This window comes from Streptomyces sp. NPDC087263, from assembly GCF_044744645.1.
Taxonomy (GTDB): Bacteria; Actinomycetota; Actinomycetes; order Streptomycetales; family Streptomycetaceae; genus Streptomyces.
The window spans coordinates 1,153,767-1,196,997 of record NZ_JBIUYT010000001.1; the positions used below are offsets into that span (position 1 = coordinate 1,153,767).

Genomic DNA, 43,231 nt, shown 5'->3' on the forward strand with positions numbered 1-43,231 from the left:
ACAAGTTGCCGCAGTCGCCGCAGTTGCCGCAGTTGCCGCAGTCGCCGCTTGCCGATTCAGACGAACTGCTGCGTATCGAGGGCATGCGCAAGACCTTTCCCGGCGTCGTCGCGCTCGACAGCGTGGACTTCGATCTGCGCCGCGGTGAGGTGCACGTACTGCTCGGCGAGAACGGCGCGGGCAAGAGCACCCTCATCAAGATGCTCTCCGGCGCCTACCACCCGGACGCCGGGCGGGTCCTCGTGGACGGCGAGGAGGTCCGTATCCAGGGGGCGCAGGACTCCGAGCGTCTCGGGATCGCGACCATCTACCAGGAGTTCAATCTCGTCCCCGATCTGACGGTCGCCGAGAACATCTTCCTGGGGAGGCAGCCGCGCCGCTTCGGGATGATCGACCGGAGGACGATGGAAGCCGAGGCCGCCCTGCTCCTCGATCGGGTCGGGGTGAACGTGTCCCCCCGGGCGCGGGTGCGTGAACTCGGTATCGCACGCCTCCAGATGGTCGAGATCGCGAAGGCGCTGAGCCTGGACGCGCGCGTGCTGATCATGGACGAGCCGACCGCCGTGCTCACCTCCGAGGAGGTCGAGAAGCTCTTCGCGATCGTGCGTCTGCTCCGCGAGGACGGCGTCGGGATCGTGTTCATCACCCATCACCTGGAGGAGATCGCCGCCATCGGCGACCGGGTCACGGTCATCCGCGACGGCAGGAGCGTCGGCCAGGTGCCCGCTTCCACGCCCCAGGACGAGCTCGTACGGCTCATGGTGGGCCGTTCCATCGAGCAGCAGTACCCGCGCGAACGGGCCGACGCCGGGGCCGCGTTGCTCACGGTCGAGGGGCTGACCCGGGACGGTGTCTTCCACGACGTGAGCTTCGAGGTACGGGCCGGTGAGGTCGTCGGCATCGCCGGGCTCGTCGGGGCCGGTCGTACGGAGGTCGTCCGGGCGGTCTTCGGGGCCGATCCGTACGACAAGGGGGCTGTCAGGGTCTCCGGTGCCTCCGTCCCCGGGCACGACGTCAGCGCGGCGATGACCGCGGGCATCGGGCTGGTGCCCGAGGACCGCAAGGGCCAGGGGCTGGTGCTCGACCAGTCGGTGGAGGAGAACCTCGGGCTCGTCACCATGCGGGCCGCCACCAAGGGTGGCCTGGTGGACCTCAAGGGGCAACGCGAGGCCGCCGCCGGTATCGCCGAGAAGCTGGGCGTACGGATGGCCGGACTCGCCCAGCACGTACGGACGTTGTCCGGCGGCAACCAGCAGAAAGTCGTCATCGGCAAGTGGCTGCTCGCCGACACCAAGGTGCTGATCCTCGACGAGCCGACGCGCGGTATCGACGTCGGCGCCAAGGTCGAGATCTACCAGCTGATCAACGAGTTGACGGCGGCCGGTGCCGCGGTGCTGATGATCTCCAGTGATCTGCCGGAGGTCCTCGGCATGAGCGACCGGGTGCTGGTGATGGCACAGGGCCGGATCGCGGGCGAGCTGTCCGCCGACGAGGCGACCCAGGACTCCGTGATGGCACTCGCCGTCAGCACACCGACCCAAGCAACTACCGCTGTGGAGGGCCACCGTGGCCACTGACACGCATCTGAGCACGACGGGCGCGAGTGGCGCCTCGGGAATCCGCCGGCTCCTGCTCGACAACGGCGCGCTCACCGCGCTCATCGTCCTGGTCGTCGCCATGTCGGCGCTGTCCGGCGACTTCCTGACCACCGACAACCTCCTCAACGTCGGCGTGCAGGCGGCCGTGACCGCCATCCTCGCCTTCGGCGTGACCTTCGTGATCGTCTCGGCGGGCATCGACCTGTCGGTCGGCTCGGTGGCGGCCCTGTCGGCCACGGTCCTTGCCTGGAGCGCCACTTCACACGGTGTGCCGGTCGTCCTGGCCGTTCTGCTGGCCATCGCCACCGGCATCGCGGCCGGCCTGATCAACGGCTTCCTCATCGCCTACGGCAAGCTGCCGCCGTTCATCGCGACGCTGGCCATGCTGTCGGTGGCCCGCGGTCTGTCCCTGGTGATCTCCCAGGGCTCCCCGATCGCCTTCCCGGCCTCGGTCTCGCACCTCGGCGACACCCTGGGCGGCTGGCTGCCGGTGCCGGTCCTCGTCATGATCGTGATGGGGCTCATCGCGGCCTTCGTGCTCGGCCGGACGTACATCGGCCGCTCCATGTACGCGATCGGCGGCAACGAGGAGGCCGCGCGCCTGTCGGGGCTGCGCGTGTCCAGGCAGAAGCTCGCCATCTACGCCTTCTCCGGCGTCTTCGCCGCCGCCGCGGGCATCGTCCTCGCCTCCCGGCTCTCCTCCGCGCAGCCGCAGGCCGCCGACGGCTACGAACTGGACGCGATCGCCGCGGTCGTCATCGGCGGCGCCTCCCTCGCGGGCGGCACCGGCAAGGCGTCCGGAACCCTGATCGGCGCGCTGATCCTGGCGGTGCTGCGTAATGGGCTCAACCTCCTCTCCGTGTCCGCCTTCTGGCAGCAGGTCGTCATCGGTGTCGTCATCGCGCTCGCGGTGCTGCTCGACACCGTGCGCCGCAAGGCCGGTGCCACGCCGGTGGGCGCCGGCGCGGGCGGCGGCGGCAACGGCAGGCAGGCCACGACGTACGTGCTCGCGGCCGTGGTCACGGTGGCGATCGTCGGCGCGACCTCCTTCCTGCACAACGACTCCTCCACGAGCACAAAACCCAAGGTCGGCCTGTCCCTCTCCACGCTCAACAACCCGTTCTTCGTGCAGATCCGGGCGGGCGCCCAGGCCGAGGCGAAGAAGCTGGGCCTGGACCTGACGGTCACGGACGCCCAGAACGACGCCTCCCAGCAGGCCAACCAACTCCAGAACTTCACCAGTTCGAACTACGGCGCGATCATCGTCAACCCGGTGGACTCGGACGCGGCGAGCAACTCCGTGAAGGCCGCCGACAAGGCGAAGATCCCCGTGATCGCCGTCGACCGAGACGTCAACAAGGCGACCGTGGACACGCTGGTCGCCTCCGACAACATCGCCGGCGGTGAACTCGCCGCCAAGACGATCGCCGAGAAGCTCGGCGGCACCGGCAAGATCGTGATCCTCCAGGGCCAGGCGGGCACATCGGCCGCCCGCGAGCGCGCCCAGGGCTTCGCCGACGGTCTCAAGGCCTACCCCGGCATCCAGGTCCTCGCCCAGCAGCCGGCCGACTTCGACCGCACCAAGGGCCTCGACGTGATGTCGAACCTGCTCCAGGCCCACCCCGACGTCCAGGGCGTCATCGCCGCCAACGACGAGATGGCGCTCGGCGCGATCAAGGCACTGGGCTCCAAGGCCGGCACGTCGGTCTCGGTCGTCGGCTTCGACGGCACGCCCGACGGTCTGACCGCGGTCAAGCAGGGCAGTCTGTACGCGTCCGTGGCGCAGCAGCCGAGTCAGCTCGGGAAGATCGCCGTGGACAACGCGCTGCGCGCCGCACAGGGCAAGAAGGTACAGACGACGGTGAAGGTGCCGGTGAAGGTCGTCACGAAGGAGAACGTGGCCGGGTTCACCGGCTGACAGCGGTCAAGTCACCATTGTGGGGAGACACTTCATGTACGACTACGACCTGCTGGTCGTGGGTTCGGCCAACGCCGACCTGGTGATCGGTGTCGAGCGAAGGCCCGCGGCCGGGGAGACGGTGCTCGGCTCCGACCTGACCGTCCACCCCGGCGGCAAGGGCGCCAACCAGGCCGTCGCCGCCGCCCGACTCGGCGCCCGTACGGCCCTGTTGGCCCGCGTCGGCAACGACGCGCACGGGCGGCTGCTGCTCGACTCGCAGCGGGCGGCCGGTGTCGACACCGTGGGCGTCCTGGTCGGCGGGGCGCCCACCGGGGTCGCGCTGATCACGGTGGATCCGTCCGGGGACAACAGCATCGTGGTCTCGCCCGGCGCGAACGGACGGCTGACGCCCGGGGACATCCGCGCGGCCGGGAGCCTCTTCCAGGCCTCCCGGGTGGTGTCGGCGCAGTTGGAGATCCCGTTGGAGACCGTCGTGGAGGTCGTACGGAATCTCGCCGACGACAGCCGTTTCGTACTGAATCCGTCACCGCCCCGGCCGTTGCCCCGCGAGGTGCTGGCGGCCTGCGACCCGCTGATCGTGAACGAGCACGAGGCGCGGGTGCTGATCGGCGCGGACGCGGGTCCGGAGCCCGAGGACTGGGCGCGGCGCCTGCTCGCTCTCGGCCCGAGCTCCGTGGTCATCACGCTGGGCGAGCAGGGCGCGCTGGTCGCCCAGCGGGCCGGGGCCCGGGTCCGGGTGCCGTCCGTGCGGGTCGAGGCCGTGGACACGACCGGGGCGGGCGACGCGTTCACCGCGGCGCTGGCCTGGCGGCTGGGGCGCGGGGAGTCGCTGGCCGAGGCCGCCGCGTACGCCGCCCGGGTCGGGGCCGCGGCGGTCACGCGGGCCGGGGCGCAGGAGTCCTTCCCGACGGCGGAGGAGGTCGCTTCTCTGTGAAGAAGGCCGGAATTCTGAACCGTCATCTCGCGGGCGCGCTGGCCGAGTTGGGCCACGGTGACGGGGTTCTGGTGTGCGACGCGGGGATGCCGATACCGGCGGGGCCGCGGGTCGTGGACCTGGCCTTCCGGGCCGGGGTGCCGTCCTTCGCCGAGGTGCTGGACGGGCTGCTGGACGAGCTGGTGCTGGAGGGCGCCACCGCCGCGCGCGAGGTCCGCAAGGCCAACCCGGAGGCCATGGCGCTGCTGGAAGCGCGCTTCCCGGGTTTGTGGACGGTCTCGCACGAGGAGCTGAAGGCGTTGTCGGCGGGGGCGCGGCTGATCGTACGGACCGGGGAGGCCCGGCCGTACGCGAACGTGCTGCTGCGGTGCGGGGTGTTCTTCTGAACCAGGCCTTTCAATCAGGCCTTTGAACCAGGCCTGGTTCAGCCAGGTCTTCCGGGCACGGCCTGGCTCAGTCTGGTCTTCCGGAACCGGCCTGCTTCAGCCAAGTCCTCCGGGCACGGTCTTCAGGACCCGGCCTTCTGCACCAGAAAGTATTTCGAGGGGGGTCCGGTCCGTCGACCGGGCCCCCCTCGGGTTCCCCTCCACATCAGAACCCCCGCGATCCCCCCAGATCCCCCTCCAGAAGTCCTGATGCCATGTACGACCCACAAGGTGGGGGAACGGTTGCACGGAGTTCTGAGATTCTTTCGCGAAGGAATCGGGCCGGCTCGGCAGAGGGGCCCGACGGCCCTGCCCCACCCCGTGACGGCAGAGGTGGGGCAGGGTGCGGGCGCGGCGACACCGCCGTGGCGGGTTTTTCCGCCACCGGAGCGTTACCGGACGGTGACGGTCACCGTCTTGGAGACCGTCTTGCCGTCGACGACGCGCAGGGTCTCCGTCCCCTTGGTCTTGAGCTTGTCGGAGATCTTGTAGGTGCCCTTCTTGACGGTGGCGCTCTCCGAGAGGGTGACCCACTTGCCGTTGACCTTCTCCTGGAGGGTCACCTTGCTGCCGTCCTTCAGACCGGTGACACGGCCGGTGACGGTGATCGACTGGCCGGTCTTCGCCTTGGTGGTGCTTGTCGAGACGGTGATGGCGGGAGCCTTCGCCGTCGGTACGGCGGCGTTGGCAGCCGTGGCACCTCCGGCGACGAGTGCGGCGGTGGCGAGGGAAACAGCGGCGATTCGAATGTTCACAGCGAACTCCTTGGTCATTGCCTTTTCTCTGGAAACCCGCCGCACACCCCTTGCAGCGAACTTGACCATACAGACACGGCCCAAGCAATTCCGGTTCCCTCAATCCGCAAGAAAGACCAGGTCAACAGCTAAATCACAGGAAACGTGTCAGATGCATCAACCCTGATCTGCACGTATTTGAAAGGCCTGTGGAATTGAGTCTCGATAAACTTCTGGAACAGGCCGCGCACTCCCCCGGACCAGCCGCCCGACTTCACGCGACCGACACAGCCACCGGCAACGCAGGCGCCCGCCTGGACGCGGACCTGCCCGAGGAGACGGAACTGCTGAACCCGGAAGGCCCGGCGCGCTTCCCGCGCCGGGCCTTCCTCTCGGAATCCGCCGACCTGCGGGTCTCCCCGCGAAGATAAGGTGCCACTGCGCCGAAAGAAGCGCAGGGCAGGGGGACTTGGGGAAGAACGGGGCGGCATGATCGGGACGGTGTTCCGGAGCGAGGACGTGCCCGCGGAGGACAGGTTCGAGTACTGGCGGGATCTGGTCCACAGGGCGATCACGCCCACCGACATCAGCAGCGAGCACGCCGCCGACTTCTGGGCCGAGCAGCGGCTGCTGGAACTAGGTCCTGTGATGGTGTGGCCGACGTCGTTCCTGCCGACTCGGTTCCGGCGCACCGAGAAGATGGTGCTGCGGACCGACCCCGAGCTGTTCCACCTGTCGCTGGTGCTCGGCGGCGGGCTGGGCGTCGACCACGCCGGGCGGAACGACATGTACGGCCCGCGCGACCTGTGGGTGTCCGACAGCTCGCGGCCCTACGACGTAGGACCGTCGGACGCCTCGGACCTCCAAGTGGTCACGGGGGTGGGTGTGGATTTCCCCAAGGCACTGCTGCCCCTGCCCCAGGACCGGATCAGGGAGCTGCTGGGCCGACGGCTGTCGGGGCGGGAGGGAACCGGCGCCCTGCTGGCGGGTTTCCTCACCGGCCTGGACAGGCAGCCGACTCCCTCCAGCCGTCCGACGCGCCACGCCTGGGTACGGTCCTGGTCGACCTCCTGTCAGCCTGGTTCGCCCAGCTGCTGGAGGCGGAGGCGGCCCTGCCGCCGGAGACCCGCCACCGGGCCATGACCGAGCGCATACGGGCGTTCATCCGCCAGAACCTGCACGACCCCGAGCTGACACCGCCCACCATCGCCGCCGCGCACCACATCTCCCTCAGCTACCTGCACCGCCTCTTCCAGGAGGAGGCGGGCGGCGAAACGGTCGCGGCCTGGATCCGCGGCCGACGTCTGGAGGCCGCCCGCCGCGACCTGGCGGACCCGGCACTGCACGCCACCCCGATCCACGTCATCGCCTCCCGCTGGGGCAACCCGCACAGCTCCGGATTCACCCGCGTCTTCCGCAGCGCGTACGGGATCTCCCCCCAGGAGTACCGGTTCCAGGCGTCGGCTGTACGGAAGTAGACGCAACGCCAAGTACCTGTGGACTCACTGCCAACGACAGCCACAGGATCACCCCGCATTCTGGAACCTGGTGTTCCATCCCTACCGGGGAGGGATGGAACACCAGAACATTCCCGCACCCCGGGCCTCGCGCCGTGGGCGGCCCTACCCCGCGTGCTCCACGAACCGCGCCGCCGTCTCCGCCAGCACCTCACGCCCGTCCCGCGCCCACAACCCGTCGTTGAACAGCTCGACTTCGATGGGACCGGTGTAGCCCGCCGCCTCGACGTACGAGCGCCACTCCCGCATGTCGATCGAGCCGTCGCCGATCTGCCCGCGTCCGTTGAGGACACCCTCAGGCAACGGGGTGATCCAGTCGGCGAGCTGGAAGGTGTGGATACGGCCGTCGGCGCCCGCGCGGGCGATCTGATCGGGAGCCGTGTCGTCCCACCAGATGTGGTACGTGTCCACCGTGACGCCGACCTGGTCCGCGGGGAAGCGTTCCGCGAGGTCCAGGGCCTGGGCCAGGGTCGACACCACACAACGGTCCGAGGCGTACATGGGGTGCAGCGGCTCGATGGCCAGGCGTACGCCCCGTTCCGCAGCGTACGGGCCCAACTCCCCCAGCGCGTCCGCGATGCGCTCCCGCGCGCCGCGCAGGTCCTTGTCCCCGGGCGGCAGTCCGCCGGAGACCAGGACCAGGGTGTCCGTGCCGAGCGTGACCGCCTCATCGATCGCCGAGCGGTTGTCCGCCAGGGCGGCGGCCCGCTCGGCCGGACCGGTCGCCGTGAGGAAGCCGCCCCGGCACAGGGTGGTCACCGCCAGACCGGCGTCACGGACCAGCTTGGCGGTCGCGTCGAGCCCGTACACCTGGACCGGTTCGCGCCAGAGACCGACACCCCGGACGCCCAACTCCACACAGGCATCGACCAGTTCGGGCATGGACAGCTGCTTCACCGTCATCTGGTTGATGGAGAATCGCGACAGGTTCACCGAGCCACTCCGTACAGGGACAGCATCGTCCTCATCCTCGTCTCGGCCAGCTCCGGGTTCGGGAACAGGCCCAGGCCGTCGGCCAGTTCGTAGGCGCGGGCGAAGTGCGGGAGCGAGCGCGCCGACTGTAGACCGCCGACCATGGTGAAGTGGGACTGGTGACCGGCGAGCCACGCCAGGAAGACAACTCCCGTCTTGTAGAAGCGGGTCGGGGCCTGGAAGAGGTGCCGGGACAACTCGACGGTCGGGTCGAGGAGTTCACGGAAGCCCTGCACATCACCGGTGTCCAGGGCACGTACCGCCTCCGCCGCCAGCGGCCCCAGCGGGTCGAAGATGCCCAACAGCGCGTGGCTGAAGCCCTGTTCGTCGCCCGCGATCAGCTCGGGGTAGTTGAAGTCGTCGCCGGTGTAGCAGCGCACGCCCTGCGGGAGGCGGCGGCGGATCGCGATCTCGCGCCGGGCGTCCAGCAGCGAGACCTTGATGCCGTCCACCTTGTCCGGGTGGGCCGCGATGACCTGGAGGAAAACCTCCGTGGCCGCGTCCAGGTCGCTGGAACCCCAGTAGCCCTCCAGCGCCGGGTCGAACATCGGCCCGAGCCAGTGCAGGATCACGGGTTCGGACGACTGCCGGAGCAGCTGGCCGTACACCTCCAGGTAGTCCTCGGGCCCGGTGGCGGCCGCAGCCAGCGCCCGCGAGGCCATCAGGATCGCCTGGGCGCCCGACTCCTCGACGAGGGCCAGCTGCTCCTCGTAAGCCTTCCGGATCTCGGCCGGCGAGCCCCCCGCGAGCTGGTCCGTGCCGACGCCGCACGCGATCCGCCCGCCGACGGCCCTGGCCTCCGCGGCCGACCGGCGGATCAGCTCCGCCGCGCCCGCCCAGTCGAGGCCCATCCCCCGCTGCGCGGTGTCCATCGCCTCGGCGACACCGAGCCCGTGGGACCACAGATGGCGCCGGAAGGCGAGGGTCGCGTCCCAGTCGACGGCCGCGGCCGAGTCGGGGGACACGTCCGCGTACGGGTCGGCGACGACGTGCGCCGCCGAGAAGACCGTACGGGAGGTGAAGGGCGCGCCGGCAGCGCGGACGAGGGATTCGGAGCGCGGTGTATAGGCATGCAACTCTCCTCCCGTTCCCGGCAGTTGGATGACACTCACAGCGAGATCTCCGGTACGGCGAGACGGCGGCCCTCGGCCGAGGACTTCAGGCCGAGTTCGGCGAGCTGGACACCGCGGGCGCCGGCCAGGAGGTCCCAGCGGTAGGGCGCATCGGCGTACACGTGCCGGAGGAACAGCTCCCACTGGGCCTTGAACCCGTTGTCGAACTCGGTGTTGTCGGGGACCTCCTGCCACTGGTCGCGGAAGGAGTAGGTGGCCGGGATGTCGGGGTTCCAGACCGGCTTGGGGGTCGAACCTCGGTGCTGCACACGGCAGTTGCGCAACCCGGCAACCGCAGACCCCTCCGTACCGTCCACCTGGAACTCCACGAGCTCGTCGCGATGGACGCGCACGGCCCACGACGAGTTGATCTGGGCGATCGCACCACTCTCCAACTCGAAGACGCCGTAAGCCGCGTCGTCCGCCGTCGCGTCATACGGCTTGTCCCCCTCGTCCCAACGCTGCGGGATGTGGGTGGCGGTGAGGGCCTGGACGGAGGTGACCCGCCCGAAGAGCTCGTGCAGCACGTACTCCCAGTGCGGGAACATGTCGACGACGATGCCGCCGCCGTCCTCGGCACGGTAGTTCCAGGAGGGCCGCTGGGCGGACTGCCAGTCGCCCTCGAAGACCCAGTAGCCGAACTCCCCGCGGATGGACAGGATCCGGCCGAAGAAGCCGCCGTCGATGAGGCGCTTGAGCTTGAGCAGGCCGGGGAGGAAGAGCTTGTCCTGGACGACGCCGTGCTTGATGCCCCTGTCGTGAGCGAGGCGGGCCAGTTCCAGCGCGCCGTCGAGGCCGGTCGCGGTCGGCTTCTCGGTGTAGATGTGCTTGCCCGCCGCGATCGCCGCCCTGAGCGCCTCCTCGCGGGCGGAGGTGACCTGCGCGTCGAAGTAGAGGTCGATGGTGGGGTCGGCGAGAACGGCGTCCAGGTCGGTGGACCACTCCTCCAGGCCGTGCTGCTCGGCGAGCGCCTTCAGGGCGTACTCGCGGCGGCCGACGAGGACGGGTTCGGGCCACAGCACGGTGCCGTCGCCCAGGTCGAGGCCGCCCTGTTTGCGCAGGGCGAGGATCGAGCGGACAAGGTGCTGGCGGTGACCCATGCGCCCCGTCACGCCGTTCATGGCGATACGCACCGTCTTGCGTGTCACGTCATTCCCTTCGTACGCCGGTTCCGCGCCCCGTACGCCCCATCGACGAACTGATGAGCGCACTAGAAAGCGCTTTCTACACAGGAGGAAGCTAGCCTCTGCTGAGCCCATCGGACAAGACCGCAGGGGGACGAGATGTCCGATCCGTCGGACGGGTGGACGCGGGGGGTGTGGTCAGGGTCGGATGTACGCATATATGGGCCGCCCGAACACCTGGCTCCCCGGAGCACCGGACCGGCCTCGGGGAACCGTGTGGCCGCACGCCTTTCACGAAGACGACAACGAGTTGCGCAACCGGAGGACGACGAGATGACCGTGACCCTGGCGGACGTGGCAGCGCGTGCGCAGGTCTCGCCCGCGACCGTGTCCCGGGTGCTGAACGGGAACTATCCCGTCGCGGAGGCCACCCGCGAGCGGGTGCTGCGCGCGGTGAACGAGCTGGACTATGTGCTGAACGGGCCCGCGAGTTCGCTGGCCGCCGCGACGTCCGACCTCGTCGGGATCCTCGTCAACGACATCGCCGACCCCTTCTTCGGAATCATGGCGGCCGCGATCCAGTCGGAGATCTGCGGCCCCGGCGGCCGCGCGGGCGGGGAGCGCCTCGGGGTGGTGTGCAACACGGGCGGCTCCCCGGAGCGCGAACTGACGTACCTCACGCTCCTTCAGCGCCAACGCGCCGCCGCCGTCGTCCTCACCGGCGGCGCGATCGAGGACGCCACGCACGCCACCGCCGTCGCCGCGAAGCTGCGCCGGCTGACGGATGCGGGGACCAGGGTCGTCCTCTGCGGACGGCCGCCCTCGCCCGAGGCCGCCGAGGCGATCGCCCTCACCTTCGACAACCGTGGGGGCGGCCAGGAACTCACCGAGCACCTGATCGGCCTCGGGCACCGACGGCTCGGCTATATCGCCGGCCCCGAGGCGCGCACGACGACCCGGCACCGACTCGAGGGCCACCGGGACGCACTGGCCGCACACGGAATCAAGGACGACCCCCTGCGCACCCTGCACGGGCGCTACGACCGCCGCTCCGGCTACGAGGCGACCCTCGAACTCCTACGCTGCGACCCCGCGTTGACCGCCGTCGTCGCCGCGAACGACACCGTCGCCCTCGGCGCATGTGCCGCCCTACGGGACTCAGGCCTACGCATTCCGGACGACGTGTCCGTGGCGGGCTTCGACGACCTCCCGTTCAGCATCGACGCGGTGCCCGCACTGACAACGGTGCGACTGCCCCTGTCCGAGGCCGGGGCACGCGCCGGCCGGATCGCCATGGGCCGGGAGGAGCCGCCGCCCGGGGGGATCGCCACGGTGCGAGGGGAGTTGACGGTACGGGGTTCGACGGGAGCGCCGCGGTCGTAGGAACTCACGGGGCTTGGGCGTAGAACCTGCATGAGCCCCGAACCCGGTGGCGAGGTAACCGTAGGAGCCCTGCCCGATGCGGTGCACCGAGGCAAGACACCTCCCTCAACCGGCGCGGAGGGGACCCGTACCGCCCCGTGCCCGACCGGCAGCCAGTACACGCGCGCTTCCTTCGCCTGTTTCCCGCGCCACTGGTCGGCGTACCCCTTGATGATCAGCCGCATGCCGACGGGCTCCGCTCAGTGAACCTCGTAAATGCCATCGAGCTGACCGCCGGTCCGTTCGGCGATCGAATTGCGCCGCACGCGGCCACCACAGCCTCAAGCCGGCGTCCATCTCCGCGCCGGAGTAGACGCGATGCCGAGCATCAGTGGACTCACAGCCAACGACAGCCTCAGGAGTCGCCCCCCAAACTGGTGGGATGGTTTCGCAGACTGTTCTCGATCCGGGAACGCTGTCGTACCCCACCGATGGAACGATTCGATGAACTTCGAGGAAGGCTCTACTCAGAGCCGCCCATCGCTAGCGAATGCGAAGGAACGGACAAGCCAGATGCAGCGCGGACTGCCAGGAACCTCCCGAATAAGAAGACTTGCCGTCGCCGCGGCGGCCGTCGCCCTGTTGAGCGCGCCCGTGCTCACGGGCTCCTCACTGACCGGCACGGCATCGGCAGCCGAGAGCGCCAAGGCCGCCGAGACCACTACGGCCGTCGCGACCGACGTCTACGCACGGCTCTACAACCAGGGCACCGGCAAGTGCCTCGCCGTCCCCAGCGGCAGCCCGACCGCCGGAACCGAGCTGATCCAGTGGCCATGCAGCACCAGCACGAGCGAGTACTGGAAGCTCGAAGCGGTGACGGGCGGCTACCTGGTGCGCAACCAGGCGAGCGACCAGTGCCTGGCCATCCCCAGCGGCAGCCCGACGGAGGGCGTCACTGCCATCCAGTGGACGTGCAGCAGCACCAGCAACTCGCAGATCTGGATTCGCGGTGACCTCGGCCAGCTGACGAACAAGGCCAGCTCGCTCTGCCTGGCCATCCCCAACACCTCAACTACCGACGGAACCAAGGCTTTCCAGTGGGCCTGCTCCGGGAACAAGGACCAGCAGTGGCTCTGGTAGCGGAACAGCGGACCACGCGGCGGCCCCGGCCGGTACTCCTGACGGCACTGCTCGCCCTCGTCGCCGCCCTGGTCGGGGGCTTCCTCGTCTTCCCCGACCGTGCGTCCGCGGCGGGGGTCTCCGGCGCGGTGACGGTCTACGAGAACACCGCGACCGAGGGCGACGGAACCCGGGTGCCCGACATCATCAGCACCAGTGCGAACAACGCGGTCGTGGTCTGGCGGGAGGGTACGACCGCTGCGGTGGTCGGCGAGTCCGGCAACGTCGTCGACCACGGGTACATGCGGTACTCGTACACCACCGACGGCGGCGCGACCTGGAGCCCCGCACAGACGCTGGCGCAGGAGACCAGCGAGTACTCCTGGCACTTCGTCACCCTCTACCAGGTGGGCGACACGATCTACGCGTACCTGGGCCGGACCTCGCCCGCGAACCGCACGGGCCTGCCGATCAACGCCATCGTCGCCAAGAAGAGCACCGACCAGGGACACACCTGGCAGGACTTCACCGTCAACATGCCGATCGACAACCCGGACACCCGGGACGTCGTCGAGGGCCTGGGGAACCTCGCCTTCGCCGGACGCCCGGTCCAACTGGCCGACGGAACGTACGTCATGCCGTACTGGGCGTCGGGCCGGCAGAACGGGGCGCTGTACTCCACCAACCTGGTGGACTGGACGGCCGGCACCCCTGCGGGGGACCCGAACAGCTACCTCGGCGGTGAACCGCAGCTGGTCGTCTCGCAGGACGACCCGAACAAGCTGCTCATGGTCGCCCGCAGCAGCTACGCCGTCTCGAAGACATCCGCGGTGACGGCCACCAGCACCGACGGCGGCAAGTCCTGGTCCAACTTCGCGCTGGACAGCAACATTCCCAGCAACGACTCCAAGGTCTACTTCACGAAGGACAGCGCCGGCCGGTATCTGACCATCGCCAACACCTCCTACGCCACCAGCGCTTATCGGCTGACCCTGGACTACAAGGTCAAGAGCCCCGGCGCGGCCTGGGGAACGAGCAAGCTCTTCGCCGACGGCCCCGCATACGACCCGACACCGGCAGGCACGGGCGCCGGCTGGGACACCTATCCCATGGCCGACGAGTACGCGCCCGGCAAGTTCTTCGTCGTCTGGGAGTACGACACCTCGGTCATCAAGGTGAGCAAGCTAGACATAACCAGCTGAGTCGTCGACTCCGGCGTTCGAGTTCGCGCCGCCGAGGGGGTGAGCCCCCTGAAGATACCCACGGGCTCACCCCCGAGCGACCACACTCCGCCCCCGCATCCCCGTAGGGGGATACTGGCCCCAGGCGGTCAATTCGCGGCATGGCTGCGGCAGCCACCGGGCTGCTACTCCTGACGACGGCCCGCTGCACCGGCGGCGACGCCACCGCTGCCGCCGAACCCACAGGCGGGCCGACGTCGACCACAGCCGATCCCTCCGCCCCCACCAGGACGTCAACTCCTCCCCCCTCCCCCGCCGACCCGGTGTCGATCCCGGCCCTGATGGAGCGCAAGCACACGGGCTCGAACCTCCGCCTCGGATACACCGAGGACGTCATCGGCGCCGTTCTGGCCCTGCGCTCCTCCACCCGCGCGGAGATCGACGGCGACCGGATCGGCCTGCTGGGCCGGTCGATGGGCGGCGGCGTCGCGTACAACACGCTGGTCGTGGCACCCGGCCTGGTGGACGCCGCCGTGGTGTTCGCGCCGGTGAGCTCACGTCCTGCCGAGAACGTCGACCGGTTCCGGCGTAGCGACGGCGACCCGCTCGTCGCCGAGATCGAGGCAGCCCACGGCACACCCGAGGAGAACCCGGCGTTCTGGCAGGAGGTCTCCCCCATCACGTACGCCGACCGCCTGAGCGAGCCGCTGCTGATCCACCACGGCACCGCCGACGACACCTGCCCCATCACCTGGTCGCGCCAGACCATGGCCGCCTTCAAGGCAGCGGGCAAGGACGTACAACTCAAGGAGTACGAGGGCGAGGGCCACGCCTTCGGCCCCCAGTGGCCGGCTTCCATGGAAACGACCATGGACTTCTTCGCCCAGCACCTCCGCTGAGCAACCGAAGCAACGCAAGCCCCCCTGCACCGGCAGCCGCGTAGGCACGGAAGAGGGGCTTCGGAACACACCCGTGGACGCCCGGCCGGCCACGACTTACGCTGGAAGAGAACCTCTGACTGAGTCAACAATCCGGAGCCGAACGCCCCAAAAGCCGGACCCCCAGAGCCGACAACCCGGGACCGATCATGACCGTCCAGGACATCCGCTCCTTCAACCGCTTCTACACGAACGTCATCGGCGCGCTCGACTACGGCCGCCACCTCTACGCCCCCTACACGCTCACGGAGTCGCGCGTCCTGTACGAACTCGCGCACTCCCCTCGTACGGACATCGCCGATCTCCGCACCGAACTCTCCCTGGACGCGGGGTACTTGAGCCGCATCCTCAACAGGTTCGAGCAGGACGGCCTGGTCGAGCGCGCCCCGTCGGAGAAGGACCCGCGGCGCCGTCGCGTCACTCTCACCGCGCGTGGCCGGGAGGCGGCCGGCCTGCTGGACGAGAGGGCGCGCGAGACGGTCGGTTCGCTGCTCGCCACGGTGCCCCCGGCCGACCGGCCGCGGCTCGCGGAGGCGCTGCGGACGGTACGGACGCTCCTGGGCGACGGACGGGGCCGGGCTCCCCGCCGCGAGGACGTGGTGCTGCGCGAGCCCGGCCCCGGTGACCTCGGCTGGATCGTGCAGCGCAACGCCGCGCTGTACGCGGCGGAGTACGGGTGGAACACCGACTACGAGGGCCTGGTGGCGAGGATCGTCGCCGACTTCGCCGAGGATCGCGATCCGCACCTGGAGCGGGTGTGGATCGCCGAGCTCGACGGCCGGCCGGTGGGCTGCGTGATGTGCGTACGGGACGACGCGCCGGCGACGGCCCGCCTGCGCCTCCTCCTCGTCGAACCGGACGCGCGCGGCCTCGGCGTCGGCGACCAACTCGTCACGACCGTAAAGGACTTCGCACGCGGCGTCGGCTACCACGATCTCGTCCTGTGGACCAACGACGTTCTCGCCGCCGCCCGCCGCGTCTACCAGCGCCACGGTTTCGTCCTCGTCTCCGAGAAACCGCACCGCTCCTTCGGCGCGGATCTGGTCGGCCAGGACTGGCGCCTGGACCTGCGCGGCAACGCTGAGTGACGAGTAAAGTCGCCCTCATGAAGCTGGCCTTCTCCACCCTCGGCGTCCCCGCACTCCCCATCTCCGACGTCCTGCGTCTGGCCGTCACGCACGGCTACCACGGCGTCGAACTGCGCGCGCATCCTGAGGAGCCCGTGCACCCCGGTATCGGACCGGCCGAACGGGCGGACGTGGCCGCGGAGTTCAAGGCGTCCGGCATCGAGATCCTCGGCCTGGCGGGATACGCGCGCGTCGCCGCGCCGGGCGACGACACCGCCGTACTCGCGGAGATCCGTGAACTCCTGGACCTGGCAAGGGACTTGGGCGCTCCCTTCGTCCGCGTCTTCCCGGGGGCGGGGACCGACCAGCGCCCCGAGGAGGCGGACGCGACGGCTGCCCGACGCCTGGGAACCGCGGCGGAGTACGCCGCCGAGGTGGGCGTACGGATCCTGTTGGAGACCCACGACTCGCACCGCACCGGCGCGGCCGCGATCCGCATCCTCGGCCCGGTCGGCCACCGGCAGGTGGGCTCGCTGTGGGACGTCATGCACACCTGGCTGGGCGGCGAACAGCCGCCGTCGACGTACGCGGCGCTGGCCCCCCACCTCGGCTACGTCCAGGTCAAGGACATCGCGTCCGCCGAGGACACCACCCCGCTGCCGCTCGGAGCGGGGGTGCTCCCGCTCACCGAGTGCGTGGACCTGCTCTCCCGCGAGGGCTGGGACGGCTGGCTGTGCTGGGAGTACGAGAAGCGGTGGTACGAGGGGGCCGCGCCGCTCGCGGACCTGCTGGGCGCGGGCCGGGAGCACCTCGCACGCCTGCTGAACGAGTCGGCGTAGCCGGCGACACCCCGGACCACTGCACAACCAGTTGGCGCAGCCGGGAGCACACCCCGCACGGCTGCTCGACGAGACGGCGTGGAGGGGAGCACCCCGCGCCGCTGCTCGACGAGACGGCGTAGGCGGGAGCACCCTGCACCGCTGCACGACGAGACGGCGTAGGCGGGTGGACCCCGCACCCCTGCACAACAAGACCGCATAAGGCGGGAACACCCCGCACCCCTGCACAACGAAGTCGGCGTAGCCGAGCGCGGTCCCCGGTTATTCAGTGGCCGTGGGCCGGGACGGCAGGCTAGCCTCCGCCCGGTGATTCCGCCCGTGCGCCCCGTCGCCCTCTCATGAAGCTGAAGCCGCAGCTGACCCGTACGTTGCTCGATGTCCGGCCGTTGCGGGCCTCTCCCGCGTTCCGAAGGCTGCTGATCGGGCGGACGGTGTCCATGTTGGGCGCCATGATGACCATGGTCGCCGTCATGTACCAGGTCTGGCTGATGACGCACAGCACGGTCTGGACGGGTGCGGTCGGGCTGGCGCAGGCGTTGCCGATGGTGGCGTTCGGGCTGTTCGCGGGTTCGCTGGCCGACCGGCGGGACCGGCGGCAGATCTATCTGGTGAGCACGGTCGGCCAGGCGGTCGTCTCGCTGCTGCTCGCGGTGCAGGGCTTCTTCGGCCAGGTGCCGGTGGTCGGGGTGCTCGCGCTGGTTGCCGCGCAGTCCTGCTTCGGGGCGGTCGGCGGCCCCGCGGCGGGTTCGTTCGTCCGGCGTCTGCTGGCCAAGGACCAGGTGGGTGCCGGGCTGGCACTCAACATGGTCTCGTTCCAGGCGACGATGCTGGCCGGTCCCGCGCTCGGCGGCCTGCTGGTGGGCTGGCTGGGCGTGGGCGGCTGCTACCTGATCGACGCGCTGAGCTTCGGGATGGCCTTCTACGGCGCCCTCGGCCTGCCGAAGCTGCCACCCGAGGGCGAGCCGGCCCGGGCCGGGCTGCGCGGGGTGGTGGACGGGCTGCGTTTCCTGGCCGGGCACCGGGCGGTGCGCGGCGCGCTGATCACCGACCTGGCCGCCACCGTGCTGGCGATGCCGATGAGCCTCTTCCCGCTGGTCAACGCCGAGCGTTTCGGCGACAACCCGCGCACCCTCGGTCTGTTCCTGTCCGCGGTGGCCGTCGGAGGCATCACCGCGTCGACCCTGTCCGGTTCGATCACCCGCCTCGGCCGTCCGGGCCTGGTGATGCTCTGCGGAGCGGCGACCTGGGGGACCGCGCTCGCGCTGTTCGGCCTGGTCCCCAACCCGTGGGCCGGCCTGGGCCTGCTGGTGCTGGCGGGCGCCGCCGACACCGTCTCCGTCATCTCGCGCAGCACGATCGTGCAGACCCGTACGCCGGACGCCCTCCTCGGCCGGGTGACAGCCGCCGAGCAGATCGTCGGCCAGGCCGGGCCCAACCTCGGCAACCTGCGCGGCGGTCTGGTCGCCGGCTGGACGTCCGGCGTGACCGCGCTGGTCAGCGGCGGGGTGCTGTGCGTACTGGCGGTCGCCGCCGTGGCGGCGACCACCCCGGAGCTGCGTGGCTCCGAGTCCGGCGAGCCGGAGGAACCCCGCACGAAGGGCGTCGTCGTCAACTGAGTCGTGCGGTGAACTTCACGGAGCCGGAGCCGGAGCCGGAGCCCGCGCCAGCGCCGGAATCGGCGCCGTCGACGCACCAGTCCAGTACCGCCGGCCAGGACCCGTACCCGGCGTCCAGGTCGAGGTGGCCCGCGCCCGGGATGAGCTCGGTGGGGATGCCCAGGGGGTCGCCGTAGGCGGCGAGGGCGCCCTCCGTGCAGTACGGGTCGTCGTCGCCCGCGACCAGGCGGGTCGGCCCCGGCAGGGTGAGCGGGAAGGCGGGCGGGGCGAACGCCGCGACCTCCGGGATCCCCAGGAGTGTGGACGCGGACGGCGGCCCCACGAACAGGACCCGGTCGACGTCGAGGCCCTTGGCACCGCGGGCGACCGCGTGCAGCCACAGCAGAACGGACAGGCTGTGGGCGATCACCACGCGCTCGGCGCCGCGCGGCAGACCTTCGAGGTGCCGGGACAACTCCTCCAGCCACACCTCCAGGTCCGGGTCGTCGGGGTCGGGCAGCTGGGGGTAGACGACGAGGTGCCCCAGGTCGGTCAGTTGGTCGGCCAGCCAGTGCTGCCAGTGGCCGGGCGGGCGGTGGTTCTGCCAGCCGTGGAGGATGAGGAAGTTCCGGGAGGTCATGGGTTGATGGTTTCCGATCACCCGCACGACGGTCCAGTTAATCTTTCAGGGTGGAACAGGTAAGCGAGACCTTCACCATGGACCTCCGCCGACTGACCGTCCTGCGCGAACTCCAGCGACGCGGCAGCCTCGCCCGGGCCGCGGAAGCCCTGCACCTCACCCCATCGGCGGTCTCCCAGCAGATCGCCGCCCTCGCCCGCGAGGCCGGCGTCCCGCTGACCGAGCGCGACGGCCGGGGCGTACGCCTGACCGGTCAGGCCCGGGTACTACTGGCGCACGCCGATCTCATCGCCGCCCAACTGGAGCGGGCGCGCGCCGACTTGGCCGCCTACGGCGAGGGCGGCGGCCGGGCGTCCGTCACCGTCGGCGCCCTGTCCAGCGGCATCCTCGGCCTCCTGCCCGGCACACTCGCCGCCCTCGCCGAGCGGCTGCCCCACGTCCGTATCGACGTCGTCGAGGCCCAGCCGCCCGACCTGTTCACCGCCCTCGACGCGGGCCAGGTCGACGTCGCCGTCGCCGTGGACTTCCCGGCCACGCCCCCGCACACCGACCTCCGCTACGCCCGCACCGATCTGCTGACCGACGTCCTCGACCTCGCCGTACCGTCCGGCCACCGCCTCGCCGACCGCGGCCGGGTCGCGCTCCGCGAGCTCGCCACCGACCCCTGGATCGTCGGCGACGCCGACAGCTGCTGCGGCGCGGTCGCCCGCACGGTCTGCGCGGCGGCCGGTTTCACGCCCGACATCCGCCATGCCGTCAACGACTGGGGCGCACTCGCCGCCCTGGTCGAGGCAGGCCAGGGAGTAGCCCTGATCCCCCGCATGGTCCACCCCCTGTACGCCCACCGCCGCCTCGCCCTCCTGACCCCGGACGGCACCCCACCGACCCGCAACGTCTTCATGGCCGTACGTACAGGGTCCGAGGGCGACCCCGTACTGACCGCCGTACAGGAACAACTGCTCGCCACGGCCGCCGAGTTGGTCAGCTGAGTACACGGCCCCACAGGGTCTTGCCGTACTCCCGGTCCCGGACCTCCCAGGCGTCGGAGAGGGCCGCCACGAGAGGGAGCCCTCGGCCCGAAGTCGCCTCCGGCCCCCACCACCTGGGCCGCCTTCCTCAAGCTCGCCACGGAAGACGGCGACTGACTCATCGCGACCCGCGGATCCCCGCCAGCCGCTCCTCCAGCCGCTTCCCGCACTCCGGCCACTCCGCCGCCGTAACCGAATAGATCGCGGAGTCGCGGAGGCGGCCGTCCTCGCCCGGCGCCCAGGAGCGGGACCAGTTCCGCAGCACGCCCTCGAAGCGGGCGCCGGTGCGCTCGATCGCCGCGCGGGAACGGCCGTTGCGCGCGTCGGTCTTCAGGTCGACACGCGCCACGCCCCACTCCTCGAAGGCGTGCCGGAAGAGGAGGAACTTGGCCTCGGTGTTCAGCCCCGTCCCCTGCGCGGAGGACGCGAGCCAGGTGAACCCGACCTCGACGGCGTCGAGTTGATCGTCCGCGCGCCAACTCCGCGGTTCCCAGAACGATGTCGCGCCGACGGCCCGCCCGCTGGCCCGGTCGACCTGCGCGTACGGCGCGAGCTTCCCCGTCGCGGCACGGTCGAGCTGCGCGTCGATGTATGCGCCCACCTCGTCGGCCCTCGGCACCCACGTGAACGCGTACGAGCCGCGGTCCTCCTCCGCCGCCTCCGTGAGGTCGGCCGCATGACGTCGGTCAAGCGGCTCCAGTCGCACAAGCGCACCTTCGAGAACCGGCCCCACCAGCGTGAATCCCAACGCCCGACACCCCTTTGCAACTCCGCCGACAGCCCTTGGATGGAAGCCCGGCGAAGTCTTCCGTACGCAACGGGAGCCGTCGAACCAGATTCCTGGCAGCCGGGCTCAGCGGCACCAACTCACCCGTTCCCCCGCCCGGCCATGACGAGTTCCGCGACCCGCGACGGCGGGATGCCGGTCGTGTCGACGGTTTCCGCCTCCTCGCGGAGCCAGGGCAGGGCGCGTTGGTAGTCGGCGAGGTGGTCCAGGCGCCACTGACGGGCGCCGACGCTGTCGGGGTCGGTGTCGGTCTCGATGCGGTGGACGAGGGTGTCGTGGTCGGTGTGGAGGAGGTAGTGGCGTACCGGGATGCCCGCCTTGGCGAGGCCTGTGCGGATCTCGTGCCAGTACCGCTCGTTGAGGACCGTCTGGGGGACGACGAGCGTTCCGCCCACGTGGTCCAGGACCTGGCGTGCCGTCTCGACCACCAGCCCGCGCCACGGCGGGAAGTCCTGGAAGTCCCGTGGCTTCCCCAGGACGTGCCAGAGCATGTACCCGACCTGTTCGGGGTCGAAGAGCCTGGCCTCCGGTATGCGGGAGGCGAGTTCCTTCGCGGTGGTGGTCTTGCCGGCGCCGAAGGTGCCGTTCAGCCAGAGGATCATGGCGTACGACCCTACGCGGGCGTCGGTTCCCCCGGCAGGCCACTATCCTGAACGCCATGACCGCCCCGGAAACCCTCCGTATCGTCTCCCGCGACTCGCCCATGGCGCTGGCCCAAGTGGAGCGTGTTCGCGGCGAGTTGGCCGTGCTGCACCCCGGTGTCCGTACCGAGGTGGTCCCGGTGAAGACGACCGGGGACAAGTGGATGGGGGATCTGGCGCAGGTCGAGGGCAAGGGGGCGTTCACCAAGGAGGTTGACGCCGCGCTGCTGGCGGGCGAGGCGGATCTCGCGGTGCACTGCGTCAAGGACATCCCGGCGGACCGGCCGCTGCCGGCCGGGACGATGTTCGCCGCCTTCCTCGCGCGGGACGACATCCGTGACGCGCTGATCCACCCCGGCGGGCTCACCCTCGACGAACTGCCGCCGGGCACCCGGGTCGGCACCTCCTCCGTACGCCGCGTCGCGCAACTCGCCGCCTCCCATCCGCACCTGAACTGCGTGCCGTTCCGCGGGAACGCCAACCGGCGTCTGGAGAAACTGGCGGCCGGTGAGGCGGACGCGCTGCTGCTCGCGGTGTCCGGCCTGGAGCGCATCGGGCGAGTGGACGTGATCACCGAGATCCTGTCGCCGGAGACGCTGATGCCGCCGATCGGTGCGGGCATCCTGGCCCTCCAGTGCCGCGAGGGCGACACGGCGGTGATCGACACCGTCAGCGGCCTCGGCGATCCGGCCACGCACCGTGAGGCCACCGCCGAGCGCATGTTCCTGCACGTCCTCCAGGGCCACTGCAACTCGCCGATCGCCGGCTACGCGAAGTCCGAGCGCGGCGGCGAACTGTCCCTGCGGGCCTGCGTGTTCACCCCGGACGGCAAGACCGTACTCAACGCCCACGAGTGGGCGGGCCGCCTCGATCCCGCGACCCTGGGCACCTCCGTCGCCGTCGCCCTCCTGCGCCAGGGCGCCCGCGAACTCATCGACGGCATCCCTCACTGACGTTTCGCCCCCACCTGGGCCGTGAACGCCTCAGAGGTACGTGAATATCCGAATCGGGAGGCGAACTCAATGCGCCAGGCACTCGTACGCTCCCGAATTCTCCGCCCTTCGCGGTGAAAATACCTGCCTGCCCGCCCGGCCCGCTACCGTGACCATTACCCACTCTTCATGGAGGTAATGAATGTTGCGATTCCGCCGAATGCGGGCCTTGTTGCTGACATGCCTGGCGTCGGCGGCGTGCCTGGTCGGAGCCGATACAGCTGCCGCCACAGCACCCGCGACAGCACCCGCGGAACAACGTCCGGTAATCGGCGCGTACTACGCGGGATGGAACAGCGAGTCCTATCCCGTATCGCAGATTCCCGCCGACCGAATAACCCATCTATTCTACGCATTCTCCACGATCGACCAGGGAAAGTGCACAATTCAGCCGTCAGCCGCGCAGGATTTCGCGGAGCTGGCGGAGCTGAAGCGTGAACACCCCCAGCTCCGCACGCTGATCTCCATCGGCGGCTGGGGTACGGCCGGGTTCTCCGACGCCGCGCTCACCGCCGCTTCCCGGCAGACGTTCGTGAGTTCCTGTCTGGATCTGTTCTTCTCCACCTACCGGGGCAGCTTCGACGGAGTCGACCTCGACTGGGAGTTCCCGGTCTACGGCGGCCCGACGGAGATCACCGACCGGCCCGAGGACCGCCGGAACATGACCCTGCTGACGCAGGAGTTCCGCACCCAGATCGACAAGCGCGGCCAGGAGGACGGCAAGCGGTACGAGGTGACGGCCGCCCTTCCCACGGGACGGCTACAGACCGACGGGGCCTACGACCCGGCGAAGAGCTTCGAACTCGGCAAGCTGGCCAAGCTCCTGGACTTCATCAACCTCATGACCTACGACATGGGCACCGGATTCTCACCGGTGTCCACCTTCAACGCCCCGATGGGGCCGGTGTCCGCCGACCCGATGGCACAGCCGGACAAGAGCTGGAACAACGTGACCGGCGCGGTGGCCTACTACCGGCTGCACGGCGTCCCCGCCAACCGTCTCGTGCTGGGCACTCCGTTCTACGGCCGCGGCGTCGTGGTGAACGAGGAGGGCGAGAACCACGGTCTGTACCAGACGTACGAGTCCACGTTCGGGGTCGGCGGCTGGCACTCGATCGAGCCGCTGCTCGACGACCCGGCCTGGCAGCGGTACTGGAGTCCGCAGGCGCAGTCCCCGTGGCTGTACAACGCCGCCGAGCGGAAGTTCGTGAGCTACGAGGATCCGGCGTCGATCGGCATCAGGGCCCGTTACGCCAAGCAGAGCGGCTTGTTGGGCACCTTCATGTGGGAACTGTCCGACGACGACGCCGACCACAGCATGCTGACGGCGATGTCGGCGCCGTTCCGGCTGAAGTAACTCCGGCCGGCGAGAACCACCGGGCCCCAGCGGGAACAAGTGAGAACCGCTGGGGCCCAGTGGGAACCGCTGGGGCCCAGTGGGAACCGCTGGGGCCCAGTGGGAACAGCGGCTATCGCTAGGTGCCCAGACAAACGTGACGCTCTTCCACACCCTCAGCTTCCATTGAGCCGGGCGGGGGTCCACCAGTCGGTGGACCTCAAGTTCAACCGGTCGCTGCTGTCGGCACCACACCCCCGCCGAAGAGCATGGACGACATGAAGAATCTTCCTGTACGCATGGCTCGTTGGAGCGCCGCCCACCCCTGGCGGGGCATCGTCGGCTGGTTCGTGTTCGTCGTCCTGTGCCTCGGTATCGGTATCTCCGTCGGCACCAACGCGGCGACCACCGAGGACTTCCGCATCGGCGAGGCGGGACGCGGCGAGGCGATCGCCGCGGAGGGCGGATTACAGCAGCGCCCCGTCGAACACGTCCTGATCACCGCGAAGCCGGGGACCGGAGAGCTCGACATCGCCGCGGCCGACTCGGCCGCCGCCGACGTCGCCGCCCGGATGGCCAAGCTGCCCGAGGTGTTCTCCGTCACCGACCCGGTACGCGGCGCGGACAACACGGCGGTGCGGGTCACCGTCACCATGAAAGGCCCGGAGCTGGAGGGCAAGGAGCACGTCGACCCGCTGCTCGAGCAGACCGCGGCCGTACAGAAGGCCAACCCCCAGCTGCGCGTCGAGGAGACCGGATCGCCTTCCATCAGCAAGGGCGTCGACAAGCTGCGCGGCGACGACCTCGCGCGCACCGAGATGATCGCCCTGCCGGTCACCCTCATCACCCTGCTGCTGGTCTTCAGCTCCGTGGCGATGGCCCTCGTACCGCTGCTGCTCGCCCTGTCCTCGATCGCCGCGGCCGTCGGCCTGACGATGGTGGCCTCGCACGTCTTCCCCGACAACGGCATCAGCACCAACGTCATCCTGCTCATCGGCCTCGCGGTCGGCGTCGACTACACGCTCTTCTACCTCAAGCGTGAACGCGAGGAACGAGCCCGCGCCGGCGGCAGACTGAGCCCGCAGGCCGTCGTCGAACTCGCCGCCGCCACGTCCGGCCGGGCCGTAGTCGTCTCCGGCCTCGCGGTCGCCGCCTCCAGCGCCACCCTCTACCTCGCCGACGACGTCATCTTCTCGTCCATCGCCACCGGCGCGATCCTCGTCACTCTCGTCGCCGTCGTCAGCTCCCTGACCGTGCTGCCCGCCCTCCTCGCCACACTGGGCATGCGTGCCGAGCGTCGTGCCGAGCGCCGGGCGGCCCGCGGGCTCATGCCGAAGAAGCAGAAGACGCAACTGACCGGCCCCGGCCGCCTGACCGCCGCGGTGCTGCGCCCGGTCGCCAAACACCCCATCGCCACGCTCACCGTCACCGTTCTCGCGCTGCTCGCCCTCGCCGCCCCGGTCCTCGGCCTCAAGCTCACCGACATGGGTCGCGAGACACACTCCCGCTCCATCGCCGCCATGCAGGTCTACGACCGGCTGAACGCGGCTTACCCGGAGCTGAAGTCCATGCACCAGGTCGTCGTCCGCGCCGACGCCGACCGTTCGCCCGAGGTGACCGCCGCCCTGCGCGAACTCGCCGCTGACGTCAAGGACGACCCCCGCCTGAGCGGCATTTCCCAGCTGACCACGTCGCCCGACAAGCGGATCAGCATGCTCCAACTACAGGTCCCGTACTACGTCAGCGGCGACGAGGCCCAGTCGTCGCTCAAGGACATCCGCGACACGTACCTCCCGAAGACCGTCGGCCAGGTGAAGGGTGTCGAGAGCGCGGTGACCGGTGACGTCGCCCGCTACACCGACTACCCGACCCACCAGGAACAGAAGCTGCCGCTCATCATTGGGGCACTGCTCCTGGTGACCTTCGCCATGACCGTCTGGGCGTTCCGCTCCGTGGTCCTCGGTCTGGTCGGCATCCTCCTCAACCTTCTCTCCGCCGCCGCCTCGCTCGGCATTCTCGTCATGGTCTTCCAGCACACCTGGGCCGAAGGCCTGGTCGACTTCACCTCCACCGGTTCGATCGGCGCCCGTGTCCCGCTGTTCCTCTTCGTGATCCTGTTCGGCCTGTCGATGGACTACCAGGTCTTCGTGATCAGCCGGATCCGGGAGGCCGCCCTGCGCGGAGTCCCGACCCGCAAGGCCGTGATCGAGGGCATCGGCAGCTCGGCGGGCGTGGTGACCAGCGCGGCCGTGGTCATGGTCACGGTCTTCGCCAGCTTCGCGGCCCTGCACCTGATCGAGATGAAGCAGATCGGCTTCAGCCTCGCGGTCGCCGTCCTCCTGGACGCCTTCGTCATCCGTATGCTCGTCCTGCCGTCCATGATGCTCCTGCTCGGCGAGGCCAACTGGTGGCCCTCCCATGGAGTGCGCCGTGCCCGCCGCAGCGCCGAACCGACCCCCCGCCCCCTGGAATCGGTAGGCTGATCGACTCGACTGCCCGGCCCCTCAACTCCCTCACGAACGAGGTGAATCAGCGTGACTCAGTGGCAGCAGCAGTCGGGCGACCGGCTCAGCCCGGACCGTATCCGCCGCTGGAACTCGGCAGGCTGGATCCTGTTCGGCCTGCTGCCCCCGGCCGTCGCCGTGCTCGACGCGTCGCCGGCCCGGAGGTACTGGATGCTCGGCCTGCTCGCCCTGATCGCGCTGTGTCACCTCGTCGTTCTCACCCGGCCGGACAACCCGGTTCTGCGTCCCCGCACCTACCTCGCCGTCCTCGTCCTCGTCCTGGGCGCGACGGCCTACCTCCTGGACGGCGGGGCCGCCTTCTACGTGGTGTCCCTGCCGCAGTTCTGGCTCTTCACCCGCGCCCCACGGGACGCGATCACACTCAGCGGGGCCGCCGCGGCACTCACCGTGTTCGGCGGCACGCTCGGCCAGGGCTGGAGCCCTCAATTCCTCACCGGGAACACGGTGTTCACCGTGGTCGCCTACGTCGCAGGGGTGGGTCTGGGGCTGTGGGTGCACCACTTCGTCGGCCAGAGCAACGAGCGGCAGGAGCAACTGACCGCCGAACTGGCCATCACTCAGGAGGAGTTGGCGTCCGCGTATCAACAGCAGGGCGCGGCCGAAGAACGCGAACGGCTCGCCCGGGAGATCCACGACACCCTCGCCCAGGGCTTCGCCTCCATCGTGGTGCTCGCGGAAGCCGCCCGAGCCGCCACCGCCACCGACCCCGTACGCTGCGCCGAGCAGCTCACCTCCATCGAGCAGACCGCACGCGAGAACCTGGCCGAGGCCCGGGTGCTCGTCGGCTCCGCCCCCGAGAGCGGCGTCGCATCCGGCTCGCTGGCCGCCACCCTGCGCAGAACCCTGGATCGTTTCGTCCAGGACACCGGCCTCACCGTCACCGCCGAACTGCCTGACATGGACCTGGACCAGCGGACCCGCGTCGCCCTGCTGCGCTGCACGCAGGAGTCCCTCGCCAACGTGCGCAAACACTCGGGTGCCTCCGCCGTCGGCGTCGTCCTCACCGAACTCGCGGGTGGTGTCGAGCTGGAGATCACTGACGACGGCTGCGGCTTCGTCGTCGAGGATTCCCAAGGTTTCGGCCTCGACGGCATGCGCCGACGGCTGGCCGAGCTCGACGGTGAACTCACCGTCACCAGTTCCCTCGGGGACGGCACTCGTGTCCTCGCCAGCCTTCCCACGCACAGTCAGGACTGACCATGACCGACACCGCGTACGACCGGATCCGCGTGGTCGTGGTCGACGACCACGCCGTGATGCGCGCCGGAGTCATCGCCCTGCTGGCCAACGAGCCCACGATAGAGATCGTCGGCGAGGCGAGCGACGGCCGCGAGGGCGTCGACCTCGTCGAGCGGCTCGCCCCCGATGTGGCCCTCCTCGACCTGCGCATGCCGGTGCTCGACGGCGTGGCCGCCACCGCCGAGATCGTCGCCCTGCCGGTTGCCACCCGGGTGCTGATCCTCACCACGTACGACACGGACGTCGAGATCGAACGAGCCGTGGAGGCCGGCGCCATCGGCTACCTCCTCAAGGACACCACCCGCGAGCAACTCGCCGACGCCATCCGCTCGGCGGCGCGCGGTGAGACGGTCCTCGCACCCAAGGTCGCGGAGCGCCTGGTGGCCCGGATGCGCCGCCCCGAGCCGGTCGCGCTCACCGCCCGCGAGCGGGAGGTGCTGCGCGCGGTCGCCGACGGCCTGTCCAACGCCGAGATCGGCCGTCGCCTGGTCATCGGCGAGGCCACGGTGAAGACACACCTTCTGCGGGTCTTCGCGAAACTCGACGTCAGCGACCGCACCCGCGCCGTCGTCATCGCCCTGGAACGCGGCCTACTTGCGCGCTCCTGAGGCCCGGGCGCCTGGCTGGAACGCACTGATCTCCTGGAATTGGCCGGCCCTGTGTCTGCGCTCCGACGTGCGCAGGAGCAGCCCTCCATTCCCGCCTCTCGCAACGGCACGTGCCCAACGTCCCTCGCCCCTTGAAAGACCATGGCCTGCGCACATGCTCGGCAGCTCTGGATACGCGCGGGACCCGGCGGGAGCACCCCATAAACGGGGTCATGACGACACGTCGGCTCGCGCACGAGAGGGGGAAGCCCCCCTTGCCCGCGGCTTCGCTTCCCCCACCCCGGACTCTCCAGCCACCCCGGGCTTTCCCCCTGCCCCGGGCCGCCTCACCACCGACGTCAGCCCCACGCCGCCCACCAGCAGCGCCGCCGCTCCCCACCGCAACGGGCTGATCGTCTCGCCCAGGAAGAGCGCCGCGGACGACATCCCGAAGACCGGGACCAGGAGGGAGAACGGCGCCACCGTGGACGCCGGGTGGCGGTGCAGCAGCCAGCCCCACGCGCCGAAGCCGAAGACCGTCGTGATCCAGGCGACGTAGACAACGACACTCGCGCCCTGCCAGTCCAGGGCGCGTAGCGCGTCGAGGTCGCGGGACGGACCCTCGGTGAGGAGGGAGAGGCCGAGCAGCGGCAGTACGGGAACGGTGCTGACCCACACCATGAAGTTCAGCGGGTCCGGCGGGGAGGCCTTGCGGGTGAGGACGTTGGACACGCCCCAGCAGGCCGCGGCCACCATGACCAGGGCGAAGGCGCCGACGGGGCCGGCCGTGCCCTCGTCCACGGCCGCCAGGCCCACCCCGCACAGGGCCACCGCCATGCCCAACAGCCTTACGCGGGTGAGGCGTTCGCCGAGGAACGCGATGGCGAACAGGGCCGTGAACACCGCCTGGATCTGGATTACCAGGGAGGACAGGCCGGCCGGCATGCCCGCGTCCATGCCGATGAAGAGAAGCCCGAACTTCGCGACCCCCAGCACCAGACCCACCGTCACGATCCACTTCCACGCCACCTTCGGGCGGCCCACGAAGAAGACCGCGGGCAGTGCGGCCACCAGGAAGCGGAGGGCTGAGAAGAGCAGGGGCGGGAAGTGGTCGAGGCCGACCTCGATGACCGTGAAGTTCACGCCCCAGACGGCGGCGACGAGGACGGCGAGGGAGATGTGGGTGGGTCGCATGGGTCGAGCATCGGGCCTTCACACCATGTAGCACCAGCACCGATTTCTGCATGGTTGGATGTAGCGATGCTTATGTGATGTGGGTACGTCGCGTGCGATGCGGCTACGTCACCGCCACCCCGGGAGGCCCCGTGCTCGATCTCCAACGGCTGCGCGCCCTGCACGCCGTCTCCGTCCACGGCACCGTCGGCGCCGCCGCTGCCGCACTCGGGTACACGCCCTCGGCCGTGTCCCAGCAGATCGCGAAACTGGAGCGGGAGACCAGGACCGTACTCCTCGAACGTCAGGGGCGTGGCGTACGGCTCACCGAGCAGGCCGAGCAGCTTGCCGCCACCGCAAGGGAGTTGCTGGCGATTGTGGAGCGGGCGGAGATCGAGCTGGAGGAGCGGCGGGGGCTGCCGGCCGGACGGCTCGGCGTGGCGGCGTTCGCGTCGGCGGCGCGGGGGCTGATGCCCGGCGTACTCGCGGATCTCGCGCGGCGGCATCCCGCGCTGGACACCCGGCTGACCGAGATCGATCCGCACCTGTCCGTCGATCTGGTCTCCAAGGGTGCGATGGACGTGGCCGTGGCCCACGACTGGGACATCGCCCGGTCGCCCGCCCCCGAAGGGCTGGAGCAGGCGGTGATCGGGGACGACCCCTGCGATCTGCTGGTGCCTGCCGGGCATCCGTTCGCCGGGCGGGCGGCCGTGCGGCGGGAGGATCTCAAGGGTGAGCGGTGGATCTGTCAGCCGCCGGGGCGGGTGTGCCACGACTGGCTCGTACGGACGCTGCGGGCGGCGGGGTGCGAGCCGGACATCGCCCATCAGGCGGAAGAGAACCCGACGCTGGTCGCGCTGGTCGCGGCGGGGCTGGGGGTCACGCTCATCCCCCGGCTGGGGCGGGGGCCGCTTCCCGACGGGGTCGTCGAAGTCTCGCTCGATCCCGTGCCCGTACGGCGGCTGTACGCGCTGTGGCGTACGGGGGCGACGCGGCGGCCCGCCATCGCGGAGATGGTCCGGACACTCCAGGCGCACTGGCCCGCGGTGTCGGAGCACGTTTCTCACTGAGGCTCTGCTTGCCGGGTGCCCGGTGTGGGGGCTGAGGTCAGGGGCGTTACCGGTTGCCCGGCGTGGGGGCGGAGGTCAGGGTGGGTCGCGCAGCCCGGCGCTTTCGGGGTGCCGCTCCCTTGGGGCGGGCGCCGCCCCCAGCGGCACGCATGCCCACAGCGAGGACGACCGGAGCTGCCTGCACGCACGCCCACAGCTGAGACGGTGAGCAGCGGGGGCGGCCACCGCGTCCCCTCTCCCCCACCCGAACCCCCCACCCCAACTTCCGACCATCCGCGCATTCCGGGGAACCCGGACCCCTTCCCCTTCGTCCAACCGCCACGCTGCCGGATGAGTCTCCGCAGAGTGGTGTCGGCCTCGCTGCTGGCTGCGAAAGCCGACTTACCCTCTCCGCCACTTGCGGCCGACAGCATGCCGTCACCGGCGCGCCCCCCTCCAACAGCGCCGGTGGCGGCCCCACCGCGACCCCGCTGCGACTCGCCGCGCGTCAATGTGCGCACCCTTGACTGGAAGAAACTTCCCGGATATTCGTGACTCCTCGGAAGTTTCCTTCACGAGGGAAGGAGCGCCACGTGCGCGACTCCAGCACGGGAAGCACGGCACGACCGTCCAGACGTACCGTTCTCGCCGCCACGGCGGGCGTCACCGCCGCCCTCGCCGGCGGTACGGGCGCGTACGCCGGCACCGGCCCACACGACGACACCGAACTCCGCGCCCTCATCTCCGGTATGACGCTGGAGGAGAAGGTCGGCCAGCTCTTCGTGATGCGGGTGTACGGGCACTCGGCGACCGCGCCCGACCAGGCCGACATCGACGCCAATCTCAAGGAGATCGGCGTCAGGACGGCGGCCGAGCTGATCGCCAGGTATCGCGTCGGCGGGATCATCTACTTCGCCTGGGCGCACAACACCCGTGATCCGCACCAGATCGCGGCCCTGTCGAACGGGATCCAGCAGGCCTCACTCGCACAGCCCCGCGGGCTGCCCGTCCTCATCTCCACCGATCAGGAGCACGGGATAGTGGCACGGGTGGGCAAGCCCGCGACACTGCTCCCCGGCGCGATGGCGCTGGGCGCGGGCGGCTCGCGGGGCGACGCCCGCGCGGCCGGCCGGATCGCCGGCGACGAACTGCACGCGCTCGGCATCCGCCAGGACTACGCCCCGGTCGCCGACGTGAACGTCAACCCGGCCAACCCGGTGATCGGCGTACGTTCCTTCGGCGCCGACCCGGACGCCGTGGCGGAGCTGGTCGCCGCCCAGGTGACGGGGTATCAGGGGGCCGGGGTGGCGGCCACGGCCAAGCACTTCCCGGGGCACGGGGACACCGCCGTCGACAGCCACTACGGCTTCCCGGTCATCACGCACAGCCGGGAGCTGTGGGAGACCCTGGACGCCACGCCCTTCCGGGCGGCCATCGACGCCGGCATCGACTCGATCATGACCGCGCACATCATGGTCCCGGCGCTGGACGGCTCCGGTGATCCGGCCACCCTCTCGCCGACGATCCTCACCGGCATCCTGCGCGGGGAACTCGGCTACGACGGACTCGTGGTGACCGATTCGCTCGGCATGGAGGGCGTCCGCACGAAGTACGGCGACGACCGCGTCCCCGTACTGGCCCTCAAGGCCGGTGTCGACCAGCTCCTCAACCCTCCCTCCCTCGACATCGCCTGGAACGCCGTCCTCAGGGCCGTACGGGGCGGCGAACTGACCGAGGCGCGCCTCGACGAGTCGATCCTGCGCGTCCTGCGTCTCAAGTCGAAGCTGGGGCTGCTCAGGAACCCGTACGTCACCGACGCCGGTGTCGACCGGTCCGTCGGCACGGCGGCGCACCTCAGGACCGCGGACCGGATCGCCGAGCGCACCACCACCCTGCTCGTCAACAAGGAGGACCTGCTGCCGCTCTCCCCGCGGCGCTTCCCCAAGGTGCTGGTCGTCGGCGCCGACCCGGCCTCCCCGTCCGGCACCGACGGACCGCCCACCAGGGTCCTCGCCACCGCCCTCACCGAACTGGGCTTCTCGGCGACGGCACTGTCCACCGGCACCGCCCCCTCGGCCGCGACGATCGCCCGCGCGGTCGCGGCGGCCGGCGACGCGGACGCGGTGGTCGTCGGGACGTACAACGTGACGGCGACCAGCTCCCAGAAAACCCTCGTCGCCCAACTCCTCGCCACGGGCGTCCCGGTGATCGCGGTCGCCATCCGCAACCCGTACGACGTGGCCCAACTCCCGGACGTTCCTGCCTACTTGGCGGCATACTCCTGGACCGACGTCGAACTGCGCGCGGCGGCCCGGGTGATCGCGGGCCACGCGGAGCCACGGGGCGAACTACCGGTACCGGTCCAGCGGGCGGACGATCCGGCGCAGGTGCTGTATCCGATCGGGTACGGGTTGCGGTACTAGTCGGACAGCCTGACAGGGGATGTCGTACGAACGAGTCATCCGACGTACGGCGCGTACGCCGCACACCCGGCGGACCCACACCAAGTGGCGCAAAGCCCCCCGTACGCCTGGCGTGGCCCGCTGTCGCGGGTCACGCTGGGCTGGGGTACCGGGGGGATTGCCATGCGAACCATGCGGAGTGCACGTGCCGTGCTGCGCAGATTGCCGACGCGGGTGCTGATGTGCGTGCCGGTGTGTGTGCTGGTGGTGTCGGGACTCGCCGGCTGTGACGCGCTGTCGACCTCGTCCGGGCCGTCCGAGCCGTCCGCGTCCGGAGCCTCCGGGGGTACGGCGTCGACAGCGCCCGCGGGCTACGGCGCGGTGTTCCTCGGCGTCGAGGAGTGCAGTTCCTTCGGGACGACCAGCTTCACCGAGGTGCCCTGCACCAGCGAACGGGCGGCCGCGCGGGTGGCGGCCCGCTACGACGGCAAGGTGGCGGACGGCCCCTCCTGCCCCGCGAACACGGACTTCGTCCTGCACATCAGCGAGATGCGGCCCGCCTCCGACGAGGACGGCGACGGCGTGATCCCGCAGGGCTACGCCTGTATGCGCAAGCTCGAACCCCCGCACCCCGGCGACCCGGGTGGCGGCGGAGGCCCCCGCACCGTCGTCGGTGACTGCGTCTACAGCTCCGGCAGCGGCCAGGTCCGCGAGACCGCGTGCGACGGCAAGGGCAGGAAACCGCCGGAGTACAAGGTGATGTCGTCGGTCGAGGACCGCTCCCAGTGCCCGGCCTCCACAGAGCTGTACGTCCAGCTCGGCGGCACCAGGCCGGTGGGCTGCGCCCGCCCGGTGTACTGAACGGGCGGACGCAGCACCGACGTTGCCTACTTGCCTACGGGAGCAGGCCGGGAGTTACGGCCGCAGCGTGGGCTCGCGCTCGATGTCGCGAACATCCAGCTTCGCGTCGAACCTCGCGAGCGGCTTGGCCGCCGACGGGTCCGCCTGGACGGTGGCCGAGGCGACGCCCGCCCACTCCAGGATGCGGGAGGTGGCGAGGGCCTTCTCGTCCGCGACGAGGCCCGCGACGTTGGCGCCGTGGTTCAGGCCGGGTGCCGTGAAGACGTAACTGTCGTGCGCGCCCTTGCCGAGGCGGAAGCGTTCGGCACCCCACGGGTCGTTCTGGCCGTACACGTACAGCATGTGGTTGGCGTTGTTCTTGACCCAGGAGTCCACGTCACGCATCGCCGACGGCTGGAACTTCATGGAGATGTCCCGCGGCACGAAGTTCCGCGGCGGCTGGTAGCCGTAGTGGATCAGGCTGGACTCGATGTGCGGGAAGTCGATGGTGGGCGCACCGAGCTGCGTACCCGCCTGGTAGTAGTACGGCGTGTACGGCTCCAGGCCCTGGTCCGTGTAGAAGGAGAACCCGGAGATCGTGTCGATGGAGGTCCAGATCTCCTCGTCCGTGGCGTTCACCGCGTCCGCCGGGATGGTGTCGCAGTCGGCGAGCAGGCTGTACTGCCAGAAGCCCCACACGTAGTCGAGGACGACCGCCTCGTACGCCCGGTCGAGGCTGCCGATCGTGGTGAAGGTGTACCCGTTCTCGGCGGCGTAGGCCGCGTACGTCTTCTCCAGCGGCTCACGGCGTACCAGCGCCTCGCGCTGCACGGCGTTCAGCCTGTCGCGGCACTCCTCGGTGCCGACGTTCTCGAAGAAGGTGTCGTACGCCGAATCCTCGTTGTTCACCACGTCGTTGGGCGCGACGTACGCGACGACGCCGTCCATGTCACGCGGGTAGAAACGCTCGTAGTACGTGGCGGTCATGCCGCCCTTCGAGCCGCCCGTGGAGATCCACTTCTTGTCGTAGATCGGCTTGAGGGCCTGGAAGATGCGGTGCTGGTCGCTGGCCGCCTGCCAGATGTCGAGCTTGGACCAGTCGGCCGGGTCGGGCCGGGACGGAGTGAAGAAGCGGTACTCCATCGAGACCTGGTTGCCGTCCACGATCTGGGTGGGCTCGCGGCGGCTGGGGGTCGTGGAGACGAAGTAGCCGCCGGTGTAGAAGACCGTCGGGCGCGCGGTGTCCTTGTGCAGCACGGTGATGCGCTGCTGGAACGTGCCCTTGGACGGGTGCCGGTGGTCGATCGGCTGGGTGTAGTTGAGCACGAAGAAGCGGTAGCCGGTGTACGGCTTCTCCTGGACGAGGCTCATCCCGGGTATCGCGAGAAGCCGGTCCAGTATGTCTGTACTAGCTGTACTTGCCGTACCTGTGGTGCCGGTGGTGGCCTCCGGCTGGGCGGCGGTGGCCGCCCCGGCCGTGCTCAACGTGCCTATGAGCACCGTGAGCGCCAGCAGCCATCTGAGCGCCTTGCGCATGCACCCTCCCCTGGAGTAACGCAGATGTCCGCCGGAACCTAGCGGAGCAACTCGCGTGACACCAGGGGCAATTGCGCAAACCCTGTGGGTATGTGGTGAATCGGCCAAGAATCGAGATCATTCTGCCGAGCGATCAGGATCGCCGGGCAGCGGATCCGGAGCGCTGAGCAGAGGGTCCGGAGCGCTGAGCAGAGCATCCGGAGCGTTCAGCAGAGGATCCAGCCCGAACTCACCGATCCCCCGCCGACGGAGCCCTTGATCCACACGCAGCGCCGCCCCGCATGGACGGTCACCGGGCCCGCGTGGTGCGAGAAGAGCCCGTCGTCGACCACCGGCCGACCCCCACGCGCCTGCACGCTGACGGACATCTTCTTGCGGGACCCCGGCGTCCTGGCGAAGGTCATGGCGCAGATGTAGCCGCCGCGCTTGTAGACCTGCACGGATCCGGTCGAGAAGGGCAGCGTGCGGACCTTGCGCCCCGCGCAGGAGGAGGCCGCGGCCTCCGCGCTGCCGGGGCTCACCAGCGCGAGCAGTACGGACGCGGTCAGCACGGCAACGCCGAGCGCCGTCCGTCGGCGTACCGCGGCACTGTCCACCACTGTCGTCCCTCCCGTACCGCAACCCTATGCGCGTACTGGTGTACGGACGCACGACGCCTGTCGAATGGTTGCGCTTCGATTGGTTGCGCGAGGGGGTCAGGCCGGGTGACCGACGGGCTCCCCCGGCTCGGGTGCCCCGACGAAGGTCCGCCACAACTCGGCGTACTGGCCGCCCAGCGCGAGCAGTTCCTCGTGGGTGCCGTCCTCGGCGACCCTGCCGTGGTCCATGAGCACGACCCGGTCCGCGCGTGCGGCCGTGGTCAGCCGGTGGGCGACGACGAGGGTCGTACGGCGGCCCGCGATCCGGTCGGTGGCCTGGTTGACCAGTGCCTCCGAGGCCAGGTCCAGGGCGGCGGTGGCCTCGTCGAGGAGCAGGATGTCCGGGTCGACGAGTTCGGCGCGGGCCAGCGCGATCAGCTGGCGCTGTCCGGCGGACAGGTTGCGGCCGCGCTCGGCGACCTCGTGGAGGTAGCCGCCGTCGAGCGTGGCGATCATGTCGTGCGCGCCGACCGCGCGGGCGGCGGCCTCCACCTGGGCGTCGGTCGCGTCGGGACGCCCGTACGCGATGGCATCCCGGACCGTCCCCCGGAAGAGGTAGGCCTCCTGGGGGACGACGCCGAGCCGGTGCCGGTAGGAGGTCAGGTCCAGTGACCTCAGATCCGTGCCGTCGACGGTCACCCGCCCGCCGGTCGGGTCGTAGAAGCGGGCGACCAGCTTCACGAGCGTCGACTTGCCCGCGCCGGTCTCCCCGACGAAGGCGACGGTCTGCCCGGCGGGAATGGTCAACGACACCTCGCTGAGGGCCTCTTCGGCGTCGCCGTACGCGAAGTCGACGTCCTCGAAGGCGATTTCGCCCCGTAGGGAGGACACCTTCAGCGGCTCGTCCGCGGCCTTCGTCGAGGTCGGTTCCTGGAGCAGCTCCTGGATCCTGCCCAGCGACACGGTCGCCTGCTGGTAGCCGTCGAAGACCTGCGAGAGCTGCTGCACGGGCGCGAAGAACAGGTCGATGTAGAGGAGGTACGCCACCAGCGCGCCGGTCGTGAGCGTCCCGGCGTCGACGCGCTGCGCACCCACCACGAGCACCGCCGCCCCGGCCACCGACGACAGCAGCTGTACGAAGGGGAAGTACACGGAGATCAGCCACTGCCCGCGCCTGCGCGCCTGACGGTAGCTGTCACTGCCCTCCGTGAACCGCCGCACGCCCGAGCCCTCGCGCCGGAACGCCTGGAGGATCCGCAGCCCGGAGACCGACTCCTGAAGTTCGGCGTTGACCAACGACACCCGCTCGCGGGCGAGTTCGTACGCCTTCACACTCGCCCGGCGGAAGAAGAAGGTGCCGAAGATCAGCGGCGGCAGCGTCACGAAGACGACCAGCGCGAGCTGTACGTCGATCACCAACAGCGCGGCCAGGATGCCGAAGAAGGTGACGACGGAGACGAAGGCGGTGACAAGACCGGTCTGTAGGAACGTGGACAGCGCGTCCACGTCCGTCGTCATCCGGGTCATGATCCGCCCGGTCAACTCCCGCTCGTAGTAGTCGAGTCCGAGGCGTTGCAGCTGCGCGAAGATCTTCAGCCGGAGCGAGTACAGGACCCGCTCCCCGGTCCGTCCGGTCATCCGTGTCTCGCCGATCTGCGCCGCCCACTGGACGAGCACCGTGACCAGCGCAAGACCGGACGCCGCCCACACCGCGCCGAGCGCGACCTCGGAAACACCCTGGTCGATGCCGTGCCGGATGAGCACGGGCAGCAGCAGACTCATGCCGGCGTCGACGGCGACAAGACCGAGGCTGATCAGCAACGGCGCCCCGAAGCCGCGCAGCAACCGCCGCAGTCCGTAGGACTCCTCAGGCGTGACCGCCCGTGCCTCGTCGATGCCCGGGGTGTCGGTGGCCGGGGGCAAGGCCTCGACCTGGCTGAGGAGTTCGGGGGTGACCGGCATCCCGGCGAGCGCGTTGTCCTTGGGCTCGCGATCGCCCGTCCACAACCGGGGAGTGACCCCGCGCTCGGCGTCGAACTCGGCGTCCAGCTCGTCGCGTACGGAGGTGTCCTCCTGCGGCGCCACCGGCAGGGCGTGGCCCGGGGAGACGCCGCCCAGCTCGTCCGGGTCCGTCAGCAGCCGCCGGTACAGCGCGGAACGCCGCTGGAGTTCGTCGTGCGTGCCGATGTCTGCCAGCCGCCCGCCTTCGAGTACGGCGATGCGGTCGGCGAGGTTGAGGGTGGAGCGGCGGTGCGCGATGAGGAGGGTGGTGCGGCCCTCCATCACCTGACTGAGCGCCTCATGGATCTCGTGCTCCACCCGGGCGTCCACGGCGGAGGTGGCGTCGTCGAGGACGAGCAGGCGCGGGTCGGTGAGGATGGCGCGGGCGAGCGCGACGCGCTGACGCTGGCCGCCGGAGAGGGTGAGGCCGTGCTCGCCGACCTTGGTGTCGTAGCCGTTCGGCAGCTCCGCGATGAAACGGTCCGCCTGAGCGGCACGGGAGGCGGACACGATCTCCTCGTCACTCGCGTCCGGGCGGCCGTACGCGATGTTGGCGCGGACGGTGTCGGAGAAGAGGAAGGAGTCCTCGGGCACGAGGCCGATCGCGGCCCGCAACGACTCCGTGGTCAGCTCGCGCACATCGTGGCCGCCGACGAGAACGGCGCCGCGCGTCACGTCGTAGAAGCGCGGCAGCAGCAGCGAGACGGTCGACTTGCCGGAGCCGGAGGAACCGACGACGGCGAGGGTCTCGCCCGGGCGGATCTCGAAGCTCAGCCCGTCGAGGACCGGCCGCCCCTCCTCGTATCCGAAGGAGACGTCGTCGAACTCGACGGTCGCGGGCGCGTCGGCCGGCAGGGTCTTCGTCCCGTCCTTGATCGACGGCTCGGTGTCGATGAGTTCGAGCACGCGCTCGGCACCGGCACGGGCCTGCTGCCCGACGGTCAGCACCACGGCGAGCATCCGCACGGGCCCGACCAGCTGCGAGAGGTACGAGGAGAACGCGACGAACGTACCCAGCGTGACCTGCCCGCGCACCGCGAGCCAGCCGCCAAGGGCGAGCATCGCGACCTGGCCGAGGGCGGGGACGGCCTGGAGGGCCGGGGTGTACCTGGAGTTCAGCCGGATCGTCCGCAGCCGCCCCGCGAAGAGCCTGCGCCCGACCTCCCGGAGCTTCCCGGTCTCCTGCTCCTCCTGTCCGAATCCCTTCACCACCCGTACGCCGCTGACGGCGCCGTCGACCACACCCGCGACGGCGGCCGCCTGGGCCTGCGCGTACCAGGTGGACGGGTGGAGCCTGGAGCGGCTCCGCTTGGCGACCACCCACAGAGCGGGCGCGACGGCGAGCGCGACGAGGGTGAGCGGGAGGGACAGCCAGGCCATGATCGCGAGCGAGATCAGGAAGAGGAGCACGTTGCCGATGGTCATCGGCAGCATGAAGAGGAGACCCTGGATCAGCTGGAGGTCGCTGGTGGCGCGTCCGACGACCTGCCCGGTGGACAGTTCGTCCTGACGGCGCCCGTCGAGCCGGGTGATCGTCGCGTACATCGCCGTACGGAGGTCGTGCTGGACGTCGAGGGCGAGGCGGCCGCCGTAGTAGCGGCGGATGTAGGTGAAGACATACACGAGGGAGGCGGCGCCGATCAGTGCGCCCGCCCAGGGGGCCATGTCCCTGGTGTGGTTCCCGACCACGTCGTCGATGATCACCTTGGTGACCAACGGGACGAGCGCCAGTACGGCCATACCGGCCAGGGAGGAACCGAGCGCGAGCACGACTTCCCTCGGGTGCCGCCACGCGTACCCGGCGAGTCGCCGTGCCCATCCCCCTTGCGCTGCCACGCGGGTGCCTTCCGTAGATCTCAGTCCGCCGGAAGGCACCAACGCTCGGCGAAGCGGATTTCATCCCTCCGCAACAATTGGAGCTCAGCGGCGACCGCTACGACACCCTTTATGGCAGGCGGGCCCGGAGAGAGTAGAAGCGGGTGATCTGGGCCGGGTTCTGGTTGTCGTCGCTGACCAGGAGGAGGTTCAGGCGGCCCTTGGCGGAGCCGGTGATCGTCAGCCCCTCGACGTTGTCGAGGAGCGGGTTGGGCTGCGGCTGCTTGGCCGTGGCGCCCAGTGAAGGACAGTTCACCAGGTCGGCGAGGAGTGTCTTCCCGACCAGGCGTACACCGTCCTGCCCGGTGAGCGTCGCCGTGCTGCTGGTGTCCGTGGCGTGCCGCGGGTCCGCCAGGTAGAGGCGGACGGTGTTGCCGACGCCCGCGGTGAAACCACGCTCCAGGACGAGGAGGCGGCCGTCGGGGGTGGCGGTGACCTCGGAGACGCCGAGACCGGTGTCGATGCGGTAGCCGTACTGGGCGGCGAGCTGGAAGGTCCTACCGGAAGACTTCCGGTCCCAGGTCTGGAAGCGGACGATCTCCTTGCTGTCGCCGCTGATGCTGTTCTCCATCGCGGCGAGGAGGGTGCGGCCGCCCGGCAGCAGGGTCAGCCCCTCGAAGGTCTGGTTCGCGGTGGCACGGCCGGCGGGGGCGACCTTGAGCGCGTCCGGCACGGGGAGACGGTCGAGGATCTTGCCGTCGCGGGAGTAACGGCGTACGGACGGCTCGGTCTCGGAGGAGACGAGCCGCGTGCCGTCGCGGTCGACGACCAGGCCCTCGGAGTCGAGCGCGGCACCGTTCTCGTCGGCGAGCGGGACGACGCTGGTGGGCGCCAGGGTCTTCAGCGTCTTCGCGTCGAGGGTGAAGAGCGCGGACCGGTCGGAGACGGCGGCGATCTCGCCCTTCCCGTCCACGGCGAGCGCGGAGAAGTTACCGACGAAGGTGCCCTCGTACGTCGTCTTGTCGAGGGCGTCGGAGAAGCCGGCGATGGAGACGGCGGGCGAGCAGGCGTTGGCCGGAGCGGCGGTGACCTGGGCCGCGGTGGCGGGCCCGGCGGCGGTCAGGGTGGTGGCCGCCGCCAGGCCGGCGGTGACGGTGGCAAGTACGGTTCGCAGGCGCATGGCGACACGGTAGGCGGCGGCTGGTTTAGGGCAGGCGTACTGGTCGTGAATTCCGGGGAGTCGGGAGCCGGGGGAGGCTTTCAGCCGCGGGCTTCCTTGGGGCACAGTCGGCCCTGGCTATGAGCGGTGATGGCCATGCCGATGATCTCGTCGAGCCGGTTCCGGGTCTTCGTCAGACCCCTGACCTGCTCGTCGATGCGGCCGCGTTCGGCCACGAGCCGGTCGAGCAGCTCCGGCGTCACCTCACGGGTGAACACACACGGCATCAGGTCCGCGATCGTCCGGCTCGCAAGCCCGGCGGCGTACAACTGTTGGATCAGCTGTACGCGCTCGACGGCGTCCTCCGAGTAGTGGCGCTGCCCGCTGGGGCTGCGCTCGGAGGTGAGCAGGTGCTGCTCCTCGTAGTAGCGCAGGGCCCGCACGCTCACACCCGCCCTGGTGGCCACTTCGCCGATGCGCATGCCGTATTCCCTCTTCTCTGAGTCCCGTCTTCTCTGAGTCCCGGACCGCTTCTTCCCTGGTGTTCCGCATCACAGCCCTTGCCTCTGACGTCAACGTCAGGTTTTAGCGTAGCGGCACAGGGACCCACCCGGGTCCGTCCAGGAGGACACCCATGAAGATCGCAGGCTCCGTCGCCCTCGTCACCGGCGCCAACCGCGGCATCGGCCGGCACTTCGCCCAGCAGCTGCTTGAGCGGGGCGCGGCCAAGGTGTACGCGACCGCACGCCGGCCCGAGCTCGTCGACATCCCCGGTGTGGAGGTGCTGAGGCTCGACATCACCGACCCGGAGTCGGTCGCCGCCGCGGCAGCCGCCGCCCCCGATGTCACCTTCCTCATCAACAACGCCGGCGTCTTCACCTCCCAGAACCTCGTCGCCGGGGACCTGGACAAGATCCGGCTGGAGATGGACACGCACTTCTTCGGCACGCTCGATGTGGTCCGGGCGTTCGCTCCCGTCCTGGCCGCGAACGAGGGCGGCGCAATCCTGAACGTCCTGTCGGCGATGTCGTGGCTGGCATACGACGGCGCCAACGCCTATGGAGCGGCGAAGGCGGCCGAGTGGAGCCTCACCAACGGCGTCCGCCTCGAACTCGCCGCCCAGGGAACCCTCGTCACGGGCATACACCTGGCCAGCACGGACACCGACATGATGGCCGGCTTCGACATCGAGAAGAACGATCCCGCCGACGTCGTACGCACCGCTCTTGACGGCATCGAGGCGGGCCGCATCGAGGTCGTCGCGGACGACGCGACGGCCGCGCTCAAGGCGGCGCTGTCAGCCGACCCCAGCGTGCTGTATCCGCAGGTGGTGCCGGCGTCTTAGCCGTCAGCGTTTTAGGCGCGTCTGGGGCGTCAGCTCGCCGCCAGGTCCTTGTGGATGACCTTGGCCACGGCCTGGATGGTGTTGATGCCGTACTGCATGGTGCTGTTGCCGTGTGTCAGGACGGTGATCGTGTAGTCGTGGCCGCCGCCCTTGAAGGTGCCGACGCTGTGCACCCGCCAGCCGTGCGTGGACCGCGACAGCCAGCCGTTCTTGACGTGCACGGCGACGCCGGAGGGTGCCCCCGCCGGCGTACCCCAGCGCTGGGAGGAGATGACCTGGCTCATCAGCTTGAGGATGTACGTGCGGGCGTTGTCGCTCAGCACCGAGTTCTTCGCGGTGGTGAGTGCGAGCAGCTTCTGCTCGTCGCGCACGGTGATCTGGGTCAGGCCCCAGTACCCGTTCGCGCCCGGCTTGGTCTGGGTCATCCCGGCGGCGGCGAGGAAACCCTTGATCTTCGTCAGACCGAGCTGCTTCCACAGGGTGCTCGTCGCGGTGTTGTCCGACTTGGTGATCATCGCCGTGGCGAGGTCGGTCTCACGCTGCGTGAGATAGCGGTTGTGCTTCTTGGCGTCCCAGAGCAGCGTGGCAAGGACGGCGACCTTGACGACGCTGGCCGAGTCGTAGGCGGTGCTGTTCCGCAGGGTGCAGGTCGTCTTGGTCGTACGGTCGTACAGCCCGACCGCGATGGTCCCCGTACGGTTGGCGAGCGCCGTGGTGATGTCCTTCTGTAGCTTGGTGGCCAGGGCCGCCTTCGCGGACGTACAGCTGACCTGCGGCGCCGCCGCGACGGCGGGTGCGGCCGCCGCCACCAGCGGTATGAGCATCCCGGCGCCGACACCCGCGCCGAGCACACGGGTACGCCGCGATATTCGGTGAGTCATTGAGGCTTCCCATCCCCTAGAAGCGATGCGAACGCGCCCCCGGCGCGCTCGCATCTCTTGACTCACAGGATGGGGGGAATGGTTGTACGACAGTTGCCTCGAAGGTGTGAGGTGCCCAACATCGCGGCGGTGGCCCCTGATCCGGGGGGGGTGCCCCTATGACTTTGGTCAAGGGGTGATCGGGGTTGGTGGTTGGTAGAAAGTGCCGTCGCGGAGCATCGCGAAGAGCACGTCGGCTC

General features: G+C 70.0%; 36 protein-coding genes and 1 pseudogene. 23 read left to right on the forward strand and 14 right to left on the reverse strand.

Going from position 1 to position 43,231, the window contains the following annotated elements; translation table 11 throughout:
• Positions 1-83 precede the first annotated feature (83 nt).
• The 4 genes from ACIPC1_RS05085 to rbsD are packed head-to-tail and all read left to right on the forward strand — an operon-like array spanning position 84 to position 4,839.
• Positions 84-1,577, forward strand: a complete 1,494-nt coding sequence (locus ACIPC1_RS05085) for a sugar ABC transporter ATP-binding protein (protein WP_402513428.1) — start codon at positions 84-86, stop codon at positions 1,575-1,577.
• A complete protein-coding gene (locus ACIPC1_RS05090) occupies positions 1,567-3,516 on the forward strand; it encodes a substrate-binding domain-containing protein (RefSeq protein WP_402513281.1) in 1,950 nt (649 codons plus the stop codon). The genes ACIPC1_RS05085 and ACIPC1_RS05090 overlap by 11 nt, the downstream gene beginning before the upstream one ends.
• Positions 3,517-3,550: 34 nt before the next feature.
• Complete coding sequence (locus ACIPC1_RS05095) at positions 3,551-4,453, forward strand: ribokinase (protein WP_402513282.1); 903 nt, start codon at positions 3,551-3,553, stop codon at positions 4,451-4,453.
• Positions 4,450-4,839 (forward strand): D-ribose pyranase, encoded by a 390-nt coding sequence (gene rbsD / locus ACIPC1_RS05100; RefSeq protein WP_384373580.1) that lies wholly within the window; start codon positions 4,450-4,452, stop codon positions 4,837-4,839. The genes ACIPC1_RS05095 and rbsD overlap by 4 nt, the downstream gene beginning before the upstream one ends.
• Positions 4,840-5,270: 431 nt before the next feature.
• Here rbsD and ACIPC1_RS05105 read toward each other — a convergent pair whose 3' ends face one another.
• The gene (locus tag ACIPC1_RS05105) at positions 5,271-5,633 is read right to left on the reverse strand and encodes a hypothetical protein (RefSeq protein WP_402513283.1); all 363 of its coding nucleotides are present in this window, start codon (positions 5,631-5,633) and stop codon (positions 5,271-5,273) included.
• Between the two features lie 194 nt (positions 5,634-5,827).
• On the opposite strand from ACIPC1_RS05105, the gene ACIPC1_RS05110 reads away from it, so the two are divergent.
• Together ACIPC1_RS05110 and ACIPC1_RS05115 are read left to right on the forward strand one after the other, a co-directional pair.
• Positions 5,828-6,043, forward strand: coding sequence for a hypothetical protein (locus ACIPC1_RS05110; protein ID WP_402513285.1), 216 nt, complete (start codon positions 5,828-5,830; stop codon positions 6,041-6,043).
• A 58-nt stretch (positions 6,044-6,101) separates the two neighbouring features.
• Positions 6,102-7,090, forward strand: a pseudogene (locus ACIPC1_RS05115) (AraC family transcriptional regulator).
• A 144-nt stretch (positions 7,091-7,234) separates the two neighbouring features.
• Here ACIPC1_RS05115 and ACIPC1_RS05120 read toward each other — a convergent pair.
• Genes ACIPC1_RS05120 through ACIPC1_RS05130 form a run of 3 tightly spaced genes read right to left on the reverse strand, consistent with a single transcriptional unit; the run spans position 7,235 to position 10,361 of the window.
• Positions 7,235-8,032, reverse strand: coding sequence for a sugar phosphate isomerase/epimerase family protein (locus tag ACIPC1_RS05120; RefSeq protein WP_402513431.1), 798 nt, complete (start codon positions 8,030-8,032; stop codon positions 7,235-7,237).
• Positions 8,033-8,058: 26 nt separating this feature from the next.
• Positions 8,059-9,213, reverse strand: a complete 1,155-nt coding sequence (locus ACIPC1_RS05125; protein ID WP_402513287.1) for a dihydrodipicolinate synthase family protein — start codon at positions 9,211-9,213, stop codon at positions 8,059-8,061.
• Positions 9,210-10,361, reverse strand: a complete 1,152-nt coding sequence (locus tag ACIPC1_RS05130; RefSeq protein WP_402513289.1) for a Gfo/Idh/MocA family protein — start codon at positions 10,359-10,361, stop codon at positions 9,210-9,212. The genes ACIPC1_RS05125 and ACIPC1_RS05130 overlap by 4 nt, the downstream gene beginning before the upstream one ends.
• A 309-nt stretch (positions 10,362-10,670) precedes the next feature.
• Here ACIPC1_RS05130 and ACIPC1_RS05135 point away from each other — a divergent pair, with 309 nt between their 5' ends.
• From ACIPC1_RS05135 to ACIPC1_RS05165, 7 genes are all read left to right on the forward strand, one after another.
• The gene (locus ACIPC1_RS05135; protein ID WP_402513291.1) at positions 10,671-11,720 is read left to right on the forward strand and encodes a LacI family DNA-binding transcriptional regulator; all 1,050 of its coding nucleotides are present in this window, start codon (positions 10,671-10,673) and stop codon (positions 11,718-11,720) included.
• Positions 11,721-12,272: 552 nt separating this feature from the next.
• A complete protein-coding gene (locus ACIPC1_RS05140) occupies positions 12,273-12,839 on the forward strand; it encodes an RICIN domain-containing protein (protein ID WP_384373562.1) in 567 nt (188 codons plus the stop codon).
• Complete coding sequence (locus tag ACIPC1_RS05145) at positions 12,827-14,020, forward strand: sialidase family protein (protein WP_402513293.1); 1,194 nt, start codon at positions 12,827-12,829, stop codon at positions 14,018-14,020. The genes ACIPC1_RS05140 and ACIPC1_RS05145 overlap by 13 nt, the downstream gene beginning before the upstream one ends.
• A gap of 140 nt (positions 14,021-14,160) precedes the next feature.
• On the forward strand, positions 14,161-14,898 hold the full coding sequence (locus ACIPC1_RS05150; protein WP_402513294.1) for an alpha/beta hydrolase family protein: 738 nt from the start codon (positions 14,161-14,163) through the stop codon (positions 14,896-14,898).
• A 188-nt stretch (positions 14,899-15,086) separates the two neighbouring features.
• Positions 15,087-16,025 (forward strand): GNAT family N-acetyltransferase, encoded by a 939-nt coding sequence (locus tag ACIPC1_RS05155; protein WP_402513295.1) that lies wholly within the window; start codon positions 15,087-15,089, stop codon positions 16,023-16,025.
• A 17-nt stretch (positions 16,026-16,042) separates the two neighbouring features.
• Positions 16,043-16,843: a sugar phosphate isomerase/epimerase family protein gene (locus tag ACIPC1_RS05160; protein ID WP_384373548.1), complete on the forward strand. Its 801-nt coding sequence runs from the start codon at positions 16,043-16,045 to the stop codon at positions 16,841-16,843.
• A 338-nt stretch (positions 16,844-17,181) separates the two neighbouring features.
• The gene (locus ACIPC1_RS05165; protein WP_402513296.1) at positions 17,182-18,459 is read left to right on the forward strand and encodes an MFS transporter; all 1,278 of its coding nucleotides are present in this window, start codon (positions 17,182-17,184) and stop codon (positions 18,457-18,459) included.
• On the opposite strand, the gene ACIPC1_RS05170 is transcribed toward ACIPC1_RS05165, so the two are convergent.
• Complete coding sequence (locus ACIPC1_RS05170; protein ID WP_402513298.1) at positions 18,452-19,078, reverse strand: RBBP9/YdeN family alpha/beta hydrolase; 627 nt, start codon at positions 19,076-19,078, stop codon at positions 18,452-18,454. The genes ACIPC1_RS05165 and ACIPC1_RS05170 overlap by 8 nt on opposite strands.
• Before the next feature lie 50 nt (positions 19,079-19,128).
• On the opposite strand from ACIPC1_RS05170, the gene ACIPC1_RS05175 reads away from it, so the two are divergent.
• Positions 19,129-20,067, forward strand: a complete 939-nt coding sequence (locus ACIPC1_RS05175; protein WP_402513299.1) for a LysR family transcriptional regulator — start codon at positions 19,129-19,131, stop codon at positions 20,065-20,067.
• Positions 20,068-20,224: 157 nt separating this feature from the next.
• Here ACIPC1_RS05175 and ACIPC1_RS05180 read toward each other — a convergent pair whose 3' ends face one another.
• Positions 20,225-20,854: a GNAT family N-acetyltransferase gene (locus tag ACIPC1_RS05180; RefSeq protein ID WP_402513301.1), complete on the reverse strand. Its 630-nt coding sequence runs from the start codon at positions 20,852-20,854 to the stop codon at positions 20,225-20,227.
• A gap of 119 nt (positions 20,855-20,973) precedes the next feature.
• The gene (locus tag ACIPC1_RS05185) at positions 20,974-21,495 is read right to left on the reverse strand and encodes an AAA family ATPase (RefSeq protein WP_402513303.1); all 522 of its coding nucleotides are present in this window, start codon (positions 21,493-21,495) and stop codon (positions 20,974-20,976) included.
• Between the two features lie 56 nt (positions 21,496-21,551).
• Between ACIPC1_RS05185 and hemC the strand changes: the two genes are divergently transcribed.
• The 5 genes from hemC to ACIPC1_RS05210 all read left to right on the forward strand — a co-directional run bounded on the left by hemC (position 21,552) and on the right by ACIPC1_RS05210 (position 28,234).
• Entirely contained in the window at positions 21,552-22,487 is a 936-nt protein-coding gene (gene hemC, locus ACIPC1_RS05190; protein ID WP_402513304.1) for a hydroxymethylbilane synthase, read from the forward strand.
• Between the two features lie 181 nt (positions 22,488-22,668).
• Positions 22,669-23,883 (forward strand): glycoside hydrolase family 18 protein, encoded by a 1,215-nt coding sequence (locus tag ACIPC1_RS05195; RefSeq protein ID WP_402513306.1) that lies wholly within the window; start codon positions 22,669-22,671, stop codon positions 23,881-23,883.
• Between the two features lie 257 nt (positions 23,884-24,140).
• Positions 24,141-26,345, forward strand: coding sequence for an MMPL family transporter (locus tag ACIPC1_RS05200; protein ID WP_402513307.1), 2,205 nt, complete (start codon positions 24,141-24,143; stop codon positions 26,343-26,345).
• A 51-nt stretch (positions 26,346-26,396) separates the two neighbouring features.
• On the forward strand, positions 26,397-27,584 hold the full coding sequence (locus ACIPC1_RS05205; RefSeq protein ID WP_402513309.1) for a sensor histidine kinase: 1,188 nt from the start codon (positions 26,397-26,399) through the stop codon (positions 27,582-27,584).
• 2 nt (positions 27,585-27,586) lie between these two features.
• Entirely contained in the window at positions 27,587-28,234 is a 648-nt protein-coding gene (locus tag ACIPC1_RS05210) for a response regulator (RefSeq protein WP_402513311.1), read from the forward strand.
• A gap of 210 nt (positions 28,235-28,444) precedes the next feature.
• On the opposite strand, the gene ACIPC1_RS05215 is transcribed toward ACIPC1_RS05210, so the two are convergent.
• On the reverse strand, positions 28,445-29,407 hold the full coding sequence (locus tag ACIPC1_RS05215; protein WP_402513313.1) for an EamA family transporter: 963 nt from the start codon (positions 29,405-29,407) through the stop codon (positions 28,445-28,447).
• A 131-nt stretch (positions 29,408-29,538) separates the two neighbouring features.
• Between ACIPC1_RS05215 and ACIPC1_RS05220 the strand changes: the two genes are divergently transcribed.
• From ACIPC1_RS05220 to ACIPC1_RS05230, 3 genes are all read left to right on the forward strand, one after another.
• Positions 29,539-30,456 carry a LysR family transcriptional regulator gene (locus tag ACIPC1_RS05220; protein WP_402513315.1) on the forward strand — a complete coding sequence of 306 codons (918 nt, stop codon included), beginning with the start codon at positions 29,539-29,541 and terminating at the stop codon, positions 30,454-30,456.
• A 572-nt stretch (positions 30,457-31,028) separates the two neighbouring features.
• A complete protein-coding gene (locus tag ACIPC1_RS05225; RefSeq protein ID WP_402513317.1) occupies positions 31,029-32,858 on the forward strand; it encodes a glycoside hydrolase family 3 protein in 1,830 nt (609 codons plus the stop codon).
• 171 nt (positions 32,859-33,029) lie between these two features.
• Positions 33,030-33,698: a hypothetical protein gene (locus ACIPC1_RS05230; protein WP_402513319.1), complete on the forward strand. Its 669-nt coding sequence runs from the start codon at positions 33,030-33,032 to the stop codon at positions 33,696-33,698.
• 54 nt (positions 33,699-33,752) lie between these two features.
• Here ACIPC1_RS05230 and ACIPC1_RS05235 read toward each other — a convergent pair whose 3' ends face one another.
• From ACIPC1_RS05235 to ACIPC1_RS05255, 5 genes are all read right to left on the reverse strand, one after another.
• Positions 33,753-35,213: a S28 family serine protease gene (locus ACIPC1_RS05235; RefSeq protein WP_402513321.1), complete on the reverse strand. Its 1,461-nt coding sequence runs from the start codon at positions 35,211-35,213 to the stop codon at positions 33,753-33,755.
• 206 nt (positions 35,214-35,419) lie between these two features.
• Positions 35,420-35,809 (reverse strand): hypothetical protein, encoded by a 390-nt coding sequence (locus ACIPC1_RS05240; protein ID WP_402513434.1) that lies wholly within the window; start codon positions 35,807-35,809, stop codon positions 35,420-35,422.
• Between the two features lie 99 nt (positions 35,810-35,908).
• Positions 35,909-39,628: an ABC transporter ATP-binding protein gene (locus tag ACIPC1_RS05245; RefSeq protein WP_402513323.1), complete on the reverse strand. Its 3,720-nt coding sequence runs from the start codon at positions 39,626-39,628 to the stop codon at positions 35,909-35,911.
• A gap of 109 nt (positions 39,629-39,737) precedes the next feature.
• Positions 39,738-40,787, reverse strand: coding sequence for an esterase-like activity of phytase family protein (locus tag ACIPC1_RS05250; RefSeq protein ID WP_402513325.1), 1,050 nt, complete (start codon positions 40,785-40,787; stop codon positions 39,738-39,740).
• A gap of 80 nt (positions 40,788-40,867) precedes the next feature.
• Complete coding sequence (locus tag ACIPC1_RS05255) at positions 40,868-41,248, reverse strand: MerR family transcriptional regulator (RefSeq protein WP_402513327.1); 381 nt, start codon at positions 41,246-41,248, stop codon at positions 40,868-40,870.
• A gap of 152 nt (positions 41,249-41,400) precedes the next feature.
• Here ACIPC1_RS05255 and ACIPC1_RS05260 point away from each other — a divergent pair, with 152 nt between their 5' ends.
• Positions 41,401-42,111: an SDR family oxidoreductase gene (locus tag ACIPC1_RS05260; protein WP_402513328.1), complete on the forward strand. Its 711-nt coding sequence runs from the start codon at positions 41,401-41,403 to the stop codon at positions 42,109-42,111.
• A gap of 29 nt (positions 42,112-42,140) precedes the next feature.
• Here ACIPC1_RS05260 and ACIPC1_RS05265 read toward each other — a convergent pair whose 3' ends face one another.
• The gene (locus ACIPC1_RS05265; RefSeq protein ID WP_402513330.1) at positions 42,141-42,992 is read right to left on the reverse strand and encodes a serine hydrolase; all 852 of its coding nucleotides are present in this window, start codon (positions 42,990-42,992) and stop codon (positions 42,141-42,143) included.
• Between the last annotated feature and the right edge of the window lie 239 nt (positions 42,993-43,231).

Bases quoted from the DNA above. Each gene is read 5' to 3' on its own strand.
- ACIPC1_RS05085 (WP_402513428.1), top strand. From the start codon at position 84: ATGCGCAAGACCTTTCCCGGCGTCGTCGCGCTCGACAGCGTGGACTTC.
- ACIPC1_RS05095 (WP_402513282.1), top strand. From the start codon at position 3,551: ATGTACGACTACGACCTGCTGGTCGTGGGTTCGGCCAACGCCGACCTG.
- ACIPC1_RS05120 (WP_402513431.1), bottom strand. From the start codon at position 8,032: ATGACGGTGAAGCAGCTGTCCATGCCCGAACTGGTCGATGCCTGTGTG.
- ACIPC1_RS05135 (WP_402513291.1), top strand. From the start codon at position 10,671: ATGACCGTGACCCTGGCGGACGTGGCAGCGCGTGCGCAGGTCTCGCCC.
- ACIPC1_RS05140 (WP_384373562.1), top strand. From the start codon at position 12,273: ATGCAGCGCGGACTGCCAGGAACCTCCCGAATAAGAAGACTTGCCGTC.
- ACIPC1_RS05150 (WP_402513294.1), top strand. From the start codon at position 14,161: ATGGCTGCGGCAGCCACCGGGCTGCTACTCCTGACGACGGCCCGCTGC.
- ACIPC1_RS05155 (WP_402513295.1), top strand. From the start codon at position 15,087: ATGACCGTCCAGGACATCCGCTCCTTCAACCGCTTCTACACGAACGTC.
- ACIPC1_RS05160 (WP_384373548.1), top strand. From the start codon at position 16,043: ATGAAGCTGGCCTTCTCCACCCTCGGCGTCCCCGCACTCCCCATCTCC.
- ACIPC1_RS05165 (WP_402513296.1), top strand. From the start codon at position 17,182: ATGAAGCTGAAGCCGCAGCTGACCCGTACGTTGCTCGATGTCCGGCCG.
- ACIPC1_RS05170 (WP_402513298.1), bottom strand. From the start codon at position 19,078: ATGACCTCCCGGAACTTCCTCATCCTCCACGGCTGGCAGAACCACCGC.
- ACIPC1_RS05185 (WP_402513303.1), bottom strand. From the start codon at position 21,495: ATGATCCTCTGGCTGAACGGCACCTTCGGCGCCGGCAAGACCACCACC.
- hemC (WP_402513304.1), top strand. From the start codon at position 21,552: ATGACCGCCCCGGAAACCCTCCGTATCGTCTCCCGCGACTCGCCCATG.
- ACIPC1_RS05195 (WP_402513306.1), top strand. From the start codon at position 22,669: ATGTTGCGATTCCGCCGAATGCGGGCCTTGTTGCTGACATGCCTGGCG.
- ACIPC1_RS05200 (WP_402513307.1), top strand. From the start codon at position 24,141: ATGAAGAATCTTCCTGTACGCATGGCTCGTTGGAGCGCCGCCCACCCC.
- ACIPC1_RS05210 (WP_402513311.1), top strand. From the start codon at position 27,587: ATGACCGACACCGCGTACGACCGGATCCGCGTGGTCGTGGTCGACGAC.
- ACIPC1_RS05215 (WP_402513313.1), bottom strand. From the start codon at position 29,407: ATGCGACCCACCCACATCTCCCTCGCCGTCCTCGTCGCCGCCGTCTGG.
- ACIPC1_RS05230 (WP_402513319.1), top strand. From the start codon at position 33,030: ATGCGGAGTGCACGTGCCGTGCTGCGCAGATTGCCGACGCGGGTGCTG.
- ACIPC1_RS05235 (WP_402513321.1), bottom strand. From the start codon at position 35,213: ATGCGCAAGGCGCTCAGATGGCTGCTGGCGCTCACGGTGCTCATAGGC.
- ACIPC1_RS05250 (WP_402513325.1), bottom strand. From the start codon at position 40,787: ATGCGCCTGCGAACCGTACTTGCCACCGTCACCGCCGGCCTGGCGGCG.
- ACIPC1_RS05255 (WP_402513327.1), bottom strand. From the start codon at position 41,248: ATGCGCATCGGCGAAGTGGCCACCAGGGCGGGTGTGAGCGTGCGGGCC.
- ACIPC1_RS05260 (WP_402513328.1), top strand. From the start codon at position 41,401: ATGAAGATCGCAGGCTCCGTCGCCCTCGTCACCGGCGCCAACCGCGGC.
- ACIPC1_RS05265 (WP_402513330.1), bottom strand. From the start codon at position 42,992: ATGACTCACCGAATATCGCGGCGTACCCGTGTGCTCGGCGCGGGTGTC.